Annotated in this window: 52 protein-coding genes (1 of these 52 running past the window's edge); 33 read left to right on the top strand and 19 right to left on the bottom strand. The window is 44.9% G+C overall.

Features of this window, described 5'->3' with window-relative positions:
* From JGK07_RS12550 to JGK07_RS12525, 6 genes are all read left to right on the top strand, one after another.
* Positions 1-233 carry the end of an ammonium transporter gene (locus JGK07_RS12550; protein WP_293206959.1) on the top strand. 1,213 nt of this gene lie to the left of the window's left edge, so 233 of the gene's 1,446 nt are visible here — the last part of the coding sequence; the start codon falls outside the window, past its left edge; the stop codon is at positions 231-233.
* A gap of 415 nt (positions 234-648) precedes the next feature.
* The gene (locus JGK07_RS12545; RefSeq protein ID WP_293241910.1) at positions 649-1,854 is read left to right on the top strand and encodes a 4-hydroxy-3-methylbut-2-enyl diphosphate reductase; all 1,206 of its coding nucleotides are present in this window, start codon (positions 649-651) and stop codon (positions 1,852-1,854) included.
* A 791-nt stretch (positions 1,855-2,645) separates the two neighbouring features.
* On the top strand, positions 2,646-3,722 hold the full coding sequence (locus JGK07_RS12540; protein ID WP_293183744.1) for an RNA-guided endonuclease TnpB family protein: 1,077 nt from the start codon (positions 2,646-2,648) through the stop codon (positions 3,720-3,722).
* Positions 3,723-3,947: 225 nt separating this feature from the next.
* A complete protein-coding gene (locus JGK07_RS12535) occupies positions 3,948-5,894 on the top strand; it encodes a CHASE3 domain-containing protein (RefSeq protein ID WP_293183742.1) in 1,947 nt (648 codons plus the stop codon).
* Positions 5,891-6,352, top strand: a complete 462-nt coding sequence (locus tag JGK07_RS12530) for a response regulator (RefSeq protein WP_293183740.1) — start codon at positions 5,891-5,893, stop codon at positions 6,350-6,352. Before JGK07_RS12535 ends, JGK07_RS12530 begins: the two co-directional genes overlap by 4 nt.
* A 742-nt stretch (positions 6,353-7,094) precedes the next feature.
* Positions 7,095-10,022 (top strand): PAS domain-containing protein, encoded by a 2,928-nt coding sequence (locus tag JGK07_RS12525; RefSeq protein WP_293206953.1) that lies wholly within the window; start codon positions 7,095-7,097, stop codon positions 10,020-10,022.
* On the opposite strand, the gene JGK07_RS12520 is transcribed toward JGK07_RS12525, so the two are convergent.
* The gene (locus tag JGK07_RS12520) at positions 10,006-10,203 is read right to left on the bottom strand and encodes a hypothetical protein (RefSeq protein ID WP_293290891.1); all 198 of its coding nucleotides are present in this window, start codon (positions 10,201-10,203) and stop codon (positions 10,006-10,008) included. The genes JGK07_RS12525 and JGK07_RS12520 overlap by 17 nt on opposite strands.
* A gap of 165 nt (positions 10,204-10,368) precedes the next feature.
* Between JGK07_RS12520 and JGK07_RS12515 the strand changes: the two genes are divergently transcribed.
* Entirely contained in the window at positions 10,369-10,866 is a 498-nt protein-coding gene (locus JGK07_RS12515) for a hypothetical protein (protein ID WP_293183733.1), read from the top strand.
* Positions 10,867-10,929: 63 nt separating this feature from the next.
* On the opposite strand, the gene JGK07_RS12510 is transcribed toward JGK07_RS12515, so the two are convergent.
* The 3 genes from JGK07_RS12510 to JGK07_RS12500 all read right to left on the bottom strand — a co-directional run bounded on the left by JGK07_RS12510 (position 10,930) and on the right by JGK07_RS12500 (position 15,576).
* Positions 10,930-11,295 carry a response regulator gene (locus JGK07_RS12510; protein ID WP_039886668.1) on the bottom strand — a complete coding sequence of 122 codons (366 nt, stop codon included), beginning with the start codon at positions 11,293-11,295 and terminating at the stop codon, positions 10,930-10,932.
* Positions 11,296-11,615: 320 nt separating this feature from the next.
* The gene (locus JGK07_RS12505) at positions 11,616-13,961 is read right to left on the bottom strand and encodes a tyrosine-protein kinase family protein (RefSeq protein ID WP_293183731.1); all 2,346 of its coding nucleotides are present in this window, start codon (positions 13,959-13,961) and stop codon (positions 11,616-11,618) included.
* Positions 13,962-14,097: 136 nt separating this feature from the next.
* A complete protein-coding gene (locus JGK07_RS12500; protein WP_293191975.1) occupies positions 14,098-15,576 on the bottom strand; it encodes a polysaccharide biosynthesis/export family protein in 1,479 nt (492 codons plus the stop codon).
* Positions 15,577-15,888: 312 nt separating this feature from the next.
* Here JGK07_RS12500 and JGK07_RS12495 point away from each other — a divergent pair, with 312 nt between their 5' ends.
* The 8 genes from JGK07_RS12495 to JGK07_RS12460 all read left to right on the top strand — a co-directional run bounded on the left by JGK07_RS12495 (position 15,889) and on the right by JGK07_RS12460 (position 25,789).
* Positions 15,889-17,286, top strand: coding sequence for an O-antigen ligase family protein (locus JGK07_RS12495; protein WP_293183726.1), 1,398 nt, complete (start codon positions 15,889-15,891; stop codon positions 17,284-17,286).
* 140 nt (positions 17,287-17,426) lie between these two features.
* On the top strand, positions 17,427-18,761 hold the full coding sequence (locus JGK07_RS12490) for a flippase (RefSeq protein WP_293183723.1): 1,335 nt from the start codon (positions 17,427-17,429) through the stop codon (positions 18,759-18,761).
* On the top strand, positions 18,758-19,975 hold the full coding sequence (locus JGK07_RS12485) for a hypothetical protein (protein WP_293191973.1): 1,218 nt from the start codon (positions 18,758-18,760) through the stop codon (positions 19,973-19,975). Before JGK07_RS12490 ends, JGK07_RS12485 begins: the two co-directional genes overlap by 4 nt.
* Positions 19,976-20,013: 38 nt before the next feature.
* On the top strand, positions 20,014-21,075 hold the full coding sequence (locus JGK07_RS12480; protein ID WP_293223987.1) for a hypothetical protein: 1,062 nt from the start codon (positions 20,014-20,016) through the stop codon (positions 21,073-21,075).
* An 18-nt stretch (positions 21,076-21,093) separates the two neighbouring features.
* Positions 21,094-22,020: a glycosyltransferase family 2 protein gene (locus JGK07_RS12475; protein WP_293206946.1), complete on the top strand. Its 927-nt coding sequence runs from the start codon at positions 21,094-21,096 to the stop codon at positions 22,018-22,020.
* Positions 22,021-22,173: 153 nt separating this feature from the next.
* Positions 22,174-23,424 (top strand): glycosyltransferase family 4 protein, encoded by a 1,251-nt coding sequence (locus JGK07_RS12470; RefSeq protein WP_293191969.1) that lies wholly within the window; start codon positions 22,174-22,176, stop codon positions 23,422-23,424.
* 315 nt (positions 23,425-23,739) lie between these two features.
* Positions 23,740-24,621 carry a glycosyltransferase family 2 protein gene (locus JGK07_RS12465; protein WP_325315236.1) on the top strand — a complete coding sequence of 294 codons (882 nt, stop codon included), beginning with the start codon at positions 23,740-23,742 and terminating at the stop codon, positions 24,619-24,621.
* 1 nt (position 24,622) lies between these two features.
* Positions 24,623-25,789 (top strand): glycosyltransferase family 4 protein, encoded by a 1,167-nt coding sequence (locus JGK07_RS12460; RefSeq protein WP_293223985.1) that lies wholly within the window; start codon positions 24,623-24,625, stop codon positions 25,787-25,789.
* 66 nt (positions 25,790-25,855) lie between these two features.
* On the opposite strand, the gene JGK07_RS12455 is transcribed toward JGK07_RS12460, so the two are convergent.
* Positions 25,856-26,020 carry a hypothetical protein gene (locus JGK07_RS12455; protein WP_293290888.1) on the bottom strand — a complete coding sequence of 55 codons (165 nt, stop codon included), beginning with the start codon at positions 26,018-26,020 and terminating at the stop codon, positions 25,856-25,858.
* Positions 26,021-26,054: 34 nt separating this feature from the next.
* Between JGK07_RS12455 and JGK07_RS12450 the strand changes: the two genes are divergently transcribed.
* The 3 genes from JGK07_RS12450 (at position 26,055) to JGK07_RS12440 (ending at position 29,354) form a co-directional block, all read left to right on the top strand.
* On the top strand, positions 26,055-27,296 hold the full coding sequence (locus JGK07_RS12450) for a glycosyltransferase (RefSeq protein ID WP_293183714.1): 1,242 nt from the start codon (positions 26,055-26,057) through the stop codon (positions 27,294-27,296).
* A gap of 58 nt (positions 27,297-27,354) precedes the next feature.
* Positions 27,355-28,437, top strand: a complete 1,083-nt coding sequence (locus tag JGK07_RS12445; protein WP_293183713.1) for an NAD-dependent epimerase/dehydratase family protein — start codon at positions 27,355-27,357, stop codon at positions 28,435-28,437.
* 110 nt (positions 28,438-28,547) lie between these two features.
* On the top strand, positions 28,548-29,354 hold the full coding sequence (locus JGK07_RS12440) for a WecB/TagA/CpsF family glycosyltransferase (protein ID WP_293183711.1): 807 nt from the start codon (positions 28,548-28,550) through the stop codon (positions 29,352-29,354).
* Positions 29,355-29,554: 200 nt separating this feature from the next.
* Here JGK07_RS12440 and JGK07_RS12435 read toward each other — a convergent pair whose 3' ends face one another.
* Positions 29,555-29,830, bottom strand: coding sequence for a hypothetical protein (locus JGK07_RS12435; RefSeq protein WP_293183709.1), 276 nt, complete (start codon positions 29,828-29,830; stop codon positions 29,555-29,557).
* A 142-nt stretch (positions 29,831-29,972) separates the two neighbouring features.
* Here JGK07_RS12435 and JGK07_RS12430 point away from each other — a divergent pair, with 142 nt between their 5' ends.
* Complete coding sequence (locus tag JGK07_RS12430) at positions 29,973-31,439, top strand: Ig-like domain-containing protein (protein ID WP_293183707.1); 1,467 nt, start codon at positions 29,973-29,975, stop codon at positions 31,437-31,439.
* Positions 31,440-31,816: 377 nt separating this feature from the next.
* Here the strand turns inward: JGK07_RS12430 and JGK07_RS12425 are convergent, their stop codons facing one another.
* Together JGK07_RS12425 and JGK07_RS12420 are read right to left on the bottom strand one after the other, a co-directional pair.
* A complete protein-coding gene (locus JGK07_RS12425; protein ID WP_293191965.1) occupies positions 31,817-32,755 on the bottom strand; it encodes a class I SAM-dependent methyltransferase in 939 nt (312 codons plus the stop codon).
* Positions 32,756-33,149: 394 nt separating this feature from the next.
* Entirely contained in the window at positions 33,150-34,118 is a 969-nt protein-coding gene (locus JGK07_RS12420; RefSeq protein WP_293206944.1) for a DUF362 domain-containing protein, read from the bottom strand.
* A 138-nt stretch (positions 34,119-34,256) separates the two neighbouring features.
* Between JGK07_RS12420 and JGK07_RS12415 the strand changes: the two genes are divergently transcribed.
* Positions 34,257-34,427 carry a hypothetical protein gene (locus JGK07_RS12415; protein ID WP_293206942.1) on the top strand — a complete coding sequence of 57 codons (171 nt, stop codon included), beginning with the start codon at positions 34,257-34,259 and terminating at the stop codon, positions 34,425-34,427.
* Here the strand turns inward: JGK07_RS12415 and JGK07_RS12410 are convergent.
* Both JGK07_RS12410 and JGK07_RS12405 read right to left on the bottom strand, forming a co-directional pair.
* The gene (locus JGK07_RS12410; RefSeq protein ID WP_293183703.1) at positions 34,420-34,746 is read right to left on the bottom strand and encodes a hypothetical protein; all 327 of its coding nucleotides are present in this window, start codon (positions 34,744-34,746) and stop codon (positions 34,420-34,422) included. The two genes, JGK07_RS12415 and JGK07_RS12410, sit on opposite strands and share 8 nt — an antisense overlap.
* 176 nt (positions 34,747-34,922) lie before the next feature.
* Positions 34,923-36,374, bottom strand: coding sequence for an aspartate ammonia-lyase (locus tag JGK07_RS12405; protein WP_293206938.1), 1,452 nt, complete (start codon positions 36,372-36,374; stop codon positions 34,923-34,925).
* Positions 36,375-36,561: 187 nt separating this feature from the next.
* Between JGK07_RS12405 and JGK07_RS12400 the strand changes: the two genes are divergently transcribed.
* From JGK07_RS12400 to JGK07_RS12365, 8 genes are all read left to right on the top strand, one after another.
* On the top strand, positions 36,562-36,759 hold the full coding sequence (locus JGK07_RS12400; RefSeq protein WP_293183700.1) for a hypothetical protein: 198 nt from the start codon (positions 36,562-36,564) through the stop codon (positions 36,757-36,759).
* A gap of 6 nt (positions 36,760-36,765) precedes the next feature.
* A complete protein-coding gene (locus tag JGK07_RS12395; RefSeq protein WP_293241899.1) occupies positions 36,766-37,215 on the top strand; it encodes a hypothetical protein in 450 nt (149 codons plus the stop codon).
* A 769-nt stretch (positions 37,216-37,984) separates the two neighbouring features.
* A complete protein-coding gene (locus tag JGK07_RS12390) occupies positions 37,985-39,865 on the top strand; it encodes a hypothetical protein (RefSeq protein ID WP_293223979.1) in 1,881 nt (626 codons plus the stop codon).
* Between the two features lie 443 nt (positions 39,866-40,308).
* Positions 40,309-41,997, top strand: a complete 1,689-nt coding sequence (locus JGK07_RS12385; RefSeq protein WP_293241895.1) for a DNA repair helicase XPB — start codon at positions 40,309-40,311, stop codon at positions 41,995-41,997.
* A gap of 133 nt (positions 41,998-42,130) precedes the next feature.
* A complete protein-coding gene (locus JGK07_RS12380) occupies positions 42,131-42,355 on the top strand; it encodes a hypothetical protein (RefSeq protein ID WP_293183692.1) in 225 nt (74 codons plus the stop codon).
* Positions 42,352-42,636, top strand: a complete 285-nt coding sequence (locus JGK07_RS12375) for a type II toxin-antitoxin system mRNA interferase toxin, RelE/StbE family (RefSeq protein ID WP_293183690.1) — start codon at positions 42,352-42,354, stop codon at positions 42,634-42,636. Before JGK07_RS12380 ends, JGK07_RS12375 begins: the two co-directional genes overlap by 4 nt.
* Before the next feature lie 182 nt (positions 42,637-42,818).
* Positions 42,819-43,226, top strand: coding sequence for a DUF2281 domain-containing protein (locus JGK07_RS12370; protein ID WP_293183688.1), 408 nt, complete (start codon positions 42,819-42,821; stop codon positions 43,224-43,226).
* Positions 43,213-43,542: a type II toxin-antitoxin system PemK/MazF family toxin gene (locus JGK07_RS12365; RefSeq protein WP_293183686.1), complete on the top strand. Its 330-nt coding sequence runs from the start codon at positions 43,213-43,215 to the stop codon at positions 43,540-43,542. The genes JGK07_RS12370 and JGK07_RS12365 overlap by 14 nt, the downstream gene beginning before the upstream one ends.
* A 281-nt stretch (positions 43,543-43,823) precedes the next feature.
* On the opposite strand, the gene JGK07_RS12360 is transcribed toward JGK07_RS12365, so the two are convergent.
* The 4 genes from JGK07_RS12360 to JGK07_RS12345 all read right to left on the bottom strand — a co-directional run bounded on the left by JGK07_RS12360 (position 43,824) and on the right by JGK07_RS12345 (position 46,562).
* Positions 43,824-44,540: a hypothetical protein gene (locus tag JGK07_RS12360; protein WP_293183684.1), complete on the bottom strand. Its 717-nt coding sequence runs from the start codon at positions 44,538-44,540 to the stop codon at positions 43,824-43,826.
* Positions 44,541-44,682: 142 nt separating this feature from the next.
* Positions 44,683-45,291 carry a hypothetical protein gene (locus JGK07_RS12355; RefSeq protein WP_293183682.1) on the bottom strand — a complete coding sequence of 203 codons (609 nt, stop codon included), beginning with the start codon at positions 45,289-45,291 and terminating at the stop codon, positions 44,683-44,685.
* Between the two features lie 64 nt (positions 45,292-45,355).
* Positions 45,356-45,874 carry an SGNH/GDSL hydrolase family protein gene (locus tag JGK07_RS12350; RefSeq protein ID WP_293183680.1) on the bottom strand — a complete coding sequence of 173 codons (519 nt, stop codon included), beginning with the start codon at positions 45,872-45,874 and terminating at the stop codon, positions 45,356-45,358.
* Between the two features lie 352 nt (positions 45,875-46,226).
* Entirely contained in the window at positions 46,227-46,562 is a 336-nt protein-coding gene (locus tag JGK07_RS12345; protein WP_293183678.1) for a DUF4437 domain-containing protein, read from the bottom strand.
* Positions 46,563-46,756: 194 nt separating this feature from the next.
* Between JGK07_RS12345 and JGK07_RS12340 the strand changes: the two genes are divergently transcribed.
* Both JGK07_RS12340 and JGK07_RS12335 read left to right on the top strand, forming a co-directional pair.
* Entirely contained in the window at positions 46,757-47,920 is a 1,164-nt protein-coding gene (locus tag JGK07_RS12340) for an iron-containing alcohol dehydrogenase family protein (RefSeq protein WP_293183676.1), read from the top strand.
* Positions 47,921-48,153: 233 nt separating this feature from the next.
* Positions 48,154-49,335, top strand: a complete 1,182-nt coding sequence (locus JGK07_RS12335) for an aspartate aminotransferase (protein WP_293183762.1) — start codon at positions 48,154-48,156, stop codon at positions 49,333-49,335.
* A 258-nt stretch (positions 49,336-49,593) separates the two neighbouring features.
* On the opposite strand, the gene JGK07_RS12330 is transcribed toward JGK07_RS12335, so the two are convergent.
* Positions 49,594-50,736: a hypothetical protein gene (locus tag JGK07_RS12330; protein ID WP_293183674.1), complete on the bottom strand. Its 1,143-nt coding sequence runs from the start codon at positions 50,734-50,736 to the stop codon at positions 49,594-49,596.
* Between the two features lie 447 nt (positions 50,737-51,183).
* Positions 51,184-52,062, bottom strand: coding sequence for a diaminopimelate epimerase (gene dapF / locus JGK07_RS12325; RefSeq protein ID WP_293191949.1), 879 nt, complete (start codon positions 52,060-52,062; stop codon positions 51,184-51,186).
* A 57-nt stretch (positions 52,063-52,119) separates the two neighbouring features.
* Between dapF and JGK07_RS12320 the strand changes: the two genes are divergently transcribed.
* Positions 52,120-52,266 (top strand): hypothetical protein, encoded by a 147-nt coding sequence (locus JGK07_RS12320; protein WP_293183669.1) that lies wholly within the window; start codon positions 52,120-52,122, stop codon positions 52,264-52,266.
* Positions 52,267-52,325: 59 nt separating this feature from the next.
* The gene (locus JGK07_RS12315; protein WP_293183666.1) at positions 52,326-52,538 is read left to right on the top strand and encodes an RNA-binding protein hfq; all 213 of its coding nucleotides are present in this window, start codon (positions 52,326-52,328) and stop codon (positions 52,536-52,538) included.
* Between the two features lie 157 nt (positions 52,539-52,695).
* Here JGK07_RS12315 and JGK07_RS12310 read toward each other — a convergent pair whose 3' ends face one another.
* Both JGK07_RS12310 and JGK07_RS12305 read right to left on the bottom strand, forming a co-directional pair.
* Complete coding sequence (locus JGK07_RS12310) at positions 52,696-52,875, bottom strand: hypothetical protein (protein WP_293196274.1); 180 nt, start codon at positions 52,873-52,875, stop codon at positions 52,696-52,698.
* 16 nt (positions 52,876-52,891) lie between these two features.
* Positions 52,892-55,207 (bottom strand): cation:proton antiporter, encoded by a 2,316-nt coding sequence (locus tag JGK07_RS12305; RefSeq protein ID WP_293196272.1) that lies wholly within the window; start codon positions 55,205-55,207, stop codon positions 52,892-52,894.
* Between the two features lie 119 nt (positions 55,208-55,326).
* Between JGK07_RS12305 and JGK07_RS12300 the strand changes: the two genes are divergently transcribed.
* Complete coding sequence (locus JGK07_RS12300) at positions 55,327-56,418, top strand: acyltransferase (RefSeq protein ID WP_293183659.1); 1,092 nt, start codon at positions 55,327-55,329, stop codon at positions 56,416-56,418.
* A gap of 256 nt (positions 56,419-56,674) precedes the next feature.
* Here JGK07_RS12300 and JGK07_RS12295 read toward each other — a convergent pair whose 3' ends face one another.
* Positions 56,675-57,559: a formylglycine-generating enzyme family protein gene (locus JGK07_RS12295; protein ID WP_366055532.1), complete on the bottom strand. Its 885-nt coding sequence runs from the start codon at positions 57,557-57,559 to the stop codon at positions 56,675-56,677.
* Positions 57,560-57,671 lie beyond the last annotated feature (112 nt).

Raw genomic sequence — 57,671 nt, 5'->3', positions numbered from 1 at the left:
TAATTGTGACACAGTTTGTAGGCGTTGTAGCTACTTACGTGTTTGCGGCTGCCGGTACTTTTGTCATCCTAAAAATTCTCGCGCAGTTTATGGAACTGCGAGTCGCCTCATCTGCTGAAGACCAAGGTTTGGATATCGGCCAACACGGGGAAGAAGCTTACGGTGAGGATTTTGCCGGCGGTTTCAGTTCCTTTGAATCTGGTTCTCCTTTCGCGCCGAAAAAGGTGGGCTGATTTTCAGGGTAAGTTCGATCATCGCGTAGAGATGCAGTTATGTGCGTCTCTACGCTTTTTTTTGTTTTATTTTGAACGAACCCATGAAAGTCGCGCCTCTGTTCGTTACTGAATTAAATAATACCAGTTTCAAAAGAGAATGTAACTTTATACAAGCCACTAAGGAATGAGAATTAAATAACTTATAATTTGATGGTTTTTGTGGGATGGGCGGGGGAGCCCGTCTCTAAAGGACGGGCTCCCCCGCCCATCCCACTTTCGTTGTGTAAATTATTTAATTTGCGATCCTAACCCTTATGCAGTAGTTCATTCCAATCTAAAATCTAAAATCTAAAATCTAAAATCGTATAATCCCGATCGCACCCAGGCCTTCTAAAATCAAAGGTAATTAACCTAGATTTGAACTCAGTACCGCATGGATACTAAAGCTTTTAAACGATCGCTCCAACAGTCTGAAAACTACCACCGCAAGGGTTTCGGACACGAAGCTGAGGTAGCTGGCGTAATGGAGACAGCTTATCAAAGCAGCCTGATCCAGCAAATTCGCGACAACAATTACAGGCTGCAACGCGGCGCCGTCACCATCCGGCTGGCTGAGGCTTTTGGCTTTTGCTGGGGAGTGGAACGCGCTGTGGCTATTGCTTACGAGACTCGCCAGCACTTCCCCTCGGAACGGATTTGGATTACTAATGAGATTATTCACAATCCTTCTGTGAACCAGCATTTGCGCGATATGGAAGTTGGTTTTATTGCTGTGGAAAAGGGGCAGAAAGATTTTTCTGTGGTGGATAGTGGCGATGTGGTAATCTTACCTGCTTTTGGGGCGAGCGTGCAAGAAATGCAGTTGCTGAACGATAGGGGTTGCAAGATTGTTGATACTACTTGTCCTTGGGTTTCTAAGGTTTGGAATACTGTTGAAAAACACAAGAAAAGGGATTATACTTCGATTATTCACGGTCAGTACAAGCACGAAGAAACTGTGGCAACGAGTTCTTTTGCTGATAAGTATTTGATTGTGCTGAATTTGCAGGAAGCTGAATATGTCAGCAATTATATCTTGCACGGAGGCGATCGTGCTGAGTTTCTTGCTAAGTTTAGCAAGGCTTGTTCTGCTGGTTTTGACCCGGATGTGGATTTGGTAAGTGTCGGGATTGCTAACCAAACTACTATGCTCAAAACTGAGACTGAGAATATTGGCAAGTTGTTTGAAAAGACGATGATGCGGAAGTTTGGGCCATCCAATCTTAATGAGCATTTTCTGAGTTTTAATACTATCTGCGATGCGACTCAGGAACGGCAAGATGCTATGTTGAGTTTGGTTGAGGAAAAGTTGGATTTGATGTTGGTGATTGGGGGTTTTAATTCTTCTAATACTACTCACTTGCAGGAAATTGCGATCGACAAAACTCTTCCTTCTTATCACATTGATTCTGCGGAGCGCATTTTACCGGGAAATCGCATCGAACACAAGCCTTTGGGCGGGGATTTGGTCGTAACTGAAAATTGGCTGCCTGAAGGTAATATTGTCGTCGGCGTGACTTCGGGTGCTTCGACTCCTGATAAGGTTGTTGAGGATGCGATCGATCGCATTTTGGCGATGAAAGCCGCTGTTATTCCCTAATTCTCTGCTTCGCCACTGCACTCGGAATCATCTTTTTCGGCGTGCAGTGCGATCGTCTCCCTCGCAAACAGACTGTAGACTCCAATTGCTCTTCATTCCATCTCGATGCTGAAAATTATCTGTGTTAATCTGCGTTTATCTGCGGTTAGTTTCCCTAGCAATTTCTCCCCTGCGTCCCAAAGTTATTTTTTTCACAAATCATGAAAAAATCGCCTTTTTTTTCGGGTAAAAAGCTTGACGCGGGCTGCTTGACAAGGTATTATTTAATAATGGGAATAGTGAAAATTTTTAAATTGAAGTCACCACTTCCATTATCTAAAATATACCCCATAAATCAACCGAAATCAATAGGTAAAAACTCCTTTTTTTGCGCCGCGATTTGAAATAGTCAAAGCAGCAAAAGTGATGCCACAGAAAATGACTAATTAAGCTTAGCGAGAGAGCGAGAGATTGTATATTTGGCCTCTCTTACTTAAGGAGGATGCGAAGAGGAGCTAGTACCTAGGTAGCAAATAAATAGACAGAGTGGTACACTTGTGGACAAATCTACGGTATACCATTTTGTTTAAACCACATGAATTCGCAAAAAAGCTTGGATTGTCAGTAAAAAGACTCGCCGTCTCCTCAACATGAATTGCTAGAATACTTGAAATAATTCACTGTTTTTCCTGTCGATTATACGGTCTGCAAAATTACTCCAAGGAAATCAAATAAAACTAAAAAATGCTGTTGACAAACCCCTACAAGATGTGGCAAAATTAAACAAATAAATCGAGTGTTGAGGCCAAACAATGCTTCTGTCCATCAAGACAAAGTTAAAGCTAAACAAGAACCAGGCAACGGTTATGAGCAAACACGCTGGCATAGCGAGGTTTACTTATAATTGGGGACTAGCTACTTGGAATAGCCTTTATCAAGATGGATTAAAGCCCAATAAATACCTACTCAAGAAATTCTTCAACAATCATGTAAAACCTGAATTTACATGGATCAAAGAGACGGGAATCTGCCAGAAAATAACTCAATACGCCTTTGACAATCTTGGGGATTCGTTCTCTAAATTTTTCTCAAAAAAAGGTGGATTTCCCAGATTCAAAAAGAAGGGGCATCACGACTCTTTCACTATTGACGCGGGCGGTAAGCCTATCCCTGTGGGTGGTACGTCTATAAAGTTGCCGACAATCGGCTGGGTAAAAACCCACGAAGGACTACCTCACACAACTTGCAAGTCAATCACCATTTCACGCACTGCCGACAGTTGGTTTATCGCATTTGCTTACGAACAGAATCATGAACCCACAGTCAAAACTCATGAAATTGTAGGAGTTGATTTGGGAGTAAAAGAGTTGGCTACACTTTCAACTGGCGTAGTATTCCCGAACCCAAAGCACTACAAAGCGCATTTTATAAAGCTGAAGAGATTATCAAGAGTTCTTGCTAGAAAGGTGAAAGGTTCCAGCAATAGATACAAAGCCAAAATCCAACTGGCAAAACACCATGCAAAAATAGCAAACCTCAGAAAGAATACTCTACATCAAGTCACTACTTACTTATGCAAAAACCACGCAACGATAGTAGTAGAAGACTTGAATATTGGAGGGATGCTAAAGAATCACAAGCTAGCACAGGTAATAGCTGATTGCGGATTTCATGAATTTAAACGCCAGCTAGAATACAAAGCGAAAAAGTTTGGCTGTGAAATTGTCGTTGCTGACCGCTGGTTCCCGTCGAGCAAAACCTGTTCGAGTTGCGGGCATATTCAAGATATGCCACTCAAAGAAAGGGTTTATAACTGTGGAAGTTGCGGTCATTCGATGGACAGGGATTTAAACGCAGCCATCAATTTATCACGGTTGGCTAAACCGTGAAAGCTTACGGAGGGATAACCGCTCCCATGCTCCCGACGAAGTAAGAAGCAAATGTCTAGACTTGTCTAGTATTTGTGTAGCAGCGACACTAAACTAAAAACAAGATCGATCGCAAATTTGAGCCTTAAATTTATCTGCTTTGGCCGCCGTGTCTGCCCGAGCAAAAAATTCATCGCCCGGAGCGAGGTATAACAAAAAAAGCAGCACTCGCGCGCCGACTATTTCATGAACAAATCGCTGACTCGCCAAATCACCGCAGGCATCGGCATCGCCTTGGGACTGCTAATTTTTAATGCGGTAACTTCCTACCGCAATACTCTCAAGTTAGTGGAAAACGAGCGCTCGGTGAGCCACACTCACGGAGTTTTAAGTGAACTCGAAGCCACGCTTTCTACCTTAAAAGATGCTGAAACGGGGCAGCGCGGTTATTTGCTGACGGGAGAAGAACGGTATTTAGAACCTTATTACACTGCGATCGCCAACGTTAACACACAATTAGTCGGATTGCAGGAACTAACAGCCGACAACAATCGGCAGCAAGAGCGCCTTCGCGACTTGAAAAGTGCGATCGACTCTAAATTAGCCGAACTTCAAGAAACCATCAATCTGCGGCGCAAACAAAACTTAGCAGCAGCCCTGCGGGTGGTAAAAACCGATCGCGGACAGCAAATCATGGAGGGGATTCGGCAGCAGGTAGCCACCATGACTGCCGAGGAAAATGTGATATTGCAGCAGCGCGCCCAAGAATCTCAAGCCAGTGCTAATTTGACAATCATCACTTTTACCGTTGCTACTGTGGTAGATTGGCTGTTGCTGGTGTTAATTTTATATTTGGTAAAGCGCGATCGCATTTTGCGCGACAATGCCCAAATCAAACAAAATCAACTGCTAGAAGAGCTAGAACGCGATCGCAATTCCCTGCAATTAACCGAAGAACGTTTCCGCCGCGCCATTGTTAACGCCCCGCTGCCAATTATGCTGCACGCTGAAAACGGAGAAGTTTTGCAAATTAACTCCGCTTGGACAGAATTCTCAGGCTACAAATCCTCAGAAATTCCTACAATTGAAGATTGGACAGAAAAAGCTTACGGCAGCCGCAAATCGGTAGTGCCAGCAAATATCAATTGGCTGCACAAATTAAACTCGCGCCTTTCTGAAGGTGAATATATAATTACCACAGCCAGCGGTGAAAAACGAATTTGGGACTTTTATTCGGCACCTTTAGGCAAGCTTTCCGACGGCAGAAGTTTAGTAATTAGTACCGCCATTGACATCACTGCACGCAAACAAGCAGAAGCGGAAATTCGGATGCTCAACGCTACGTTAGAACAGCGAGTCGAACTCCGCACCAATGAACTGCAAGGAGCTAACGAAGAATTAGAAGCTTTCACCTATACCGTCGCCCACGATTTGCGCGCGCCCTTGCGGGGAATGCAGGGATTGGCTGAAGCTTTGTTAGAAGATTACGGCGAAATCCTTGACGAACTCGGTCAAGAATATGCCCAGCAAATTGTAAATTCTGGGCAACAATTAGAAGATTTGATCCAAGATTTGCTAGCATACAGCCACCTGAGCCGCACTGATTTATCGCTGCAAGTTGTAGAGTTAGAATCTGCTGTCGCTGAGGCAATTGCTATGGTACAAGCCGATGCTAAGTCCAACGGTGCTCGCATCAGCGTGCGATCGCCCTTATTGCCGGTAATTGCCCATCGCGTTACCTTAGTTCAAGTCATCACAAATTTGCTCGCCAATGCTCTAAAATTTGTGGCAGGCGCATCGCCGCAAGTGCAAATATGGGCTGAGGAAATTCAACTGCCTCCAGAGGGAGAGACAGACAGACAGACTGCGGGAGAATGGAAAAGGGGGAAAGTGGGAAAGTGGGAGCATTCGCAGTTATTGATTAGCACCGGCCAATTGCCTGTTAGCGAAGCCAACGAAGGCGATCGCATCATCCGTCTTTGGGTAGCAGACAACGGCATCGGTATTGCTCCAGAACATCAAAAACGGATTTTTCGCGTTTTTGAACGGCTTCACGGTATCGAGTCATACCCCGGAACTGGTATAGGATTAGCTATTGTACAAAAAGCAGTCGATCGCATGGGCGGTCAAGTTGGGGTGGAATCGCAATTAGGACACGGCAGTCGATTTTGGATAGAGCTGAGGAAAGGATGAGGCAAAGGCAGACGATTTTGCTGGTGGAAGATAGCCCCGTTGATATTCTGTTGATGCAGCGGGCGTTTCGCAATCAGATTTTTACTAATACTTCGCTGCAAATTGTCCGAGATGGAGATGCAGCGGTTTTTTATTTAAATGGTGATGGAGAATACAGCGATCGCGAGCGCTATCCTTTACCTGCGATAATTTTACTAGATTTGAAGTTGCCCAGGCGATCGGGTCACGAGGTTCTGAGTTGGCTCAAACAGCAGCCGCAACTCAAACGTTTACCTGTGATTGTTCTTACATCTTCGAGGCAAACATTAGATGTCAATCAAGCTTACGATCTAGGCGTTAATTCTTATTTGGTTAAACCTGTCGGGTTTGCTTCTTTATCGGACATGATGCAGAGTTTTGGCGAGTATTGGCTCAACCAGACCGAACTGCCGGAACCTATAGAATTTTCTGGTTTATAGTAGCGTTATCCCAATTTTTAGGGTTTATTTCCTCGTTGTCAGACTTTTCCTCGTAATGAGAGATTTGAGATACTTCGACTTGGCTGTACAAGTTTGAGATTTACTTGTAGCGCCGTGAATCTGGGAGTTTGAACTTTGGTCTAAGATTTTGTAATCTCCACTTCTGCTGTCGTGGGCTTGTATCCATTTTTGGGTGGTCATCAGTCATTCCCAATTCTTTAATCTCAAATATAATCAAATCAAAACTGGTAGAAGTTGGTCTTGAGGTGGCGAGTCCTGTATCATCTGTTCCTGTGCGATGAATCCAAGATTGACGGGAGGCTAATCAACCTCGAAAATCGTAAGGCTGGGATTTTTACCAGAAAGAATTGGTTGAAAGCCCGCCCGCCTTTGACGGAGAAATTAAAATTAGACTATTCATTACTCCAATCCTCGGACTTAAGGGTAGAGGTTGCCCTCAAAAGTCAACTGTCAAGTGTCAAGTGTCAACTGTTGAAGCAAGGCATTGACTAATATAATACCCACAAGGTTCGAGAGAAGAAATTAGGTTATGTATCTGTTAGCAAATACTGGGAAAAAACTACCGACAGCATAATCTGTGAGATATAATAAAATACAAGCAAATACAATTAAAAAAATCCGAGGATAGTTAATTAGCACTAAATATTGAAACAACGGAACTCCTCAATAACATATTTTTAGATTCAAGAATGTTTGTGCCAATACAAAAAGCCCAAAAACCATGCTGTCTATTCTGTTGATCGACGACAACCCGAACGATCGCCTGATGATCGAGCGAGAACTGAGAAAAACTTTGCCCGATTTAGAAGTTAAGTCGGCGATAGATGCCCCAAGTCTCGAACAAATCCTGGTCGTCGGGGGTTTTGACATGGTGATTACCGATTACCAAGTGCGCTGGAGCGACGGATTAACTATTCTCAAACAAGTTCAAAGCCAGTACCCAAATTGTCCGGTAATTATGTGTACCGACAGCGGCAGCGAACAAGTGGCAGTCGAAGCGATGAAAGCGGGTTTGAGCGATTATGTGTTCAAAGGGCGACACTTCAATCGGCTGGCGTCTGCCGTGCGCGAAAGTTTGGAAAAACAGCAGTTGCGCGAGAATTACGCAAAAACTTCGGCGCAGTTGGCAATTTCTGAGGAAAGGCTGAGGGTAGCTATCTGCGCCTCGCAAATGGGAACTTGGGATTGGAATATATTAACTGGCGAGGTGGTTTGGTCGGAGGGACACGAACTGTTATTCGGGTTGGAAAAAGGCAGTTTTTTGGGAACTTATGAAGCATTTTTTGCCTTTATTCACCCGGACGATCGCGATTCTATTGCTCGCGCGATCGCCTTTTCTTTAGATAACAAGATAGAATACCAGCACGAATTTAGAGTGATTTGGCCCGATGGCAGCTTGCACTGGATCGCGGCTAGGGGCAAGTTTTTTGATGATGGTACTGGTAAATCGGTGCGATCGATCGGCGTGGTTTGGGATATTACCGATCGCAAGTTATCCGAAGCCAGAATACAGGAAAACGAGGAAAATTTGCGCTTTGCCCTAGAAGCAGCTAACACGGTTGCTTTTTCTTGGGATGTTGTTTCCGCTGAAATCCGCCGTTTTTCCAATGCCCAAACAGAGATAGGTTTGCACCCGGACAGCGCAGTTGGTACTTTTGAGGAAAAAAAGAATGCGGTGCATCGAGATGACCGCGACAGCTTTTTGGCAGATTTGGATGCGGCACTCAGCGGCTCGGGATTTTACGACTCGGAACACCGCCAAGAGCGCCCCGACGGTTCGGTGATTTGGCTTCACGACAAAGGGCGGGTGGTTTTTGACGCATCCGGTAAACCAGTGCGACTGTTCGGCGTAGCGATCGACATTACCGCTCGCAAACAGTTAGAATACGATCGCTCCCAGGCTTTGGCGCGCGAGCGATCGTATCTGCACCGCCTGCAAAAGTTAACCTCCGCCTCAGTTGCGCTCCACTCCATGCTTTCGGTAGCAGACATCGTTCAGTTAGCAGCAGATAGCGCCCGCCAAATTCTGGAAGTCCACCAAGCAGCCGTCAACCTCAGCCCTTCCGCCCACTGGGATGTTGGAATTAGCAAGTTTTCCCTATCCGAAAAATACGCCCAGTGGCAAGATTACTGCGAAGAGCCAGACGGTACGGGCATTTATCAGGAAGTTTGCCGGCACCAACAGGCGATGCGGATGACTCAAAGCGAGTTAGAGGCTCACCAGGCGTGGCGGAAGTTCGGCAAGGCTGCCGACAAGCACCCGCCGATGCGGGGCTGGCTGGCGGTACCGCTGACGGCTCGCGATGGCAGAAATATGGGATTGATTCAGTTGTCGGACAAGTATGAGGGGGAGTTTGGGGAAGATGACGAAAGTATTTTAATGCAGTTGGCTCAGGCAGTTTCGGCGAGCATCGAAAACGCGCGGCTTTATGAGGAATCTCAGCAGGCAAATCGCATGAAAGATGAGTTTTTAGCAACTCTTTCTCACGAGTTGCGATCGCCCTTAAACGCGATTTTGGGCTGGGCGCAATTGCTACGAAATCGCAGTTTCAGTCCGGCAGCTACCGCACGGGCGTTGGAAACGATCGAGCGCAATGCTAAATTGCAAACTCAATTGATTGAGGATTTGCTGGATATTTCGAGAATTATTCGCGGCAAATTGACTTTAAATCCTTGTCCAGTAAATTTGATTTCGATGGTGGAAGGAGCGGTAAATACGGTGCGGTTGGCGGCCGATGCTAAGTCGATCGACGTGGAGTTGGCAATTCTAGATTTGGGCTTGGATACTGCTGAATTTTGCCCGCTCAAAGAGGTTTATGGCGATCGCGAATCTCCGTTAAATCCGAGATTTTTGGTATCGGGAGACCCCGGCCGCTTGCAGCAGATAATTTGGAATTTGTTGACGAATGCGATTAAGTTTACGCCGCGTGGCGGGCGAGTAGAAATCCGGTTGCAGCGATTTGATTCGGAGGTTGAGCTAACTGTTACCGACACCGGAATTGGGATTGCTGCGAATTTTTTGCCTTACGTGTTTGAGTCTTTCCGGCAAGCGGATGCTACGATTACTCGCAATTATAGCGGTTTGGGGCTGGGTCTGGCGATCGTCCGGCAGTTGGTGGAACTCCACGGCGGCAGGGTTTGGGCCCAGAGTCCGGGACTGGATATGGGTTCGACTTTTACTTTCCGCCTCCCTTCGATTCCGGTAAATTCGATCGCCCCTGAGGAAGCGTCGGTGTTGGCTGGCGGTGGTAATTTACAGGGAGTCAAGGTTTTGGTGGTTGATGACGAGGTGGATTCGCGGGAATTTATGATGTTTGTCTTGAGCGATTCCGGGGCGGCTGTCAGGGCTGCATCCTGTGCTGCTGAGGCGTTTGAGGTGGCTTCGGAGTTTGTGCCGGATGTTTTGGTCAGCGATATCGGAATGCCTGAGGAAGACGGCTATTCGCTGCTGTTAAGGCTGCGTTCTCTGGCAACCCAAAGCGGCAGGAAGTTTCGGGCGATCGCCCTGACGGCCTATGCTAGAGATGAAGACCGCGATCGGGCTTTGAAAGCTAGTTACGATCGGCATCTGACTAAACCCGTACAGCCCGATGTCTTGGTGGAGGCTGTAGTCAGTTTGAGGCGTGCCGGCGCTAACAATTTAAAATAGTAATTGGTAATTGGTAATTGGTAATTGGTAATTGGTAATTGGTAATTGGTAATTGGTAATTGGTAATTGGTAATTGGTAATTGGGAATTGGTAATTGGTAATTGGTAATTGGTAATTGCGAATTATGCGCCACTTTGAAACAGGTTTCTCCATTATGTGTAATATCAAATCCGCTCTTCATCGGAATTATTCATCTCTCTTATAGCGGTTCTTAAAAAAGTGAGGTATGCCTGCGTGCCCTATGCCCTATGCCCGATACCACCGCACTGTTGCTGAGACTCGGCTATATAAGACCTTTATTAGCTTGTGTTAATATGCTAAGATATCCAAAAACTACGGTAATTTGGTGGACAAACTTCAGACAGACATAGAGGCAATTTGCTCTCAGATTGAGGCTTTGCGCCGCGAACGCCAACAGCTTAGCACTGGCGCGATCGCCCCAGCGGGGGATTCGCCCCAAGCCATCGCTGATGCTTACCGCCGTCACGCGAGGGAAACAGCACAAGTGTCGGCAGAAGTCAAGGGAATAGATGATGCGATCGCAGCTCTGTCTGCTCAACTGAATCAGAAACAGCAGCTATCGGTAAACTTGCAAAGAATCAGTCCGATGGAGCAGCAAGTTGAAGAGGGAAGAGAGCTCGCTCGCGGACACGCGGAACGGATTAACGAACTGGCGGCCCAATTGTCGGGAGAAGTGAAGGAACTTAAAGCCATTGCCGACCAAATTAGTCCCAGCTACTGGCAGGTTTATTACAAGCCTTTTATTACGGGTTTTAAGAGTATTTCTGTACCCTACGTGCGATCGGACGGGGATGTTTGGACTATTGTCAATCGAGTAGTTTAGAGAGGCTGCGGGATCAGAAATTGGAACCACTCAAGACATTTTTTCTGTCCCTCTTCCTCTACTTCAACCGCGCAGCAGTTGCTTAATCGTGCCCACCAATTCCTGAGGGTGAAACGGCTTGGCGATGTAAGCGTCGGCTCCTTGTTTCATTCCCCAATAGCGATCGAACTCTTCGCTTTTGCTCGAACACATTACCACGGGCAAATTCTGAGTTTTGGGGTCGCTCTTGAGCCGGCGACAGACTTCATAGCCATTCATCCGGGGCATCACGATATCCAGAACGACTAAATCCGGGCGGTTGGCTTTGATTTGCTCTAGAGCTTCTACGCCATCACTAGCTACCGTGACATTGAGTCCTCTACCTTTGAGCAAGTCGGCGATCATCTCCCGCAGAGTGACGCTATCATCAACAACCATAACTGTACTCATAGAATAATCCCTACCAAGTTTCTGGGTTGAAACGTTCACATTAACGTTTGCATTAACGTTCACCTTCAAAGGTGTCTTTTCCTGATTGAGATTGCGCTCTGCTAGATGTAGTTTACCCACTTTTGCTGATTTCCCAATCATTTTTTAAAGAATTACTGCGAACCAAATATCCGCGTAATCTCGGTTGACACACGAGGCTATGTCCGTTAGTCTATCATTTTCTTTCTCAAATGGTACGTTTGTCAAAAAATGATTGTGCAGGTTGGTTGTGCATTTCGGGTAGAGGAGGGCGGCACGGCGCCGCTTGGAGCGAAATTTGTCTAATTTTGATTTTTTGTACCTAAAGCCGATAGTTTTTGGTCGTAGAGGGTGTCTAAACCGACCGAGCGCTGCCGGTAGCTGTTAGGATCGTTTTTGCAGCCGTTAGCCACGATTCCCAAAACCGAAGCTCCAGAAATTTTTAATTCTTCTAAAACTTTGCGAACTTGCGCTCGGTCTGTTTTGGCAATTTGCACGACCATAATCGTAGCGTCGGTGTGAGCTGCTATCAAGTGGGCGTCTGCCAAGCCGGCTAGCGGTGGGGTGTCATAAATCACTAAGTCAAAAAATGCTTGAAACTGCTCCATCAGATACTGCATTTTTTTGGAAGAAAGCAGCTTGATCGGATCGGGCGGAATTTGTCCTGCGGTAAGTACGAACAAATTGTCTTGATTCAAAGCTCGCTGAATCGCATCGTTGAGGCTGAGATCTGTAGAAATGGCATCGGCGAGCCCGCGCACGTTTGGCAGTCCTAGCTTAGTATGCAGTTGCGGGCAGCGCAAATCTGCATCTACTAACAATACTCGCTGTCCGACTGCTGCTGCGATCGCGGCCAGGTGCAAAGCTACTGTAGATTTGCCGTCTCCAGCCACGGCCGAGCTCACTAAAAGCGATCGAATTGCCGTACCTGCACTGAGCAAGTGAATATTGGTGTAGAGCGATCGAAATGCTTCTAAAAATTGATAGTCCAACTCCCTAAAAATACTTTGACCCCCGATGAGCGTCGGAGGAGTAGGTTCAGTGTCGAGGGATTCGAGAACTTGCACTTGCGACTTCGACGACGAGCGAGCCGAAGTTAGTTTCCTCGGCCTCGCTGGCTGTCTGCGCCTGACTTTTTTGCTAAACGGAATCACCCCGATCACCGGCAATTTTGTGGCGATTCTCAGTGCTTCTGGAGTGTGGAAAACAGTATTTAGCACCTCTACGAGCAAGCCGACTGCTATGCCCAGCAGACTGCTTAAAATTAGTGCCAACGCTAACTGTCTTTTGGTTTGTTTGATTGTAGCTGGGATCGGCCTATTGAATTTGTCTAGCGGAATTTCCGGAGGATTGATCAGCACCCAAGGTATTTGCTGTTGAGCTGCATCAATCCGCAAGGCTTCCCGTTTTGCCAAAAAGTCCGACAAACTCTTAGTAACAACTTGTTGTTCCCGCACTAAATTGTCGTATTGTCTCGTTGTTACTGAAAAATTTCTAATTTTTTGGTAGAGAGCCTTTTGCAAAGCAGTCATTTCGCGATCGCGCGCCTCAACTTCTTTGATTTGGCTTGACAAATTTCCCATCACCACTTCTTTTGCTTGTTGAGTCGCTGTTAAAATCAGTTCTTCCCGACTTTTTCGCAGTGCTAAAACTGGCAAACTGTCATCTCTGTACTGAGCTAATTTTAGGGACAAGTCTGAGTCTATTTTCTGGATTTGAGATAACAGTCCGCCGTAAGCTTGTCCTTGGGTCATCAATACGCCAATGGGGTTATTTTTATCCAGTAAATTTTGATAGCTTTGGTAGAGATTACGCATCCCTTTTAACTGTACCTGGAGTCCTACTTGCTGTCCCCGAATGCTTTGAACTTGTTCTGACAGAGATTTTCCCTCTAGCTGCGGCTCAAACAAGTTGCTATTCTGGCGCAGTCTTTGGACTTGCAGTTGCAAAACTTCGACTCTTTCTCGGAGCTTGGGCATCTCCATGTCTATAAATTTAATACCTTGATTGATGCCCGTCAACCGCTGCTGCAAGCTATATTCTAGATAAGCTTTAGAAACCTTATCCAATACGCCGTAAATTTTATTTGGTTCTGAATCTTTGTAGCGAACTTCTAAGATTTTTGTACCTTGCTGTTTGCCATCTCTTCCGTAGCTGACGCGGCTGATCGACAGTTTTGTCATCAGTTCGCTGTAGGTTAGGTTGGGATTCCAAGCTCGCAAATCTTGAAGCACTGGCTGCATCATTTTGGGGCTGCGTAAAATCCTAATTTGGGTTTCGTAATCTACTAAACTAATTCCTTCTATATTAATTTTTGCTAAGTCGGCAGCGACGGTATTGTCTAATTGTTTGGATAGCAAACCTTCAGCGGTTGCTGGTTCTACTAACAGAGAAAATGAGCCTTCATACTCCAGCGTTATCCGTTTAGAAGCGGTGACGATCCCTGTTCCTGCGAGGGCGCTCAAAGCAATTGTGGCTGCTGCCATCACCAGGATACGGCGGCGCAGGACTCCTAACAGCCACGACAAGTCTAGCTTTTCTTCCTCTGTCTCCTCGACGAACCTATCTCTGTAGTTCTGAGCCGAGAAGTCGGGCAGTTTGCCATTAGATTTGGGTGTGAAGGGTTGGTAATCTTGTCTGCTATCCATATTCAGCCTGGGTATTCTTGAGGTTTATATTTTTGATGTTGATATTTTTGAAGCTGCCACGCCGCGACGCCAGAAATTCTATTGTTTAATTTATTCTAGCCTTTCGCAGGAATTATCCACCTCACCAGCAACGTTCTTACCTGAATAAACTTCGGAGAACGTTTATAAAATTTAACACTCCGGTAGCTGGCCCGACAGGCCCGACTACAGCGTTCATGCGGTCTATGAAGTTGACGATACCGCTGCGGGATACGATAATCATGTCGTTGTTCCGAAGTTGAGGATTGACTTCTTCGTTAATGCCTTGAGTTAAATCGACTTCGATCGTCCGTTTAGTAGCAGTACCGTCCTGATTGAGGCGGACTAGCTCAATTTTATTCCTTCTAGCTCTCGTATTCTCGTAGCCAAAAAATCCTCTGGAAACTAAAGCTTGATTGAGGGTGGCATTAGGTGGCAGCCTCAACGGATCGAGAGATGTTCTGACTTCTCCTACTACATAAACGTTAATGCCGGAAGGAGCAAAGTTAGTGCTAGCCAGCACGCCAGCTTCTGCGGGGTTGACGATAGTTGCTTTGGGAACGATGATGGTGTCTCCCTGCTGGAGGATGGTATCTTGGGCGCCGTCGCCGGACTCTAGGAATTGCCACAGGTTGACTGGAATGATTTGTTCGCCTCTTCTGGTGACGCGGCGCACTTGAATTTGGCGGATGTCGGCTTCGGAGGTAATTCCGCCTGCAAGCTGAATGGCGCGGATGACGGTGGGGAATCCTTCTCGGCTGAGGTCGCTATTGGTGTTGCCGCCGATGACTACGTAAGCCCCCGGGCGGGTTACTTGGCCGACGATGGAGATCGATCGAGGTTTTTCCGGCGGCGGCGAGAAGTTGGCGATCGCAAATTGGCGCGCCTCTGCTTGGTTGAAGTTCGCGACGGTAGGGATCACAATCGTGTCTCTGTCTTGCAAAATGATATCTTGAGAGATGTCTCCTTCTTGCAAGAATTTCCATAGGTTAACGTTGAGCACTTGGTCGGGGCCGTCGGGTTGGGGACGGCGGACGCGGATGTTGCGGATGTCAGCGACGCCAGTGACGCCTTCTGCGAGTCTGAGGGCTTGGGTGACGGTTGGGTACTGCACGCTGGGCGCGACCCCCGGGCCTGGAGTGAGGGCGATCGTGAAGTTTCCGGGTCTAGTTACTTCTCCGATGACGCCGACGTTGAGGGGGCGGGCGGCGACGAGGCTGACTGTAACTATCGGATCTTTGAGGATGCGGCGGTAGGCGTTGCGGATGATGGTGGTGGCTTCCGCTAAGGTACGGCCGCGGATCGAGATCAGACCGATCAGCGGGAGGTTGACGGAACCGTCTGAGAGGACTTCGTAGCCACGGGTGAGCTCTGGTACTTCGAGTATTTCTACTTGGATGCGATCGCCACCGCCGAGTTTGTAGCTTTGGGGCGATCTTCTAACGCCGACAGGTGTTGTGACTGCGCCAGGACGCAATGGTAGTTGCGCTGTTGCACCAAGCGGGAACCCGAGGGAAATACTCGCGCAGGCGATCGTCCACAACATCAAACTCAAGACTGGCGGGTTTACTTGTTTGGAAAAATCAGTGTTAGCCACAGACTACTTATTTTATTTGAGGATCATTCACCAGTTTAATCGCCGATCGTTGAAAAGCAATGTCGATCGCAGATACAAAGAAAAAAATCATCAAATTTTCTTCCCCTCCCCCTCCCGGCAATTATCTAGAAGGCAGAATAAAAAAACCTCGGCATTCCCCAACCCCTCTCCTCATACCCAACCAACCAACACTTTAGACCAGCAGCAGCTTATATAGAAAGATCGCCGGCGACAAATACCTCGGTTTATTGTTATTTTGGTGGAATTAGCCCGCTGCTAAATTGGTATTTTTCTCAGAGAGGGTAGATATTTATGGCGAGAATGATTAAAGAACTAATTCTCAGCAATAATTTGTTGCTGATGATATTGGGTGTCAGTGGCTTGGCGATCACTCTGTTGATATTTCAGATTGCCAGCAAAAAACAAATTGGTATTACTTTAGAAAAGTGGTTTGCAGTTCTGTACATTTTCATGTCTCCTCATGTTAATGTACCTCCTTTTAATTATATGCACTTTATCAATATCACTGACCCTGAGGGTGGAGTAATTAAGCAGCTTCCTTATGTATTTTATCCCTGGATAGTTTTTATTTTATGTGGGAAATTTATTAATTTTTGTAAACACAAACTTGTCGAAGGATTGTTATTTGTGGTGCTGAGAAATCCGGCTTTTTCGCTATATTGTTGGCTACCAATAACATCGACACTGTGGTCGCTAGTTCCTGATATTACGCTGAAAGCGGGGATAGCATTTACAGGTTTTACGGTTGTGGGTTTTTATATAGGTGCGCGATATGAGTGGCACGAACTATCAGCCTTAGTGCGATGGGGCTATACCTCGGTGGGTATAGTTAGTTTTTTGCGCTACCCGAATGTGACACGGGAATTGTCAGGAATTACCAGTCACAAAAATTCTCTGGGCAGCATCATGGTAGTAAGTACAGCACTTTGGTACCTGCACTATTCCCAAGGTGCTAAAACTCAGAAAGAACGCTGGATAGCTCTGGCATTCATGTTTTTTTCCTTTTATTTGGTTAGAACTACTAGCTCTGGGGGTTCTCTAGTTAATAGTTTGATGCTCATAGTTGTAGTATCATCCTTAAGCTTTTTGAGCAAGTTAAAGTTTCAATGGGCCTTTACTTGTATTGTCGGCTTTACGATCTTCGGTATCATAGGTAGCATTTATATAATCGACAATTTGGAATCCATTGTTGTCGGAGGTTTAGGAAAAGATTTGACTTTGACAGGACGCACGGAGTTCTGGCCGCAATTAATCGCGGCAGCCAACCAGCGTCCTTGGTTTGGCTATGGATTTGAGGGATTTTTTCAACAAGCATTAATAGGCAAGGAGACCCCAGCTTATTATATATATACTACGAGTGGATTTCAACCTAAAACTGCTCATAATGGTTCCATAGCAGTCTTACTCTCTTTCGGCTATCCAGGACTGGTTCTAATCTTAATTTCTGTGTTGACAAATCTGATTTTCGCCGTCCGGCAACTGAGCCGCAGCCCGCTATCTCAAGCGGGGATACCGATTATTTACTTAGTTTTTATTATTTTGAACAACCTAACTGAAGGTTCTCTATGTGATATTGGGGATGTCTGGCTTGCCTACGTGTTAATAACAGTTAGACTCAGTATCGATAGTGGCAAATCTCCATCCAGCAACCGGCGTATTTCCGGAGGCGATTTGGTGGCGCCATCTTGATCCAGATTGAATCATGATTAACTTGCAGAAGTTGAAAATTGCTCGAACTATGATATACTATATTAATGAGCCTGGTTTTTGATTAATTCCCGAACGCTCGAAAAGTATATTTATTTCTGACAAGGACTGAAAACTTTCTGATGTTAGATAAGCTAAATGCGGTCAGTCAAAAGCTCGGCCCCGGCCTCCGCCAGGTACTCGGCAACCTGGCTTGGCTGTTGACTGACCAAATTTTGCAGATGAGTCTGGGTCTGCTGGTGGGAGTGTGGGTAGCACGATATCTGGGCCCGGAACAATTTGGCTTAATCAATTATGCGATCGCCTTTGTTTCGCTGTTTTCCTCGGTGGCAACAATGGGATTGGGTACTCTGGTAGTGCGAGACATTGCTCGCAATCCCGACTGCAAAGAAGAGACTCTAGGGACTGCTTTTGCCATACAATTAGCAGGCGGAATCATCACTTTACTGCTCACTGTCACAGTGATTTCAATACAGAATCCCAATGACAGCTTAACTCGTTGGCTGGTAGGGATTATCGCCGCCGGCACGATTTTTCAGTCCTTTGAAACAATAAATTTTTGGTTTCAATCTCAAGTTCAATCTAAGTATACAGTTGTCGCTAAAAATTGCGTATCATTACTGGTTGCAGGACTCAGAATCGGATTAATTCAACTCAAAGCACCACTGATTGCTTTTGCTTGGATCAGGTTGGGAGAGGTAGCATTAGCCGGATTGGCGATCGCAATTGTCTATCAAAACAAGGGAAATGATTTAAAGCTGTGGCGAGTCAGTTGGCAGCGAGGTAAAGAACTGCTTCACGAAAGTTGGCCGCTGGTGCTTTCAGGCTTGGCGGTTTTTATTTATTCCAAAATCGATCAAATCATGCTCGGCTCTATAAATAAAACTGAGTTAGGATATTATGCAGTTGCAGTCAAATTATCAGAAATATGTGATTTTTTGCCTGTGATCATCGCTTCTTCTATTTTCCCGAAACTCGCACAGTTAAGAGAAAAAAATTATGGCGAATACTTAAAAAACTTTCAGATTTACTCAGATGCCATGTTATTTTTGTGGTTGGGAGTGGCATTACCAATCTCTCTGCTAGCTCCTTTCATAGTCCAAACTCTCTACGGCGCTCAATATACAGAGTCAGCCAGGGTATTGTCAATCTACGTTTGGGCTCAATTTGGCAGTAACTTCGGCATCGCTAGAAATACCTATTTTGCCTTAGAAGGTCAACTGCGATACGGTCTTTACTTGACATTTATTGGCTCATTTTTTAATATAGTATTGAACTCTCTACTAATTCCTAAATATGGAGCTTTTGGAGCAACTGCGGCAACTTTAATTACTTATTTCTATGTAATTATTTTAGTCAACTTTTTGATTAAAGAACTGAGACCTTTTGGTAATTTAATTCTGAATTCGCTGAATTTATACAAGGCTGCATCCAGGCTGATAGGATTGATCAAATGATTGAAATTAAACCCAAGCTCGAACACCGATCGCACTGTCCCTCTTCTGGGCAAATACTCAAACCTGTCAAAGTATTGTGGCAAGGTTCCCGCATCTGTGTTGTGTCTGAGTCTCCAGGAGGTGGCGAAATCATTGACGAGTTGAGAATTGGCCACGCGGCTAAAACTGCTTACAGCATTAACTTAGCTGAAGGAACAACTTTTAGTGATGACAAATATGCGGAAGAATTTTTAGCAAAACCCTTGCTCAAATCTCTGCAAAATCCTCAAAACGAACACCTAGAAATTACTCAAGAAATCTTTAAATCTTGCGATCGGGCGATCGTATTAAACTGCATCGATTATCTGTACGGACACAGCCTTTTAAAGTTGCTCAACGCACAGAGACATTTAGAATCTCACCCAGAATTTGGTTTGATTGTCATTGTCCAAAAATTTATGAGGTGGATGGTTCCCGAAGGAGTTGCTGAAGTCTGGACAGTACCTATATCGCTGAAAAACGGTCAGTGTTACTATCCCAGTTTTGGCAATTTTGTCAGCAAACAGTTAGAACGTTTCCAGGAAGTTTACATCAGTGAAGCCTATTCTCACCCCAGTCAATTTGACATTAGTAAATTTACGGGGGTTGCCAAACACGATTTTGATAAGGAAGAATACAAAATTACTTTTGTTTGGCGGGAAGATCGGCTGTGGTGCCGGCATTTGCTTGTCAAAATTTTCCGAAAAATTAACTTGCTACAAATTCCTTTAAGTATTCAAAATTGGAAAGTGCAGAGGTTGTTTGCGAAAATGCGAAAGTTGCTGCCGCAAGCTAAGTTTGCAGTTGTAGGTTTAGGCAAAAACACTAGCTTTCCAGAGTGGGTAGAAGATTTCAGAGTGGATAAGTTCGATGAAAAAACTGAGAGGCAAATGTGTCAGGTTTATTCAGAGAGTCGCTTGGTAATTGGGATTCACGGTTCCAATATGTTGCTGCCTTCGGGACACGCTGGTATGACGATCGATATGATCGATGAAAGGTGGGGCAACTTTGCTCAAGATATTTTATATCAAGAAACAGACCCCAGACTGTCTTCGTTTCGCTATCGATATCTGCCGCTGGCGACTAGCTTAAAAAACTTAGCGCATATTGGTTCTGAAATGATTATCAAGCGCTTGGATTTCTATTTTCACATGACGGGCGATTCCCTTAGGGATAGCTTCGCTTCACGGCTTTAATTTACTCCAAACTGTAAATATAACAGGAGATAGACACGATGAATGACAGCGGTTCTGTTTACATAGTTACTGGAATGTGCTGCGATGAAGAAGGCCAGGAAAGTAAATATCCCCAAGGATCGGATGCTAAATCTTCTTCGGAAAAATTTCAATCAGTTTACTGGCGATGTGCGGTGGTATATTTTGCTTCCAGCGTTAGAAATAACCCGGCAGCTCAGCATATCTTATTTACGAATGCCGATCGCATTCCAAATATTGAAAGCTTTAACACCGTTGAGTTTTTCGACAAAATCGGAGTTAAAGTTGTCCAGATTCCATTTACCTATCAGCCACCAATGGAATACTACCCCGCGTTCAGAAGTACCTTTTTTAAGTTTGACATAATTCAATATTTGAAAAATCATTCAGCGTTAAACGATCGCTGTATAGCTTTAGACTCTGACTGCGTGTGGGTAAACTCCGCCGATCGCATAATTGCCGATATTGAAAAACAAGGTTTGGCTACCTACGATTTGTACGAGCCTGAAGACAAAAAAATCAGCGGTTTAACCAGGCGAGAAATGCAGAAAATTTATGAGGAATTAGGCTATAAAGTAGATGAGCCTCCCAAGTATTTTGGTGCAGAATTTATCGTAGGAAGTGGCAAACACATTAAAATATTGTCCGACGAAGTAGACTCGATCTGGGAGACTTGCTTGCAAAGATTTGCCGAAGGAAAGACAAAATTAAATACAGAAGAGCAGATGCTCACCTACATTTACAACAAGCTGGGATATGCTCGCAGCAGCGGCAATGCTTATTTTAATCGAGTGTGGACATCGCCGATCATTCATACGGCAACTGAGGCTGATTTAAAAATGGATATATGGCATTTGCCAGCCGAAAAAGGATACGGAATTAAGCGAATTTTTGCACAAGTTTCTAATCCCCAATCAGATTTTTGGAATTTGCCTTTAGGAGAGCAGTTTACTAAATATGTTGCGGGTTATGTTGGCATACCACAACGGAATATTTCTAAGACTGTCTTGGATGTTTTTGACAATAGAATTTCTGGTATCAAAAGGAGATTGTCGAAAGTCAAAAGTGTTGTCAGCAATTAGCATAGTGGAGTTGTGTAAATGTTCGATCGACCGTTAAAAACCCCCGTCGCTTTTATTATTTTCAAACGTCCCGAAGAAACTCAGAGAGTATTCGCAGAAATTCGCAAAGTCAAGCCGTCAAAATTGTTAGTAGTTGCTGACGGGCCGCGGCCGGACAAGCCGGGAGAAGACGCGCAATGCGCTGCGGCTCGCGCGATTATTGAGCAGGTGGATTGGGAATGCGAAGTTTTGCGGAACTATGCTGAGACTAATTTGGGCTGTCGCCAGCGAGTTTCTAGCGGGTTAGATTGGGTGTTTGATACGGTGGAAGAGGCGATTATTATTGAGGATGATTGTTTGCCTGATAGTAGCTTTTTCTACTTTGCTGAAGAGTTGTTGGAACGCTACCGATACGACGAAAGAATTATGTCGATATCTGGTCAAAACGTGCAGTTTGGCAAGCAGCGAACTGATTTTAGCTACTACTTTTCTCGCTACACTCATTGCTGGAGTTGGGCGAGTTGGAGGCGAGCTTGGCGACACTACGATCTAGATATGAAGCTGTGGCCTTCGGTTCGAGATGGCAATTTTTTGATGGATGTATTGGGAGATGCTCATGCTGCCAAAATCTGGACTAAAACTTGTCAGTTGTGTTACGACAAAGCTATTGATACATGGGATTTTCAGTGGACATTTGCGAGTTTTATTCAAAATGGTTTGAATATTTTGTCTAATGTCAATTTAGCTGCAAATATCGGACACGGAACGGGGGGGACTCACACGGATGATATCAATAGTCCCTACAACAATATGTCTGTTGAACCGATCGCCTTTCCTCTAAAACATCCTCCGTTTGTGATTCGGGACGCCCAAGCGGATCGCTTTACTCAAGAGAGTTTATATGATTACGATCCGAAATTGGTCAAGAAAGTCCAGCGCAAAATTAAAGGATTATTGAAAATGTAAGTAAAAATGCTGTTTTTTAGATATCCTACTTTTTGAATGAGTCTGGGATTTGGGTATTTGGTTTGGGATTTTTATGAAGGATTTAACCACAGAGGGCGCAGAGGGCGCAGAGAAAGAGAAGAGGAGAAGGGATTTGATAATGAGGATGTTTGGATGAAAGTTTTGCTGGTGAGTAATTACGATACTAAAGGTGGTGCTGCGAGGGCGACTTATCGGCTGCACAAGGGCTTGCAAAGTATCGGGGTGAATTCCGAAATTTTGGCTGGTTATAAGTTTAGTGATGATGAAACTGTGCGGTTGATGCCGACAAGGTTAGGAGAAAAGTTTAAGAGTCTCCGAGGAAAATTAAATAGATTGCCGTTAAAAGTTTATCCCAAACTAGGTCAGGTAATTTTTTCGCCGCAATGGGTTCCTGATTCCTTGGCATCGGAAGTTGCCAAAATTAACCCTGATGCGATCAATTTGCACTGGGTTTGTGAAGGTTATATGCAGATTGAAACTCTGGCTAAGTTTAATAAACCGGTGGTTTGGACGCTGCACGATATGTGGGCGTTTACGGGTGGATGTCACTACAGTGAAAATTGCGATCGCTATCTTGATGCTTGCGGTGCTTGTCCGCAACTGCACAGCACTAAGGATGCTGATATTTCTCGTTGGATTTGGCAGCGGAAAGCTGAGGCTTGGCAAAATTTGAATCTGACTTTGGTAACTCCGAGTCATTGGTTGGCTGAATGCGCGAAATCTAGTTCTTTGTTGAAAAATTATCGAGTTAAAGTCATTGCGAATGGCCTTGATGCTGAACTCTACAAGCCGCTGAACCGCCCGCAGGTGAGGGATAGTTTGAATTTGCCTCAAGATAAACAGTTGGTCTTGTTTGGGGCGATGCAGGGTACGGGCGATCGCTGGAAGGGGTTTCCGTTGCTGGTTCCGGCTTTGCAAAGCCTCAGTCAGTCGGGTTGGCAAGATAAGATTGAACTGTTGGTTTTTGGGTGTTCTGAGCCTGAAAGCCCGATCGATGTTGGTTTCAAAACTCATTATTTAGGCAGGTTGGATGATACTACTTTGTCACAGGTTTATGCAGCGGCGGATGTGATGGTTGTACCTTCGCGGTACGAAGCTTTTGGGCAGACGGCATCGGAAGCCATGGCTTGCGGTACGCCTGTGGTGGCTTTTGATGTGACGGGACTAAAAGATATTGTCGATCGCCAGTACAATGGCTATTTAGCCCAACCCTATGATACCGAGGATTTAGCGCGAGGGATTGCTTGGGTGCTAGAAGATGGTGAGCGGCATCAAAAGCTTTGTCGCCTAGCACGAGAGAAAGTTGAAGCCAAGTTTACCTTAGAAGTGCAAGCTCGCGAGTATCAAAATCTTTATCAAGAAGTTTGCCAAACTCCTAAGTAAGTAAAACTGATTAAATGTAAAACTTGTAGGGTATTTATAATGCCGATTTTTGGGTGTTTATTAGTATATTTTCGGACAGCCGACGTGTTGATTGTTACAATTACACCGTCAGGCAATTAGAGGCTGGGCAAAGCTGGCCAATCAAAAAATAAACGATCGACTAAATATCTTGATACTTGTGACAGATTAAGTTATTAATTGAATAGGACTCGCCTGCGATCGGCATTGTCGATCGCCCGAGGACAGTTTTATACCAATTTTGCACAAACAGCCCAATATTTGATATAGATGGAGCAGATAAGTATAGCAGTCCTGATGACTTGCCATAACCGCAAGTTAAAGACTTTGGCCACTCTAGAGTCGCTGTTTAAGCAAAAATTAACAAAGGAAATTGCACTCAATGCTTATCTGGTAGATGATGGTAGCACTGATGGCACAGCAGAAGTAATACAGCAAACATACCCTCACGTCAAGATTTTTTCGGGAGATGGTAACTTATTTTGGAATGGAGGAATGCGGGTTGCTTTCAGCGAAGCTATGAAAGACGATCCAGACTACTATGTCTGGCTCAACGACGACACCGTACTCGAACCAGAAGCTTTCAACGACTTGCTCGCCACCAGTAGCGAGCTAATCAAAAAAGGAGAAAAAAAGGCGATCGTTGCCGGCTCTACTCGCGATCCAGAAACCGGTGATTTTACATACGGCGGTATAGTCAAGATTACCCCATTACTTCCCTTTAAATTTCGCTTCCTTCAGCCAACAAAAGCACCTCAGCCTTGTGACAGCATGAATGGTAACTGCGTGTTAATTCCCCGCAGCGTGGTTGAACTGGTTGGCAATCTCGATCCAGCCTTTATTCATTATCTATCAGATTGGGAATACGGTCTGCGTGCCCGACAAAAAGGCTGTACAGTTTGGATAGCTCCAGGCTATCAAGGAACCTGTTCTCCCAATCCGCAATCAACAACAATAGCGGCTGCCAATATGAGTGAAGGCTTGGAAAAAATGAACCAACCCAAGGGTTTAGCTTTTAAAGATGCTACCCTTCAACCCTGGGAAGAGTGGAAAGTTTTTGCTCGCCGTCACGGTGGTTTATTCTGGCCAGTATATTGGTTGCTACCTTACAGAAGGTTAGTTTGGTTTTCAGTTTTAAGCAAGCTGGGATTCAATAAAAACAAAACTGAAGGTGAATAGCATGGTCGATAGAGATGATTTGCGCGTCGCTTGGCTGGTTCCAGAAGTAGAATTGGGCGCATATTGGCAGCCTGTATTAAGAGAATTTACAAAAGTATATAAAAATACTGTGTTTTATACTGGTCGCGTTTGGTCTGGGTTCGATCCGACGCTACCGGGAGCATCAGCAATTAAATTGGTAGGGGAGACTAAATTTGTCGAGACAGAAAAGATCGAAACAGGATACGATCGCGGTTTCATCGCAGTGTCGCCTAGAATCATCGGTCACTTGCTCAAATTTAGGCCACAAGTAGTTTTTCCTCAAGCTTTTTCTTTGTGGACTGTCTTGGTAATTCTCCTCAAACCGCTTTGTCAATGGCGAGTTGCAATTATTTATGACGGGAGTTCGCCAAACACAGATTTTCGAGATTCGAGTTTTCGGACATTCGCCAGACGCATTTTAGCTAAGTTTGCCGATGCTTTTGTTTCTAACAGCCAAGCTGGAAAAAGATATTTGGTGGAAGTTCTCCATGCACCCCAAGAGCAAGTTTTTACGAGAACTTATTTAGTTCCCGATGCGGAAACGCTGCTGAAACCTTTGGTCACAACCAAGCCACTAAATTTAGATCTCAAACACCCAGTTTTTTTATATGTGGGACGGATCACAGCTAGAAAAGGAATTAAGACGCTGTTAGAAGCTTGTGCCCTTCTCAAAAAGCAAGGATATTCTGATTATACTTTACTAATTGTTGGCAAGGGCGACCAGCGAGAGGAGTTGGAAGCTTTTATTAAAGAGCAAGATTTCCCCGAGCAAGTAAACTGGGTGGGATGGGTTGACTACGGAAGTTTGGGAGCTTATTTTCAGCTTGCTGATATTTTTGTTTTTCCTACTTTTGAGGATGTCTGGGGTATGGTTGTACCGGAAGCAATGGTGTTTGGGAAACCGGTATTGTGTTCTAACGGTGCAGCTTCCTGTGAGTTAATTGCGTCTGGGGAAAACGGTTATATTTTTGACCCTAACAATGCCAAGGAGTTGGCAGAAAAAATGCAGATTCTCATAGACAATCCTAATTTGATTGAATCGATGGGAGAGTGTTCGCGACAGCTAATTTCTCAAAAATCTCCTGAAACAGCAGCTAAAGCTTATGTCGAAGTTACATCTTTTTTGATGAAGTCAGTTGACGGTTGACGGTTGACAGTTGACAGTTGACAGTTGACAGTTGTTAGTTGTTAGTTGTTAGTTGTTAGTTATTGGTTATTGGTTATTTATTACCAATAACTTCCTGATTCTATCTACAATGCCCGATGCCCTGTTTGGCCAATTCCCAATTCCCAATTCCCAATTCCCAATGCCCAATGCCCAATTCCCAATTCCCAATTCCCAATTCCCAATTCCCAATTCCCAATGCCCAATGCCCAATGCCCTATTCCCTATTCCCTATTCCCAATTACCTATGAAAGTTTTATTATCTGCCTTTGCTTGCGAACCAAATCTAGGATCTGAAGAGGGAGTGGGATGGAATACTGTTATCCAATCTGCTAAACATCACGAAAGTTGGGTATTTACTCGGACGTTTTGTCGATCGTACATTGAAGCAGAACTAGAACGCAATCCAGTGCCCAACCTGCACTTTGTTTATTTCGATCCGTTTGGGTGGAGCGAAGATTGGAAAGGAAAACAAGGATTGCTGCAACTTCACTACTATCTGTGGCAAATCTGGGCTTATTTTATCGCTCGAAAGCTCGATCGCGAAATCGGTTTTGACATAGTACACCACGTAACTTATGTCAAACATTGGTCACCAAGTTTCCTGGCGCTGTTGCCGCATCCTTTTATTTGGGGGCCTGTCGGGGGTGCAGAAGCAGCACCAAAGCCTTTTTGGCAAGATTTTAGCCGCCGGGGCAGAATTTATGAAACACTGCGAGCATTGGCTCAAAGCGTAGGAGAACGCGATCCGTTTGTGGGGCTGACGGCGCGTCGCAGTGCGATCGCGCTAGCAACTACCGAAGAAACAGCAGCCCGACTGCGATTTCTCAAAGCAAAAAATGTGAAAATTTTCTCGCAAGTCGGTTTGTCCCAGCAGGAAATTGAGGAACTAGAAAAATTTCCAACCCCGCCCGATCGACCAATTAGATTTATTAGTGTGGGTCGTCTATTACACTGGAAAGGAGTGCACTTGGGACTCCGTGCATTTGCGGAGGCAAACGTGGAAGAATCGGAATACTGGATTGTGGGAGACGGCCCGGAAAGGCAGCGTTTAGAAGCTTTGGTAACAGAATTGGGACTGGCAAATAAAGTATATTTTTGGGGAGCTTTATCGCGTACTGAAACTCTTTCAAAAATGGGCGAGTCTCATGTTCTCCTCCATCCGAGTTTGCACGACTCGGGAGGTTTTGTATGTACTGAAATCATGGGGATTGGGCGTCCTACGATTTGTTTGGATTTAGGTGGGCCTGCGACTCAAGTAACGGCCCAAACTGGCATTAAAGTCAAGGCTACCGAGCCCGAAAATTCGACGAAAGGTCTAGCAGAAGCTATAGTGTGTTTAGCGCACGATCGTGAATTGCGAGATCGCTTGGGTCGAGCCGGTCAAAAGCGCGTCCGGGAAATATATGACTGGAACATAAAAGGTAAATTTTTTGCCGAATTGTGCGCCGAATTGTGCGAAGATGTATTCCAAGGCAAATCAGGATAACTTCTGATTTGTGCGATCGCACAAAACAAAGAAAACTATATTTTTTAGGCGGTGAAACGTGAGCGTTGCAATTATTACTGGAGCGGCGGGTTTAATTGGATCCGAGGCTTGTAAATTCTTTGCCAAACAAGGTTTCGACATCGTTGGCATCGACAACAATATGCGTCAGTTCTTTTTTGGTGCTGATGGTTCTACTAATTGGAACCGCCAACAACTCGAAAAATCACTGGGAACAAAGTATTACCATTTAGATGTGGACATTCGCGACTATGAAGCGATTACCAATATCTTTCAGCGGTATGGCGAGTCGATCGAGTTAGTAATTCACACAGCAGCCCAACCCAGCCACGATTGGGCTGCCCGCGCTCCTAAAATAGATTTTACCGTCAACGCTAACGGTACTCTCAATCTTTTAGAAGTAACTCGCTTGTACTGTCCCAAAGCCGTTTTCATTTTTACTTCTACCAACAAAGTATACGGCGATACGCCCAACAAATTACCTTTAATTGAATTAGAACACAGGTGGGAAATTGAACCAGGTCACACTTACGAAGGTGGGATTCGGGAAGATATGTCAATCGATCAGTGCCTGCACAGTTTGTTTGGTGCGTCTAAGGTGTCCGCGGATATTTTAGTTCAAGAATACGGTCGTTATTTTAATATGAATACGGCTTGTTTTAGGGGTGGCTGTCTGACTGGCCCAAATCATTCGGGAGCTCAATTACACGGATTTCTCGCCTACTTGATGAAGTGCGCCGTGACAGGAACTCCCTACACCGTCTTTGGGTACAAAGGCAAGCAAGTCCGCGACAACATTCACAGTGCTGATTTAATTTCTGCTTTTTATGAATTTTATAAAGCTCCCAGAAGCGCCCAGGTTTATAATACAGGAGGAGGCAGATATAGCAATTGTTCGATGTTAGAAGCCATCCAGATGTGTGAGGCAATTGCTGAACGCAAATTTAATTGGACATATGCAGAAGGGAATCGCATTGGCGATCACATTTGGTGGATTAGCGACAACTCAAAATTTTCCAGCCACTATCCTGACTGGAAAATGAAATATAACGTCAAACAAATCCTACAGGAGATTTATGACTGTAACCGCGAGCGCTGGCTGAAAGAAGGGGCGCAGAATTGAGCGGGACAAAAATAATGGGCTGGCATTTTTGGTAAAGATTGAATACAACGTTAAACAAATCCTACAGGAGATTTATGACTGTAACGGCTGTTGGCTTACAGAGGTGTTCTATGATCGATCTCGGGAAAAAGAATGTACTAGGCATATTAGTAAATGCCCTGAATTATGAAGCGGCTGTCAGCAAAATTATTGCGGCAGCCAAGGCAGGAAAACCACTTTCAGTTTCGGCTCTAGCGGTGCACGGGGTAATGACAGGGGTTCTTGACAGCACTCACCGCTATCGGCTCAATCACATTGACTTAGTATTGCCGGATGGACAACCGGTAAGGTGGGCGTTAAATTTGCTCTACAATACGGGATTGCCCGATCGAGTTTGCGGGCCGAATGCGATGTTAGAAATCTGCGAACGTGCGGCCGAAGAAGGATTATCTATCTATTTGTACGGCTCTAAAGCTTCTGTACTGGAGGCTTTGTCTCGCAATCTCTGCCAACTTTATCCCAAGTTAATTATTGCTGGAACTCAGCCTTCTAAATTTAGGCACGTTTCGCCGGAAGAGAAAAAGGAAATTGCGCTGCAAATTCGCAACAGCGGTGCAGCCATTACTTTTGTAGGTTTGGGCTGTCCGCGACAAGAAGTCTGGGCTTACGAATACCGGGATGACATATCAATGCCACTGATTGCTGTAGGTGCAGCCTACGATTTTCATGCGGGAAATTTGGCTAAATCTCCTGAGATTTTAGGTAAGATGGGTTTGGAATGGCTGTTTAGGTTCATGAAGGAACCCCGACGCCTCTGGAAGCGGTATGTTTTGTTAAATCCGCTTTATATCTGGCTGTTTTTGCTGCAAGCTTTCAAATTAAAAGAGTTCGACCCCAAAGACGCCACGCCGCCTGTGGAAGAAGTATTGTATGGTTGAATTTTATCTATTGTGTTGTAAATAGTCAGTTTTGACTAATAAAAAGCCACAAGCCGAAAGTAGAAATAATAAATAATTATTTTAACTGGCAACTTTAAACTTGTGACTATTTAAATCGAGAATTAATGGGTTGTTTTCTGTGATTTTTGTTTTGCTTGCTTTGTAACTTGCTATTTAGATTGCTGAGGAACTAGCAGCCGTCATTGTTCGATCGTTTGGGGGACTTGAACTCGACAGCCAGCACAGTTGCAGCCTGAAGTTATGAGGGCGAGGTCTCCTATTTTGTCAGAGTTGATTTCTGGCAGCGAGGATTGGGTTTCGTCTTGATTTATGTCTGGATTGGCTGATATTTCGCCATTGCGCTCAATGCTGGGATTTGGGGAAATTCGGGTGCTAGCATTAGCGGGATTTACCGCTAAGATCGTTAAGGCTACAGAACCGGAGCAGCCGAGCAAAGTTAGTAGGTTTTTGTTCACGATAACTTTCCTGTAGAGGGGAAAGACATTAGTTTAACAGACTGATTTGAGCCATCGCATAAAATTTAACTTTTTATTTGAGATTGCTTGTTTGTATTGAAACAAGTTTGGCAATTAGTCTAGTCTAAATTCAGGCTATTGTATGTTTGTGGGAAAATTAAAAAAATTAGAGCCGATCGACCGCACGGCTGTATCATTGATGGTATTGCTGAGTTTCGCGATCGGGTTTTTGCTTGCTCTGGGCGATCGATCTTTACCGAAAGTGCGCGATTTTAGCTGGGAAAACAAACAAGTAGGGGCGAGAGATACGGCTTTTGTCCTGACTTTCAGCCGCCAGATGGATCGTGCAAGCGTTGAAGCAAACCTGCACGTCGAGCCACCTTTGCCGGGAAAAATTAGTTGGTCGGGGCGACGGCTAGTATATACTTTGATCGCGCCTCCCCAGTACGATCGCACTTATACAATTTCATTGCAACAAGCGCGGGAAAAACTAGGTTCTGACAAACAAGGAAATGCGATCGCACCGTTTGTCAGTCAATTTAGCACGCCCGATCGCGCTTTTGTTTACACTGGCACAGAAGCCTCAGAAAAAGGGCGGTTAATTCTTTACAATCTCACCCGCAAACAAAAAATCATCCTCACTCCTGAAAATTTAGTAATTAAAGATTATAGAATTTACCCAGCGGGCGATCGCATTTTATTTTCTGCTAGCCAATGGTCAAAATATCAGCCTGGTTTGTACGAACAATCCTTGTATGCCGTCACTACAGGCAGAAGTTCCGATCCGGCTCAAAAACCTGGCAGCATTCAGCAGATTTTAGGCAATCAAGACTATGAAAATCTCAAATTCGATCTGTCTGCTGACGGCAAGACGATCGCGATTCAGCGGGCAAAGAGGGGCAATGCAGAGGACATTGGTTTGTGGGTAGTGCGATCGTCCACTTCGGCGGTGCCGCAGCGGTTGTTAAGTCATCCCGCTGGAGAATTTGCGATCGCCCCAGACAGCGCAACTTTAGCCAATCCCCAAGCAGACGGGATCGCCATTTTATCCCTCACACCAAACGTCAAACCTTTAGAGTTCATACCATCTTTTCGGAGAGTGTTCAGCTTCACTCCCGACGGCAGAGAATCGGCAATGCTCAAGTACAATAGCGATTTTACGCAGTCAATCTTTTTAGTAACCAACCAGGGATTGCAAAAAGAATTGATCCGCACCGCCGGAGAATTCCTCAACTGTCAGTTTGATCCCAGAAATCCTCAGCTTTACTGCTTGTTAACCAGGCGCCAGCCCGGAAAAGATTTTTCCGAGCAACTCACCCTAGAAGCAATTAATTTGCAGACATTTGCAGTAAAACCGCTGTTAGTTTTGCCCGACCAAGTGGAGACAAAAATGAGCTTGTCGCCCGATGGGTTAGAATTGCTGTTAGATCGGCTAGTTGTCAAGAAATCGGAACCAGTCGCAGGAGATTTGAGAACAGATGGCGGAAATGCGATCGCCTCTTCAACTCTCATACTTTTAAACTTAAAAAACCCACCGGCATCTACTAATAATTCTCCATCACCCGAAGACTTGCCTTTAAAAGGATTCCGCCCCCGCTGGCTGCCCTAAACAAATCGAGACTCCTAATTTTTTCATGCAGATTGTCTCATCCACCTTATTGTACCCAAAAAAGATCGAAAATCTCATAGGAGCGACGCACCGACAATATTTGAGGAAACCACCCGGAGTTTCACACCGTATGCAGAGCTGGTGAGTCAGGGTAGCATCTCAGTTTGCTTGAATAGTGCCACATCGCTTGCGATAGCTTTATAGAAGCTTTGCTATGTGGGGAAAGTAGCACTAAGGCAAAAAAGACGTAATTGCCCAAGTTAGATGCACCCGTCCGTCATGCGTAAGTTCTGTCTTAGGTAATGGGAAGCCTCGCTTCTGAAATTCTCAAGGTAATAAGAAATTCTCAAAGCCTTATTTCCCTTCCTTCGCTCTTACTATGACTTTTGTACAACAATTCTGACTGAATCGTATTTTTTCTCGTCGGGAGCCAGAAATGTTTTCAGTAGTAACTTCCAAGCTTGGAGTTTACTGTTTGCTTTGGGCTTTACCATCCCAGGAGATTGCCTTGAATCGAGCGCATTCAAAATTTTTCTTTCATCATCGATCCAACCGTTAGTAAATAGGCGATAGTAGCCATTAAACTCGGTAGAAATCACCTCAAATCCCACCTGTTGGCAGATAGCGCGCAAACTGTCCGGTGTGAAGAAATAAAAATGCCTTGGCACATCTAGATGGAGCCATGCAATCCCTGATTCTTTTAGCGCCCTACACGAGTTATTTGGTACTTCCATCACCAATTTGCCGCCGTCCACGAGCAACTCCATGGTATTGCGGAGTGCCAGTACAGGATTTATGGTATGTTCCAGTACGTGGTTCATAATAATCATGTCGTATTTTCTCGACGTGATTTCCGGGGGCAAAGATTCAGCAGTGCCATAATATACATCAAGATTTCGTTCCTCGGCGAAACGCAAAGCTTGTCTATCTGGTTCTACTCCCCAGACTTTGTGACCATCCAATTTGAAGTCTTCCAGCAGTTTGCCATTGGCGCAACCGATTTCTAGTATCGAGTAAGAAGAAGTCCCGAACTGCTGTTTCCACCATTGAGTGGTGACATCTACTCCCTTATCGAAACGCCAAGCTAGATGGGTTCGCAATTTATCGAAGAAGGAAATAGAAGAGGGTGCTTCTGAGTCGGTAAATTCTGCATGGTGAGTATAGTAATCGTCGATGTCGTAGAAGCTCTCAATTTGGTCTAGTTCTGGTAGAGGATGGAGGCATCCAAGTTGTGATTTTTGACACCAGTACAATTGAAATGACTCTTTATTTGCAGGTCTTCGCCAATCACCCGGGATGAATAACCAGGGTTTCATACTCTGTCCCGATATAAGGGAAACTACAGTAGGACTTAAGGGCTTCTGAGTTTGCATTGGAGTTCTCCTTATTTTACAGACTTGATGTACTGATAACCACCGGAGTCGCAGTTTACATCATGAAATCAGTTATCGCAGTTGAAAATTGTGTGTTCTGATACACAGTAGATGATTACCCTAAAATTATGAGGATTCAGAAACAGATTTCTCCGGCATGGTTGTTAGCTTAGCATCTTATTGAAGATAACTCATTGAATTTCAATACTCAGGACAGGTTTTAGTCAGAAATCAGGCTGGGATAGGGTTTGGGCTTTCTCGACAGCTCAAATTTAAACGGTAGAATGAGGGTTTGGGCCACTGCCCAAAAATGTCGAAATTATTGTAACTTGCTTTGTCACTTGTTCGATAAAAACACACTTGTTCCCTTATTTTCTTTGATAAAGCGGATATAAAGGTGCTTGAACACTGACTTAATCACCCGAGGCATCCCAAAGTCGATCGGCATCATATTTTCCGGCAATTTCCAATCGAAAACCTTGAGAGTTTCCGGGCGCAACAGTGGAAAATCGAGTTCCTCCAAATTCGAGCACAGTCCCAATCTCATCGCCGCAGCTACAGTCGGAACCATTGCTGGATCGACATTAATAATTTCCACTAAAGTTCGATCCAAAGCAAACACATCACTGGAGGCGCCCAAAATTCCTAAAAACTTAGGTTCGCCGCCGCTGGGCCCGTTACCTTCGTGACCGATAATGCCATCCAAAATCGTCAAATTTGGGTTAATTGTCCGGGCCGTTTCTACCAGCATTTGACCGAATCTGGCGCTATCTTTGCCGGCTTCCATGTGCCACCAAGCCTTCATTTTCCCGGGCACGCAGCCGAACAAGTTTTTGACGCCCATTGTGACGGTTAATTGAACGTGAGATTTGAGTTTGGGCAGATTAATCACCACATCCGCTTCCATTGCTTCTTTGCAAAGTCGGAGATGATTGAAATCTTGGCTGACTGTTTTGTAACGTTTTGCTTGAAACTCTACTACGGGCAAATTTAGTTCTGCCAACAGTGGCAAATAACCGTTGGCTTTGGCGACACCCATGGCGCTACCAAAAGCCGGACTGTCTCCTAAAAACGGTTTACCACCTGCTTCGATGACCATTTTCGCCACGCAGTAAACTAATTCTGGGCGGGTGACGCATTCTTTGGTAGGGCGAGCACCTGTGAGGAGGTTGGGTTTGAGTAAAACACGATCGCCCGATTTGACAAAAGCTGAGATTCCGCCCAAGGGTGCGAGCAAGTTTTCTAAGGATTTTTGTAGCTTTTGGCGATCGTATGAATTGGCCCGAATTAAACTAACAGAAGACATAATCATTCAGTTGACAGTTGACAGTTGACAGTTGACAGTTGATAAAAGAAGGAAGAGGATTGGAGTAATGAATCGTGTTATTTTAATTTCTCCCGATCGGGGAGAGGCTTTAAACTAATTGTTTCTGGGAATCGGGAATTGGGAATTGGGATTTGGGATTTGGCGATCGGGAATTGGCAGGAGAAATGGATTATTAGTATTTTTACACTTCGTGATTACCAATTACCAATTACCAATTACCAATTACCAATTACCAATTACCAATTACCCATTACCAATTACCCATTACCATCAACCAAGTTTAAGTAGACATCGGCAATCTGCCAGAAGCAGCCCGCTGCATGGTACTAACTCGCAGGGAGTTAGGGAAAATTCCTTGACCTTGAAGTTCTGGGATAGCAGGTTTAACTTCCACTTTCACCAATCGGGCCGTGCAGATAAAAACCGTTTGATCGACTAGATGAAAAGTCAACCAAGGTTGATTTAACAAATTCAGCACTTCCTCTTGAAATTCTAGTGCGGGCATCGGAACAGTAAAGGTTTCCGTGTGACCTTCCACATAATGAAATGTCACTTGAGTGGTGTTCTCTTTATCTTGAGTTACTTTGCCAAAGGAACCTGCGCGCATAAATATTGCTCCCAAACTTTAGAGTTGAAAAGATTAAGATGGCGGTTGAAACCGCGTCTAAAGAAACCTAGGCGTTAGATAGGACGTACGGTTGAAACCGCGTCTACACAAACGAAGTCCACCTGCGTGGTGTAAAGAAAATAATTTAATTTTAACCGCCCGGCCTTCAACCCGCACTAGAAGGGTTTTGTTTTTATAGACGCGGTTTCAACCGCCCGGTTTTCTGGCATCGCACTCATTTTCTCCAAATCGAGAACTGTTGCCAAGTCTTCTGCATTCATTAAACCGCGTTCCAGCACAATTTGCCGCAAAGATTTGCCGGTTTCGAGAGATTCTTTGGCGACGGCGGCGGCGTTGAGATAGCCGATGTGAGTATTGAGGGCGGTAACGAGGGCGAGACTGCCTTCTGCGTAGGCGAGACATCGATCGCCATTGGCTTCAATTTTGTCGAGGCATTTGGTTGTTAGGGCGCTGATGGTGTTGCCCAAAATTTCGATGCTGTGAATTAGATTGTAGGCGATTAGGGGCATCATTACGTTCAATTCTAATTGTCCTGCTTGGGCTGCTAGGGCGATCGCGCTATCGTAACCCATAACTTGAAAACACACCATCGATGTCATTTCTGCCATCACCGGATTGTATTTCCCAGGCATAATGGACGAACCAGGTTGCACGGGAGGCAGTTGAATTTCCTTGAAACCCGTTTTCGGCCCGGAATCCATCAAACGCAAGTCGTGGGACATTTTAACGCAATCCTGAGCGAGATTTCGGATGGCGCCGGAGACATTGACAAACGGCGCCATACTCTGCATTGCTGCCATTAAATGCGGTGCTGGTTTCAGAGGTTTTTGGATTAATTCCGAAAGAATTTGAGCGACTTTTTCGCAGTATTCTGGGTGAGTATTTAAGCCAGTTCCTGCGGCACTTCCGCCCAATCCCAAGGATGTCAAATCGCCGGAAGCAGTGGTAATTCTGGCGCTGTGCTCTCTAAGAATCTGTGCCCAAGCGCGGAAGGTTTCGCCGAGTCGCACCGGGACGGCATCTTGCAGGTGAGTGCGGCCGGATTTGACGATATTGTGGAATTCTACGGCTTTTTTGTCCAGGGATGCGATCGCCCCAGACAAAGCCGGGAACAAAGTTTTTTCCAAAGCCAACAATCCGCCAATCCGAATTGCAGTTGGAATCACATCATTGGTTGATTGACCGTAGTTTACGTGATCGTTGGGACTAACGCGCTTGTAGTTACCTTTTTCATCGCCCATAATTTCCAAAGCGCGATTGGAAAGAACTTCATTGACATTCATGTGGTGAGAAGTTCCGGCGCCTGCTTGGTAGACATCAACGACAAATTGATCGCGCAAATTTCCTGCTAAAACTTCATCAGCAGCTTTAATCAGTGCTGTGCTGATATCTTCAGGAATGCAGCCGAGTTTACCGTTAGCTATGGCGGCAGCTTTTTTAATTAAAACGCAAGCATCGACGTAAGTTGATAAAGGCTTGATACCGCTAATTGGAAAATTTTCAACGGCGCGCAGAGTTTGGATGCCGTAGTAAACAGTAGATGGGATTTGTTTGTCTCCCATCGAGTCGCTTTCGGTGCGGTAGGTGATGGTTGGCTGTTGAGTCATATCGTCTGGTTTGTGATAATTAGGAAGTGTACAATTTTTTGGGTAACACCACGCTGCGGGTGTTTTTACTGTACCGCACCCGCTGGCGACTGTGCAGTAATGCTTCAACAGTTGACAGTTGACAGTTGACAGTTGACAGTTGACAGTTTGAGAGCGACCTCTACCTAGAAGGAAGAGGATTGGAGTAATGAATAGTCTGATTTTTATTTCTCCCGATCGGGGTTACGACTTTCAACCAATTCTTTCTGGTAAGTTGCGATCGCCTAGAATTATCTCACATCTCGGGGTTCCCTCTCCAATCAAGTTGGCGGTAAGGGCGATCGCACGCACACAGCCCCAGTCAGCTATAATCCTACAAGTAAACAAATTTCACTCTTACTGTTAAACTCCCATGAGAACACCAGCAAAAAGTTTCAAATTCCCGCTCAATATTTTGACGATCGGCTTAAGTGCATCCCTGATTTTTCCAGCTTCAGTAAAAGCCATATCCAGCATGGTTTCCTCCCCAGCAACTTCCGAAAAACCTGCCGTTTTAATGGCTAAGGTTCAGCAGCGAATCCAGTTCAAAAAAGGTACTAATTCAGCCGAAATCAAAGGAGGAGTAGCCCGTGGCACTGTCAATACTTATTTGATTAAAGCTAAAAAAGGGCAAAAGATGAATATCAAGATCCAATCAGTTGAGAAAAATGCTGTTTTTAACATCATAGACCCAAATACAAAGACGATAGTTAAAGAATCAAAAAACTGGTCTGGAGAATTGAGCCAAACAGGAGACTATGAAATAGCTGTCGGTACAGAAAGAGGAGGTGCAAGTTACACTATGTCAGTTTCGATCGAGTAAGTAACCACACAAAATTAATTACATAAAAACTCCTTTGTCGGCAATGGTTTCAGTTAGTCGTAGGGTGTGTCGCACGAGAACAATCCCTAAATTTCACGCCATATCTCATGGCGACGCACGTTACACATTGGGTGGACGAAACAAACCATACAATATAATTGTTCGTTTTGCTGATAAGAGGCTCAGTTTATAAGGTGCGTCCCTTTGAGATTGTCCATTTTTTTGAGGGATTGTTAATGGCGACGCACCCTACAGCTAATGTTGTATAAATGCCTGAAAATTGGTATTAAATCCTGACAAGCGAATTTCTTGATGGTACCCGCCACGTGATTTATCCGTGGAATCAATCCCAAATCGAAAATCTAAAATCCTCTCTTCCCCCAAATTTATCCGTGGGGTCGCCTCTAAAATCTAAAATCTAAAATCTAAAATCGATTGACTTGTGGGATGGTGCCCAGAGTCCGTCCGAAAATTTGATTAAAAGGACTTTTGCAAGAAGTCTAAGGTGCGTCGCTTTGAGATTGTCCATTTTTTTTGAGGGATTGTTAATGGCGACGCACCCGACTACTGTTGAACCGGGTAATTTTAGGGTGGTAAATATTCCATTAAAATTTAAAACAAATAATCTATACACCGTTCCGGTTCATCGTACCGTAACTGTTTAACCAAATTTCTGGATTTTGTAACAAAAGTTCAAGCTTTGCATCCCGTAAAGTTGTTATATTTGGGTTGCAAAAACAATTTTGAAGCGGGCGCATTGTCAAATATTATGTCGCGTTACCAAACCATAAATAACCTTGTTAGCCTCCAACAGGCACTCGAAGGAATAATTGTTGACGATTTAAAAAAGCTCAAAGCATTATTACCAGATCCTCGTAAATTAACCCGTAAAGCAGATCTGGTTGATGGCATTAGATCGCAATTGCTGGGAGAGAACCTTCGGAAGGTGTGGGCGAAATTAGACGACCTTCAAAAAGCGGCTGTAGCTGAAGTTATACATGGGGAGGATGGTATTTATTTTCCTGAGATATTTAGCGCAAAATACGGAGAACCAGCAAATTTTGGAACAAGCGATCGCTATGGAACTAACAGAGAACCATCACTGCTATGCTTGTTTATTTATGGCAGGCAGATACCCTACGATTTAGAAGAAGAATTGCTGAAATTTGTTCCAGAACCCAAAGAAGCCACGTTAGATAATGTTGGTGAAACATTACAAAATCAGGTTAAACTCAGCGTTCAAAGATATAACTATAGTACAGGAGAAAAGGAGACAGAAGAATACGATATTCCCTTGGCTTCTTGTGAAACACAGTTGGCAGCTACAAAGGATTTTGCAGCCGTTTTGCGTCTGATTCAGTCGGGTAAAGTTGCGGTTAGCGAGAAAACTGCTTTACCTACTGCTGGAAGTGTAAAGGCGATCGCCTCTATATTGCAAGGCGGTGATTTTTATAATGAGGAACAGCGTCAAATTAGCCTAGCCAAGGATAGCGACTACGATGATGAAGTATTCGCTGAAATCGGTAGCATCAAGCCCTTTGCTTGGATAATGATAGCGCAAGGGAGCAAGTTCGCGGAACGATCGGGCAAAAAGCTAGTTTTGACGAAAGCGGGACTGAAAGCTTTACAAGAATCACCCGCCAAAGGTTTACAGACAGCATGGAAGCGCTGGTTAAAGACAAAAGTCTTTGATGAATTTCGCCGCATTGATGCGATCAAAGGACAAACTGGGAGGGGTGCAGGTGGCATTACGGATGTGACGTGGCGGAGAGATGCGATCGCCTCTGTGCTCGCAGAATGTCCTGTGGGTAAGTGGGTTATGTTTCATGACTTTAGCCAATATCTAGTCGCAACGGGCCATAGGTTTGAGGTGACGGAGGAACCTTACTATCTGTATATTGGTGAACCTGGGTATGGAAACTTATCAGAATTGAGTGGCGACAGTTGGCGGATTCTGGAAGAACGATATATGCGGTGTTTTTTGTTTGAGTATGCTGCTACTTTGGGAATCATTGATGTTGCATATGTCGATCCGTTACTCATACCATCCGATTATGACTATCTTTGGGGAACGGACAATCTGGAATTCTTGAGTCGTTATGATGGCTTAGTATATTTTCGCTTGACGGCTTTGGGGGCTTATTGTTTGGATTTGACGGATAAGTATATTCCGCCAGCAATTGAGGTTCGTCAAACGCTGCGGGTATTGCCGAATCTAGAAATTATTGCGGCGGGAGATGGTGTCGAGACATCTGATGCGATCGTCCTTGATATCTATACTAAGAAAGTTTCGGATGTGGTGTGGCGTCTCGATCGCCCAAAAATCTTTGTAGCCATTGAAAACGGATATCCATTAGCCGAGTTTACAGAGTTTTTGGACGCCCGGAGTATTGAACCGCTGCCGCAAACTGTGCAACAATTTCTGACGGATGTTACAGAGCGATCGAATAGCGTGCAAGATATAGGTAGTGTCAGATTGATTGAATGTACTACCGCCCATATAGCATTGCTGATTGCGAATGATTCCCGTACTAAAAAGTTCTGTCAGTTGGCGGGCGATCGCACTGTAGCGGTTCCATTGGGCCAGGAAACGAAATTTCGCACCGCCCTGCGACAAATGGGTTATGTCTTACCCCAGTCGGATAAATAATACACCTGATATTATGAGTATCAACAATCGCGCGAAAACCTTTGTATCTTTCGTTTATAGCCGAGGCAAGATCCCCCTAAATCCCCCTTAAAAAGGGGGACTTTGAGCAGCATCCTGCCCCCCCACAAGAGTATTTGTAGGGTGCGTCGCTGGCGATAAATCCCTAAATGCGATCTACAATCTCGATCGCGACGCACCTTTCACATAGACTGGAATAAATAAACCAAACATTTCTCTTCCTTCTTCCTTCTCCCCTCTTTTTACCCTGATCGAACTCGAAGGGATTTTTTCCTTCTATCAACTATCAACTATCAACTGTCAACTGCCAACTGTCAACTATCAACTATCAACTGTCAACTGCCAACTGTCAACTGCCAACTGCCAACTGTCAACTGCCAACTGCCAACTGTCAACTGTCAACTATCAACTGTCAACTGTGAATTATGAGTTATGTTGCTGAAAATGCTTTAATCGTGCAGAGCGATCGCTCAATTTTACTAGAAGTTCACGCCCCTACAGCGAAATTAGCACGAGAAGCGATCGCACCTTTTGCCGAATTAATCAAAAGTCCCGAACACATCCACACCTATCGGATCACGCCCTTGAGTGTGTGGAATGCCAGGGCGGCGGGAATGTTAGTTGAATTGATGATCGCAGCGCTGCGAAAGTATGCTAAATATGATATTCCAGAATCGGTAGCGCAGGAAATTGAACTACTCGGTACGCGCTACGGATTGACGGTAATTGAAAGGATTGATGCGGAAAATCCCAATTTACAACTGCGGATTGTCGATCGCCCGCTGACGGAGTTGTTAGTGCGGGACGATCGCGTAAAACCGCTGTTAGGTAAGCGGATTTCGGATCTTTGCTTTCAAGTTGATGCGGGGAATCGGGGTGTACTCAAACAAGCTTTGCTAGCAGTAGGTTATCCGGCGGAAGATTTGGCTGGATATATCGAGGGTGCCGAGTTGGCGATTGCGTTGCGCGATCGCACTTTAGGAGGCGACTTACCCTTCAATTTGCGCGCCTATCAAAAGGAAGCCGTAGAGGCATTCTATCAAGGCGGAGAGGTTAGAGGTGGCAGTGGGACGATCGTCCTACCATGCGGGGCTGGTAAGACGATTGTGGGGATGATTGCGATGAGTTTGGTGCAGCAAAAGACACTGATTCTCACCAGCAGTTTGACTTCGGTGCACCAGTGGCGCAGGGAAATATTGGACAAGACGAGTTTAACTGAAGATGCGATCGCCGAGTACAGCAGCAACAGCAAAAAAACGGCTTCTGTAACTCTCTCGACTTACCAAATGCTCAGTTATCGATCGACTAAAGATGATGAATTCCCCCACTTCGAGTTATTTAACGCGCAATCCTGGGGACTGATTATCTATGATGAAGTTCATCTATTACCCGCACCGATATTTCGGATTACCGCCGACTTACAAGCGCGACGGCGGTTAGGTTTAACTGCGACATTGATTCGCGAAGACGGGAAAGAAGGCGATGTTTTCACGCTAATTGGCCCGAAGCGCTATGACGTACCTTGGCGGGAATTGGAAGGACAGGGATTTATTGCTACAGCTAATTGTACCGAAATCCGCGTCGCCCAAAATGAGGCAGAAAAAATGGAATATGCCCTAGCGCCGCGCCGCAGTCAGTTTCGGATTGCTGCGGAAAATCCGGGTAAGTTGGATGTGGTGCAAGGTTTGTTGCAAAAGGAGGCGGGACACCGTATTTTAATTATTGGTGAGTATCTCGAACAGTTGGATGCGATCGCCCGAGTTACCGATTTGCCACTGATTACGGGGAAGACAAAACAGGTTGAGCGCGATCGGTTATACGAAGCATTCCGTCACAAAGAGATTCCCGGATTAATTCTATCTCGCGTGGGCAATTTTGCCGTCGATTTACCCGATGCCGATGTGTTAATTCAAGTATCAGGTAAATATGGTTCTCGCCAAGAAGAAGCGCAGCGCCTCGGACGGATTCTCCGGCCTAAATCTGACGGACATACTGCGAGTTTTTATACATTAGTGTCGCTACAAACTTGCGAGGAAGATTTTGCGCGACACCGCCAACTGTTTCTGACTGAACAGGGCTACAGTTATACTATTGAGGTTCAAGGCGATGGTTAGTTGGCTTGGCAGGATAGACCGGGTGCATCTCATTTTTGCAAATATACTCGTAGGGGCGAAGCCCTTCCCAAATTGAGATGCACCCATCGATTAAGTTAAGCTATAATAGACTGATTGCAACCTTAACCTAAACATGACTCAAGCTGAAAAGACTTCTATTTTTCAAAAAGCAATAGATACCGTAGAAGCTCTCTCGCCTGAAGAGCAGAATATGCTGATCGATATCATTCAAAACCGTCTTAAGCAACAGCATCGCGATGAACTATTGAAAGCAGTTGCCGAGTCAGAAAAAGATTATGAAATAGGCAATGTGCGTCGAGGTACAGTTGCCGACTTGATGGCGGAGTTAGATGAGTGAAAACTTTAATTTGGAGTTCAGCCTTTACTCGTGCGCTCAAGCGTTTAGTTCGCCAAAATCCGCAATTGCGCTCTTTAGTTGAGCAAACATTACAACAACTTGCTGAAGAGCCATTTGCTCCTACTTTACGGACTCATAAACTCAAAGGAGATTTATCGGATAGATGGTCTTGTTCCATTGACTATAGCAATCGAATTGTGTTTAAATTTGTTCATAATTCAGATACAGATGAAGCAGAGATTTTACTGCTGACTCTTGGCTCTCATGATGATGTTTACTAAGTTTTATGAATACAGCCTCTAATTGCTTGGATGATTATGAAATGCTGGATGACTGTATATAACTGCTGATGGGATAGGATTTTAGCGATCGAAATTGTGATCGGCGTGATTTGCAAACATGGAACTACAAAACTTGGCTGCGTTATAAATAAACCGATCAACGCTTAAGGAAGGTAATTGAAATGTCAGAAACAATCAATTTTGAGCAAGCCGTGTTAGAGAATCTGCGACAGTTGCCAACTGAGAAACAAGAAGAAGTCCTCGACTTTGTACAATTCCTCGTGCAAAAAGCGTCACAGAAAAAGCAGTTATCCAGCGAAAGTTCTGAGTCTAACAATTCGCCAACAACCGCACCTACTCTCAAGCTCTCACTTACAGAAATTGCTAGGTTGCCGATCGCAGAACGCCATAAAATACTAGCACCATATATAGCAGCTACAGCCGAAGATTTTTTGACTTATCCTGAATTAACGGAGTTTTCGGTACTTGATGGCGAAGAATCTTTAATTGACTCAGCTATTACTCGCAGCCACGAGGCTTTTTTGAACAGCTACGCACCCGAAGACGAAGGACTTTATGATGACTATTGAATCGGGTGATTTTTGGGTAGCAAATATTCCCTTTACAGGTGGCGCAGGCTCTAAAAAACGTCCCATACTTTTATTGTGGTTGGATGGCGAGGATGTGGTAGCAGCAGCCGTCACCTCTGCCAAACCCCGCAGTCAAACTGATGTATTTCTTAATGATTGGCAAGCCAGCGGTTTGCGTATTGCTTCAACAGTGCGTTTATCTAGATTAGATTGTTTGGAAAAGTCTTTGTTGCTGGCGAAAATCGGACAAATTTCTCAAGCAGATGCAGAAGTAGTGAAACGAGTTTGGGATTTGTATGTTAAGCCTCAATTTTAATGATAAAGCGATCGCCCTTACAACTCCCACAACCCATGCCCAACCACAATACTTAATAAAAACTTTACAAAAGTTACCATGTTGCCCAACACGAGTTAGAGTTATCCTCTAAAATCCAGCAATCCTGCAAAGCGTCAACCTTCCCGTCACTTACGATGTCACATTAGCCAGATGTCCCGATTTATTGATACTCGACTACGGCTTAATTAAAACAGCGCCGCAAAAGACATCAAATAAATGTTAAGCAGCGCAACATATCTAAATCTAGTAAAATTTGACATCTACCGATATCTGAGTGAAAATCGTCTTATTTCATTAGCAGCTTCTTGCCGTAGATTTATTGATTCAAGCCTACCTAGCTCTTGCCACACCACATTAATAGGCATAAGTACGCCATTATTCACTTGAATAGTAGGGTATTCACAACCTGGATAATCTTCTCTAATAACCCAATCACCTTTTACTCTGCGTCGTATAACCTCTCCTACATAGGCAACTAGATTATCGTATAAATCAGCTTGAAGTTTTTCAAATCCATAACTTTCAGCCTTGCTAGATACAATGTCTAAACTTTTGTATGAATAATCCAACTCCTCATCCAAAATATCTAAATAAATTGTTAACTCATTAATCAATTCATCAACCTTGTTAACAAGCTGTAATTTGTTTTTTGAAAAATATATCCAATGACTTACAGAATTACCCCGGTTATTAGCATAGTCATCCCTCACCTTCTGTGTCCATCGAATTTTCCTCACAAAATATTCTTTAGAGTAAATATCTCCTCTACCAGGAATTGAAAATCCTTTGGGATCGAAAACAAATAGAAATCTATCATTTGATAACTCATAAATTTGAGGCTGATTCTTGTATCCAGTGCTATATGTCTCCTCAAAGAACTTTGTAAACTCCTCATGCAGTCTTCCCTCAGATTCTATTAATTCCTGAACCTGATTTCTTTTGAGCCGTTTCGCATTAAGAGATTTCTTCTTTCCCATTTTGATAATAAGTTTAAATGCAACTAATAGCCTAAGTCAAAATAATTGAGCAATTCGTAAACAGTATTTACTGTTTTTTGGCAGGATTCGCAAAAAGTTCTGCACAAGTTGAAAACTCTATTTGATTTATCCGTCAAAAATCTCAATTCTCAAACCTTACCATCCAAACTAAAAAACCCAAAATTTGCTCTACTGGCGGTAAGGAGTAAATATTCAGGTCGATGGTTACTTCGTTTCCAATAAGCTGAAGAAATTGCCATTGGAGACCATTAGTAACACAACCATAGAGGGTAGGTAAAGGTTTTTGTTTAGCTTCATTAAATTTCTGTGCCGCCACCATTTCTGCAACACACTGACCAATTCCTGTTTTTAAATCTGCCTGTTTTGCCTCTACAATAATAATGGCGGGTGCTTCAATTGCTAATTGTTCTGTGGAACAACTGATCAAAAAGTCGCAGCGTCCATTCAATCCCAGAGATTCGTCTACGTTGAAATCTTCCCCAGAGAACAGACTAATTTGACGGTTGACAATGCGGCGAACCTCTACAAGCACAGGGCTAATAATTAGCTCCGATCTGGCTTTTTCGCTGCCTGTAGCTACAGCAAGTGGCAAGGTTTCTTCCAGAGTTGCCGCCAGACTAATACTGGGTTGGATGGGGGCAATTTTAGGGAGAAATCTGATTCCTTCTACTGTGGTTAAATTGAAGGCTTCTTTAACCTTGCTGATGGTTGTGAATTGACTGTATGGCATATTTTTGTGGCTCTCATTAACTAATATATTGTTTCTGTGTCAAAAATGAAATTTTATACATTTTCTATTTCTGTACTTTCTTCTGTTCCATTGTATTGAGCAGTTGCGACAAATTCTGATTGAGAATTTCATACCCTTGTTCGTTCAAGTGTAGTTCATCGCTTCTATATTTCGGTAATATCATTCCCTGACTATCGCCAAGAATAGGGAATGTATCGAACACTATGATTTTCTCTCCAGCTAATGTAGCGATGTAAGTATTGACTTCTTTAATTGCCCGACTTATATCATCAGACCAAAAAGGCTTGCGTTCTAGTGGCACTTCTCCGACTGGGAAAATAGTAGTCACGATTACTACTGCACCTAGATTCTTAGATTCTTCGACAATTCGTTTAATATTTGCTTGACAATTGGCAACGATCGCATTTCTGCTTTCAGGAAACAAGGGAATGGTTTTCAGATCGTTGACACCAACTTGGATAATTACGATTTTGGGTTTTAAGGAACTCACATGATAGGCAGGCAAATCTCTCGATCGCCTGAACAGAGGTTTGAGAACCAATTCCCCGGTTAATAAACTCATATTCACCGAGATTCGGTGATGTCCAACTGGCGGCCCTGGAGTCACCAAAGAAAACCACACGGGTTTGCTTGGTATTAGTAACTGGCTGGGCATCGATCGGATGGTTGTTCAATCCCAGAGGATCTAAACGAGTTTGATTGAGTTCGCGATAATACTGTTTGGCTCGACCCAAAAGCAGAATATTTAGGAAAATTGAACTTCCTAGCACTAATAAAAGAGCGATCGACAGAATAGTAGGTTTGCTCACTGCCATGTTTTTGGAATTGCGCTGCAATTTAATGTCATATCTTAGGAGAACTCAATATCGATATACTAGCGATATTTAGCTGCATAGCTATCCATTCATCCTAAGTTATGTTCCTTCAAATTCTCCCATTGCTCCCAGCCGAATAGTGATTAACTCTACATCGGTTAACGCTTCATGCGCTCCTTGTCTTGTTCCTTTTGGGGTTGTCCAAAAGCATCCCGCTTCACACACCCGATCGCCCGTTTTAAGACTACCCGAAACGACGAATACATACTCATCAGCCGGATGAGTATGAACTGGAATAATTGTACCTTGCTTCATCTTCAAGCGATGAATCGATCCTTGCGGCACAGGCTCAGCTAATACCACCCAACTTGTCCCAGGAAACACCGATAAATCAGCGAATTGTTGTGTGGATAAGTCTTGAAAACTTTGAGTCATAGGTTTTATTCTCGCCGTGCTGTACATTCATTATACCGATCGCCCTTACAACCCCCCCCAGCCCATGCCCAACCACAATACTTAATAAAAACTTTACAAAAGTTACCATGTTGCTCAACACGAGTTAGAGTTATCCTATAAAATCCAGCAATCCTGCAAAGCGTCAACCTTCCCGTCACTTATCCAGTGGTTCGATGACTCACACCCAAAGCACCAAAACCGCCACCCCTACTGCAATTTATTCCTTGACAATTGCTCCCGCCTGTGTATTGCGCGGTCAAAACGCTCTATCACAAGCCGGAAATGCGATCGCCCGTTTCGGAAAGCGGCCCCTAATAGTCGGCGGTAGCAACTCCCTCGCCGCCGCCCAACCCTACCTGCAACCAATCCTCGAAGGCAGGGCGAGCCAGGGGGCATCGCCCCTACAATCCGCGCAAACAGCCTACGGCAAGGATTGCAGCGAAACCAGCCTCGAAACCCTCCGCGCAGCCGTCCAAACCCACAAAGCCGACTTCATCATCGGCGTCGGCGGCGGCAAAGCCTTGGATGCAGCCAAACTCCTCGCCCATCAGTGCAAAATGGCGATCGTCACCATCCCCACATCAGCAGCCACCTGCGCCGCTTGGACAGCACTTTCTAACATTTATTCCGAACAAGGTGCGTTCCAATACGATGTCACATTAGCCAGATGTCCCGATTTGTTAATACTGGACTACGGCTTAATTCAAACAGCACCGCAGCGGACATTAGTAGCAGGAATTGGAGATGCGATCGCCAAATGGTACGAAGCATCAGTCAGCAGCGGACACTCAGAACAAACTCTGATAATTTCTGCCGTCCAACAAGCTAGAATCCTGCGCGATATCCTGTTCCAAAAAGCAGCCGCCGCCCTCAAAGAACCAGGTAGCGAAACCTGGCAAGAAGTCACAGACGCCACCGTATTGCTAGCAGGAGTAATCGGCGGAATTGGCGGGGCCGGGTGTCGCACCGTTGCCGCCCACGCCGTCCACAACGGCCTAACTCATCTATTAGCAAGTCACGGCACATTGCACGGCGAAAAAGTTGCCTACGGCATATTAGTGCAACTGCGGCTAGAAGAAATTCTGCAAAACAATCAACTAGCAGCAACCGCCAGACAGCAACTGCTAAAATTCTACGCCGAGATTGGATTGCCTCAAACTTTAGACAACTTAGGACTCGGAGACGTTAGCCTCACACAATTGCAGCGCGCCGCCGAAATAGCCTGCCATCCCAATTCGGACATCCACAGACTGCCATTTAAAGTTGTTCCCGAACAATTAATGGCAGCGATGGTTTCTACCACCGCACCTGTGGGAGAATTGAAAATCAAGAATTAAAAAAGTTTGTAGTAAGGACTTTAGTCCTTGAAAGGTTGCCCTAGAAAGCACTGAAATCCTTACTACTAACCAGGCAAAATCCGATGTTTTCTACCGCACAACTTGTGAGACAATTAAAAATTAATAATTAAAACAGTTTGGAGTAAGGACTTTAGTCCTTAAAAAACTGTGTGAGAAAGGACTTCAGTCCTTACTACGAACCCGAAAAACAACTAATAACTGATACACAAAAAATGACTTTGGATTGGATTAGCCCTGCTGACAGGTTGCAAAAACTACCGCCCTACGTATTTGCCCGTCTCGACGAACTCAAAGCCCGCGCCCGCGAACAAGGACTAGATTTAATAGACTTAGGAATGGGAAACCCCGACGGTGCGACTCCGCAACCGGTAGTAGAAGCCGCCATCGCAGCTATCCAAAATCCTGCAAATCACGGCTATCCGCCCTTTGAAGGAACTGCCAGTTTTCGCCGTACAATTACCAAATGGTACAGCCGCCGCTACAATGTTGAACTCGATCCAGAAGGGGAAGCATTACCTTTATTGGGTTCTAAAGAAGGTTTAGCGCATTTTGCGATCGCCTATATCAATCCCGGCGACTTAGTATTAGTACCGAGTCCCGCTTATCCCGTATTATTTCGCGGCCCAATCATCGCCGGTGCCAAAGTTCACAACATCATCCTCAAACCAGAGAATGACTGGGTAATTGACTTAGGTTCCATTCCCGACAGCGTAGCCGAACAAGCCAAAATACTCTACTTTAATTATCCCAGCAATCCGACCGGAGCAACGGCCCCCCGCGAATTTTATAAAGATATTGTTGCTTTCGCACACAAACATCAAATTTTGTTGGTTCACGATTTGTGTTATGCGGAATTAGCCTTTGACGGCTATCAACCGACAAGTTTATTAGAAATTCCCGGCGGCAAAGAAATCGGAGTTGAATTTCACACCATGTCAAAAACCTACAATATGGCCGGCTGGCGAGTCGGTTTTGTAGTTGGAAACAGCCGGATCATTCAAGGTTTGCGAACTTTAAAAACTAACTTAGATTACGGCATATTTTCTGCCTTGCAAGCAGCAGCAGAAACAGCGTTGCAATTACCAGATAGTTACTTGCACGAAGTGCAGGAACGCTACCGCACTCGCCGCGATTTTATGGTTGCAGGATTGGCAGAATTGGGGTGGAATATTCCTAAACCTCTGGCTGCAATGTATCTTTGGGTTCCTTGCACTCAGGGCATGAGTTCGACAGATTTTGCCCTGAATGTTTTGCAGCAAACGGGTGTTGTTGTGACTCCTGGTAATGCTTTTGGGCCTGGTGGTGAAGGATATGTGAGGGTTAGTTTGATTGCAGATTGCGATCGACTGGGAGAAGCTTTGCGCCGTTTGAAACAAGCAAACATTCGCTATTAATTACTGGTTACTGGTTATTGGTTATTGGTTAGTTGTTGGTGATAAGCTGCTCTGCATTTAAATTGTATATCAAAAAAGACTCAAAATCTTGTGGGGTGTCCCGCCTGCCCTGAATATGCAATAGACATCTCCAGAAAAGCCAGTTTTGAACAGGCAGGATGCTTGTTCCACAAGAATTATTGGAGATGTCTAATTTAAATGCCCAATTCCCAATTCCCAATGCCCAATTCCCAATTCCCAATTCCCAATTCCCAATGACTATAACGTTTTAATTTGCTCGATCGCCCAGTTGAACGTTTCCATAACTTGCTGGAGGGCAAATTCGTCTTCCAAAGTAGATAAAGCCAGACTCGGCGACCTTCTCTCGCCCGGTTCTGTAGGTAGCGAAAGACCGATCGAACTTAGCTTATTTCTCAATTCCAGCCAATTTTTTTCTGCATTAAATGGCGGTTGGGAACCGTAATTGTCAGCAGAAATCTCCATTCTGCCAGCAATATCTACAGTGAATAACTGATATGGTTTTCTGCCTCTGTGATGCAACCCGGCGGCGAAACCGCCGTAGGTGTCCCCCGTTCCCCAATGGATTTGAATTTCGGGTTCTTGACTTTTTGCCCAAAGGTATATAGCTCTTGCCATTTGCGCCTCGTCCGCGCCTTGTCTGGCTTTGATTTCCGCAAAAAATGACGATTCATCCCAGCGCCTTCTTTCGCGCATTGCGTTGGATTTTTTATGCTGTGCTTCGGCTGTCTGACCGATCACTCTGGGAACCAAGGTTCTCAAACCGTCTTCACTTACATATTGCTTAATTTCCAGGGCCAAAACTTCAACCGGATCCATTTGTTCGTTGAGAAATTCCACAACTCGGCGCATTTCAGCGGAAATCTCGTCTGCTACAAATACTAAGCGAATTTTACCGGCTTGCAAATTAGTTTTAACTTTCTGCCAAAATAGGTCTTCATTAGCATCCGCACCGAGAAACTCTTCAAAAATCTGTTCGGGATCGCGACCCCGATCGCGACAATTGGCTTCAAACAGAGCAATAATTGAATCTATTGGCCAGTAAACCAACGCATTAGCAGCATAGTCGATCGACTGACCTAAAACTTTTTGCCGGAGTGCAGCATTAGGAGTGCGCCTGACATCCACCAAAGTAGGAACTGCATTTTGGTCGAGAAACAAATGATCCAGCGACCATTGGACGGCAGTTTCCTCATCGGTGGGCACTGATTCCCGTGAAATTAACAGCCACTTCCGCGCCGTCGCCCGATCGATTTGATCTCCGGCAATCAGATTAGGATAAGTTACAAGCAAGTCTTGTAACTGGTCTTCCGAGTCGTAGGGCTGTTCCATCATTTCTACCAGCCTGTCGTCGTCCTGAATCAGATAAATACCTCCAGCCATGCACATCCACCTACTTAATTTTAGATTTTAGATTTGAGAATTCAGGCTTAGTCAGTTGATAGTTGACAGTTGACAGTTGACAGTTGACAGTTGTCATTAGTCATTAGTCTTCAGCCTATGATATCGTTTTCGGTTGCATCGGAATTATGTAGTGCAAGCGTCCATAGCGAACGATTGGTTCCCGAGTGAGACGCTCGCACGCTCCATCATTCAAATATATTATTCCGATGCTACCGGATTTGATATGACTTCACAAGGCGCAAGGCATTAGTCATTGAGCATTCTTGATAATTAAAGAATTAAAGAAAAATTTGGAATTTAAGAATTTTTCTTGACAACTGTCAACTGTCAACTGTCAACTGTCAACTGTCAACTGTCAACTGTCAACTGTCAACTGTCAACTGTCAACTGTCAACTGACAACTGTCAACTGACAACTGTCAACTGACTACTGACAACCAGTAAATACTCGCTGTGCTGGCCCAGTCATGTAAATCCGCCCAGAAACTTCTGCCCATTCGATTTCCAAAACGCCACCGGGGAGTTCAACAGCAGTTGTCCGATCGCACTTTCCGACCAACACCCCAGCCACCACAGCAGCACAAGCACCAGTCCCACAAGCTAGAGTAACACCTGCGCCCCTTTCCCACACCCGCATTTTTACGTAGTCCCGTCGTATCACTTGAATAAATTCGGTATTTATACGCTGCGGGAAGGCTGGGTGGTGTTCAAATTGAGGGCCGAGAGTTTCCAAAGCCACAGCCGAAACATCTTCTACAAACGTAATGCAGTGAGGATTTCCCATGCTGACACAGGTAACAGACCAAGATTTATCAGCAACTTCGATCGGCACATCTATCACTTTGGCATCTGGTGCAGCCAAAGTTGTCGGAATTTCCGCAGCCAGCAACCGGGGAAGTCCCATATCCACCTTAACCTGACCGTCCGATCGCAATTCGGGGCTAATCACACCCGCCAGAGTGTGGATGCGATACTCAGTCTTAGATTTACTCCCCCCCTTAGCAAGGGGGGGCTGGGGGGGGTGAATTTCCGCTGCTTCCAAATCGGCGATAAACTTAGCCAAACAGCGAATCCCGTTGCCGCACATTTCCGGTTCCGAACCGTCGGAGTTAAAAATCCGCATCGTATAGTCAGTGCCGTTTTGACCCGGAAGAGCAAAAATCACGCCGTCTGCGCCGATCCCAAAATGTCGATCGCACATGGACACAGCTTGTTCTGGTGTTAAAACTGGTTCTGAGGAGTGGCGGTTGTCAATCAGAATAAAATCATTGCCCAGTCCGTGATACTTCGCAAACTCGATCGACATAAAAACAAACCTCTGTTGACAGTTGACAGTTGACAGTTGACAGTTGACAGTTAATAGTTGACCCAACGACTGCGTTTATCCGCTCGCGTAGCCGAAGGGCGATCGGGTAAAGCAGTTGACCCTTCGTCTACGCGAACCCGCAAGCAGTTGACAGTTGATAGCAAAAAAATGACTAATGCTGTTCGCGATCGGGGACAGCACTAATGACCGATGACTAATGACTAATGATTAATGACTAATAACCAATTTACCCATTTCCCAGTATGTCTGAATTTGAGACCGGATTGCCCAGCGTTCGCTTAATACAAAGCTACATCAAAGACAAAGAACAGTTAGAGATCAAACTGATGACTGGCGACTTGTTAGCCGGCAGAATTTTTTGGCAGGATCATAGCTGCATTTGCCTCCTCGATGCCTCAGAAACACAAATTCTGATCTCGCGATCGGCAATTGCTTATCTCAAACCCAACGCGTGAAGAAGAGGGGGAGAGGGGGAGAGGGGGAAAATCTTTCCTGTTCGCTCTTCCTTCCATCCGTTATATCGTTTCCGGGTGCATCGGAGTTATATAGTGCGAGCGTCTCGCTCGCGAACCAATCGCGAGCGAGACGCTCGCACTACATAATTGAAATATATTATTCCGATGCTACCGGATTTGATATTACATCCGTTACATCCCCTACAGGGCTTCCGTCTTCCGTCTTCCGTCTTCCGTCTTCCGTCTGACTAATAACGTTCGATCGCGCGGACAGCACCAATGCCCCATGCCCGATGCCCGATGCCCGATGCCCGATGCCCGATGCCCGATGCCCCATGCCCCATGCCCCATGACTAATCGCTAAATAGCTTTTCGCTAACTTGGGCGGTGACAAAAGGCAGCTTTAAGGCTGGTTGCGGCAGCGGAGGCGAGGCCGTCCGCTGCATCAAGCCGAGCTCGTAGAAGCCGCCGCACAGCAGCAAACGATCGCCCTCTTGCAAATCAGTAGTTCCATCCGGCCAGCGAGTAAACTTCCCTTCCCGGCGGATCGCCCGCACCTGCACCCCATACTGAGTGAGCAAATCTACCTCTGACAGTTTTTGGCCAACCCAAGGACTGTTGGCTGGTAACCTCAACCACTGACAAGAACTGTCGCCCTCGGGGACAGCAACTTCGCCCTTCGCCAGCAACTCAAAACTAATCAGTTCTTCCGGTTCACCCACTACCAAAAGTCGATCGCCCGACAGTAAAGCAGCCTTCCCGTTAGGATAATCAATTTCCTCGCCATCTTCGCGGACGATCGCCATCACGCTGACCCCTGTCAACTGCCGCAAGTTAGTTTCTTCCAGAGTCATCCCACCAATGGGAGAGCCCTCCGGTAAGTTGTACCAATCGCCGTTGAGATCTCGAACCGCCACTTTCAAATCCCGCGAAACCGCCAAAGGTTCCCGCGCCGGCCGCAATTCCAGATAGCGGCTGCTGCGAATTTGCTGCACATCTCGCCCAATAGCCATTGCTGACAAACCCATCCCAGCCAGCAAGTGGGCAGACAGTTCTAAACTAGCCTCAAACTCCGGCTGCACAACTTCCCAAGCCCCCAGTTGGTAAAGCAGTTCAATATCTTTATCTTTGTTGGCGCGCACCACAATATCCAAATCCGGGACTAATTCTAAAGCCCGCTTCAGACACAAGCGAGTGCTCATCGGATCGGGAAGAGTAATCGCCATTGCTTTGGCGCGTTCTACCCCGGCGGCTTCCAATACGTGCAAGCTAGCAGCATTCCCGTAAATGTAAGGAATTCCTGACACTCTGCATTCTTGAATTCTGCTTTCCGACTCGTCGATTACCACAATTGAACAGTTGCGGCTTTGCAGCACTTTGACTAAATTTCTGCCAACTCGCCCGTAGCCACAAACCACAACATGATTTTGTTCCGGCAAAGTTTCAGCTATTTCGACAGGTTGAGATGTTTGGTCAAAATAGCGCTGCAAAGGCCCGAAATTTTCCGCCCACTTGAATAACTGTGGCACGCTTCTCAATACAAACGGCGTCAGCACCAAGGTGACTGCTGTCGTTCCTAAAATTAATAGGTAAACGTTTCGCGAAACCAGTCCCATAGCTTGGCCAGAACTAGCGAGTACAAAGGAAAATTCTCCGATTTGAGCTAAGCCCAAACCTGCGATTAATGCTGTTTTTAGGGGATAGCCAAATAATCGGACGATCGGCGTTACAATCAAGAATTTGCCGACAAATACTAGAAATACCAGTCCTAGAATTAACTCTAGATGGTTCCAGAGAAACACCGGGTCGATTAACATTCCGATGGTAACAAAAAATAAGGATGCAAAAATATCTCGCAAAGGCTCGACATAAGTTAGAGTTTGGTCGGCATATTCCACCTCCGAAATCATTAAACCCGCCACAAATGCGCCCATCTCGATCGAGAAACCCAGATATTCTGTCAGCAGCGCAATCCCTAAAGCCAAAACCACAACTCCCAGCAAAAACAGTTCCCGGCTTTCTGTTCTCGCGAGGTAGCGCAGCAACTGCGGTACGATCCAAATGCCCGCTACTACTGCACCCGCAGCAAATAATCCGATCCGCACCAGGGCCCAGACTACCGTCATGCCGATCGCCTCTGCGGGCTGGTTGAGGGCCGGCAAAACTGCCAGCATTAGCCCCAAAGCCAAATCTTGAACTACCAAGATTCCCAGCATGACTTGTCCGTGGGAAGTACCGCCTTCATTGCGTTCCATCAAGCATTTGAGTACAACCGCCGTCGAGGAAAGCGACAGGATTGCCCCTAAAAACACCCCTTGGGCAGGGGATTCTACCCAGCCTACACCCAAGGAAATTGCAGTAGTAATGGCGATCGTCAGCACAATTTGCAAGCCCCCCCCGCCCAGACTAATTGCTTTAACTCGATTTAGTTCGGCGAATGAAAACTCTACTCCCAAAGCAAACAACAGAAAAGCCACACCAAATTCTGCCAGGGTGTCTACCTGAACTAATTCTTTAATCAGCCCCAAACCGGCCGGCCCAACTACGATCCCTCCCAGGAGGTATCCGAGAATTACCGGCTGTCGCAACAACGATGCAAAGAGTCCTCCTGCTGCGGCAGCAGCGAGAACTAGAACTAAGTCAACAATCAGTCGGAAGTCTTCTTGCACAACTTTATGAAAAAAGTGTAAAGTTATATTATAGTGTTTAATGTGTTGACTATGTTGGGGGGCGTTGACTATAGTTGAGTAGCAAGCCCAACTGCCACTCTTGAACAAGGTATTTTCTAATGACAAAGAGTTCAAATCCTCACAAAAAGCTTAATCTCTTGCAAGTTTATCGAGGGATTGGGGCTTTATTGGTGGTAATGTTTCACGTCAACCAGATGAGCACGGAAAGATTAAATCAAGTTACTTTTTTTAATTTATTTCAGGCTGGGTGGAGTGGTGTTGATTACTTTTTTGTATTGAGCGGTTTTATCATGGTCTACGTTCACCGATCGGCGATCGGTAAAAAAGACCAGTTAAAATCATTTTTAGTCAAGCGCTGCGTGCGAATTTACCCAATCTACTGGATAATTACTCTGACAGTTGTGTTTTTCTTTCTACTGATTCCAGGTTTTGCTAATGCTCAAGACTTAAGTTTGGACAAGATAATTCTGTCGCTGCTATTGATTCCTCAATATGGCAAGCCAATTCTCGATGTAGGTTGGACTTTAGTTTACGAAATTTATTTTTATGTATTGTTCAGCATAGCTATCTGGCTAAAACCTAAACAGTCTGTGCCTCTGCTGTCGGCTTGGCTATTTGTCACATTTCTACATTTTTCTAAAGTAGTAACATTTCCCGATGCTTTTTTCTTGCTGAATCTAGTATTTGGCAATATGAATCTAGAATTTGTTTTGGGTGGCTTGGCTGCGTATATCGTGCTTAAATATAACAATAAGATTACTAATTACAGATGGATATTATTTGGGATAGCAAATTTAGGATATGTTATTTTAGGACTGTTTGTGGCTTGGGGCAACATTGAGTTCGATCGGATCAAGACTTTTGCAGTGCTGGCAGCTATATTAATCGTTGCTGCAACTTCGATCGACCTTAAGGATTCTCCGAGACTTCCTTATCTTTTAATTTTCCTGGGCGATGCCTCATATTCAATATTTCTGCTCCACAGCCCGGTGATATCAGCAACTACAAAAATTGTGCAAAAGGCAAATTTAGGAAAATATTTCGACGGTTTCTTTGCTCCGGCTATGGTGGCATTGTTTGCTGTAGTTGTCGGCTGCATATTCTACTCTTTCATCGAAAAACCATTGACAGTTTATCTGCGGAAAAATATTGTTGAAAAAATGTTTCTTCCGAAGGCGCAAGCCAGCTAATTGTAGGGTGCGGATCTGTGAGATGTGCGGTGCGATCGAGCTTAACTTGCGATCGATTTACCGCAATACGTCAGCAGGGGGGGGATTTTGAGGTGTAGGGTGCGTCGCAATCCAGAATCTCGGTAAAAAATCGAAAAATCTAAAAGCGACGCACCACAGGGTTTAATTAGTTCGATCGCACTTTATTTTCCATGGTGCGTCGCTGTGAGATTGTCGATCGCATTTGCAGATTGTAGAAGAATCCGCACCCTACAAACTAGACAAAAACAAGAGCTACACGAAAACCGCAGCCCACGACGCAGCTACCCACGGAATTCCAGCTACGATAGGCACTGCGGGAATGAACCGCAAAAGAATCCCAGTAGCCACCACGTACCACTCTACCCCTACCTGCGTGACTTTCCCAGCAACTTCCGTCAGTTGGTGCGCCTTCATAATTTTGGTGCCATTTATCGCCACACCATTCGCTAACATTGCCGTGCATATCGTACAGTCCAAAGGCATTAGGGGGAAAACTCCCGACATCTGTTGTTTCTCCTCGGTAGAGTCCTTTGGAAGCGTTTGCGGAGGCTTTGCGTCCGCTATAGTTAACTAAATAAGTGGTAATTATTTCCCCAAAGTGAAATGGGGTTGTTGTACCCGCACGACAGGCATATTCCCATTCTGCTTCACTCAGGAGGCGATACTTTTTCCCGGTTTGTAGCGAAATTTTGTCACAGAATTCGACAGCATCATTCCACGATACTTGCTCTACAGGATGTTTTTCGCCTTTGTAATACGATAGGTTGTTTCCCATTACTGCTTCCCACTGTGCTTGGGTGATGGGGTATTTGCCTGCATAAAAACTGGCTACTGTAACTTGATGCTGCGGATTTTCACAATTCTCTCGTCCTGCTTCTCTGTAAGGAGAACCCATCATAAATTTGCCACCGGGAATGTAAACCATTTCCAGTAAAGTTGAGTTACCTAAGTCTTCAGGGAAGAAGCGAGCAAATGACTTAGTGCGGCTGTTTTCTTTGCCAGAGGAATCGACTGTGATGACATCAAATTTAAATGTGGGTAAATACTTGGAAAACTGTAGTTTTATCTTTAAGTCATTTTTATCCTTCAGCAGTGAGTAGGCCGCTAATTTTATCTGCATTGACTCATCCTGCGGCTCTCCTGACTTTATGGTGTATAATGTAACAAACAATACATTTACTGTCATGGACTTTTATTTAGACTATATATTAGACTTGCCTGGAGTCAAGATT

It is taken from the genome of Microcoleus sp. PH2017_24_DOB_U_A (genome assembly GCF_020738205.1).
In the GTDB taxonomy this organism is placed as follows: Bacteria; Cyanobacteriota; Cyanobacteriia; order Cyanobacteriales; family Microcoleaceae; genus Microcoleus.
The sequence above is the reverse complement of the archived record's forward strand: the minus strand, read 5'-3'. Positions and strand labels throughout refer to the sequence as shown.

Excerpts from the sequence above, each read along its gene's own strand:
- JGK07_RS12545 (WP_293241910.1), top strand. The coding sequence starts at position 649 with ATGGATACTAAAGCTTTTAAACGATCGCTCCAACAGTCTGAAAACTAC.
- JGK07_RS12540 (WP_293183744.1), top strand. The coding sequence starts at position 2,646 with ATGCTTCTGTCCATCAAGACAAAGTTAAAGCTAAACAAGAACCAGGCA.
- JGK07_RS12535 (WP_293183742.1), top strand. The coding sequence starts at position 3,948 with ATGAACAAATCGCTGACTCGCCAAATCACCGCAGGCATCGGCATCGCC.
- JGK07_RS12530 (WP_293183740.1), top strand. The coding sequence starts at position 5,891 with ATGAGGCAAAGGCAGACGATTTTGCTGGTGGAAGATAGCCCCGTTGAT.
- JGK07_RS12525 (WP_293206953.1), top strand. The coding sequence starts at position 7,095 with ATGCTGTCTATTCTGTTGATCGACGACAACCCGAACGATCGCCTGATG.
- JGK07_RS12520 (WP_293290891.1), bottom strand. The coding sequence starts at position 10,203 with ATGAAGAGCGGATTTGATATTACACATAATGGAGAAACCTGTTTCAAA.
- JGK07_RS12510 (WP_039886668.1), bottom strand. The coding sequence starts at position 11,295 with ATGAGTACAGTTATGGTTGTTGATGATAGCGTCACTCTGCGGGAGATG.
- JGK07_RS12505 (WP_293183731.1), bottom strand. The coding sequence starts at position 13,961 with ATGGATAGCAGACAAGATTACCAACCCTTCACACCCAAATCTAATGGC.
- JGK07_RS12495 (WP_293183726.1), top strand. The coding sequence starts at position 15,889 with ATGGCGAGAATGATTAAAGAACTAATTCTCAGCAATAATTTGTTGCTG.
- JGK07_RS12490 (WP_293183723.1), top strand. The coding sequence starts at position 17,427 with ATGTTAGATAAGCTAAATGCGGTCAGTCAAAAGCTCGGCCCCGGCCTC.
- JGK07_RS12485 (WP_293191973.1), top strand. The coding sequence starts at position 18,758 with ATGATTGAAATTAAACCCAAGCTCGAACACCGATCGCACTGTCCCTCT.
- JGK07_RS12480 (WP_293223987.1), top strand. The coding sequence starts at position 20,014 with ATGAATGACAGCGGTTCTGTTTACATAGTTACTGGAATGTGCTGCGAT.
- JGK07_RS12475 (WP_293206946.1), top strand. The coding sequence starts at position 21,094 with ATGTTCGATCGACCGTTAAAAACCCCCGTCGCTTTTATTATTTTCAAA.
- JGK07_RS12470 (WP_293191969.1), top strand. The coding sequence starts at position 22,174 with ATGAAAGTTTTGCTGGTGAGTAATTACGATACTAAAGGTGGTGCTGCG.
- JGK07_RS12465 (WP_325315236.1), top strand. The coding sequence starts at position 23,740 with ATGACTTGCCATAACCGCAAGTTAAAGACTTTGGCCACTCTAGAGTCG.
- JGK07_RS12460 (WP_293223985.1), top strand. The coding sequence starts at position 24,623 with ATGGTCGATAGAGATGATTTGCGCGTCGCTTGGCTGGTTCCAGAAGTA.
- JGK07_RS12450 (WP_293183714.1), top strand. The coding sequence starts at position 26,055 with ATGAAAGTTTTATTATCTGCCTTTGCTTGCGAACCAAATCTAGGATCT.
- JGK07_RS12440 (WP_293183711.1), top strand. The coding sequence starts at position 28,548 with ATGATCGATCTCGGGAAAAAGAATGTACTAGGCATATTAGTAAATGCC.
- JGK07_RS12430 (WP_293183707.1), top strand. The coding sequence starts at position 29,973 with ATGTTTGTGGGAAAATTAAAAAAATTAGAGCCGATCGACCGCACGGCT.
- JGK07_RS12425 (WP_293191965.1), bottom strand. The coding sequence starts at position 32,755 with ATGAAACCCTGGTTATTCATCCCGGGTGATTGGCGAAGACCTGCAAAT.
- JGK07_RS12420 (WP_293206944.1), bottom strand. The coding sequence starts at position 34,118 with ATGTCTTCTGTTAGTTTAATTCGGGCCAATTCATACGATCGCCAAAAG.
- JGK07_RS12410 (WP_293183703.1), bottom strand. The coding sequence starts at position 34,746 with ATGCGCGCAGGTTCCTTTGGCAAAGTAACTCAAGATAAAGAGAACACC.
- JGK07_RS12405 (WP_293206938.1), bottom strand. The coding sequence starts at position 36,374 with ATGACTCAACAGCCAACCATCACCTACCGCACCGAAAGCGACTCGATG.
- JGK07_RS12400 (WP_293183700.1), top strand. The coding sequence starts at position 36,562 with ATGAATAGTCTGATTTTTATTTCTCCCGATCGGGGTTACGACTTTCAA.
- JGK07_RS12395 (WP_293241899.1), top strand. The coding sequence starts at position 36,766 with ATGAGAACACCAGCAAAAAGTTTCAAATTCCCGCTCAATATTTTGACG.
- JGK07_RS12390 (WP_293223979.1), top strand. The coding sequence starts at position 37,985 with ATGTCGCGTTACCAAACCATAAATAACCTTGTTAGCCTCCAACAGGCA.
- JGK07_RS12385 (WP_293241895.1), top strand. The coding sequence starts at position 40,309 with ATGAGTTATGTTGCTGAAAATGCTTTAATCGTGCAGAGCGATCGCTCA.
- JGK07_RS12380 (WP_293183692.1), top strand. The coding sequence starts at position 42,131 with ATGACTCAAGCTGAAAAGACTTCTATTTTTCAAAAAGCAATAGATACC.
- JGK07_RS12370 (WP_293183688.1), top strand. The coding sequence starts at position 42,819 with ATGTCAGAAACAATCAATTTTGAGCAAGCCGTGTTAGAGAATCTGCGA.
- JGK07_RS12365 (WP_293183686.1), top strand. The coding sequence starts at position 43,213 with ATGATGACTATTGAATCGGGTGATTTTTGGGTAGCAAATATTCCCTTT.
- JGK07_RS12360 (WP_293183684.1), bottom strand. The coding sequence starts at position 44,540 with ATGGGAAAGAAGAAATCTCTTAATGCGAAACGGCTCAAAAGAAATCAG.
- JGK07_RS12355 (WP_293183682.1), bottom strand. The coding sequence starts at position 45,291 with ATGCCATACAGTCAATTCACAACCATCAGCAAGGTTAAAGAAGCCTTC.
- JGK07_RS12350 (WP_293183680.1), bottom strand. The coding sequence starts at position 45,874 with ATGAGTTTATTAACCGGGGAATTGGTTCTCAAACCTCTGTTCAGGCGA.
- JGK07_RS12345 (WP_293183678.1), bottom strand. The coding sequence starts at position 46,562 with ATGACTCAAAGTTTTCAAGACTTATCCACACAACAATTCGCTGATTTA.
- JGK07_RS12340 (WP_293183676.1), top strand. The coding sequence starts at position 46,757 with ATGACTCACACCCAAAGCACCAAAACCGCCACCCCTACTGCAATTTAT.
- JGK07_RS12335 (WP_293183762.1), top strand. The coding sequence starts at position 48,154 with ATGACTTTGGATTGGATTAGCCCTGCTGACAGGTTGCAAAAACTACCG.
- JGK07_RS12330 (WP_293183674.1), bottom strand. The coding sequence starts at position 50,736 with ATGGCTGGAGGTATTTATCTGATTCAGGACGACGACAGGCTGGTAGAA.
- dapF (WP_293191949.1), bottom strand. The coding sequence starts at position 52,062 with ATGTCGATCGAGTTTGCGAAGTATCACGGACTGGGCAATGATTTTATT.
- JGK07_RS12315 (WP_293183666.1), top strand. The coding sequence starts at position 52,326 with ATGTCTGAATTTGAGACCGGATTGCCCAGCGTTCGCTTAATACAAAGC.
- JGK07_RS12310 (WP_293196274.1), bottom strand. The coding sequence starts at position 52,875 with ATGGGGCATCGGGCATCGGGCATCGGGCATCGGGCATCGGGCATCGGG.
- JGK07_RS12300 (WP_293183659.1), top strand. The coding sequence starts at position 55,327 with ATGACAAAGAGTTCAAATCCTCACAAAAAGCTTAATCTCTTGCAAGTT.
- JGK07_RS12295 (WP_366055532.1), bottom strand. The coding sequence starts at position 57,559 with ATGCAGATAAAATTAGCGGCCTACTCACTGCTGAAGGATAAAAATGAC.